Here is a 55,719-nt window from a genome sequence, read left to right as displayed (position 1 = left end):
CTCCTTGGGGGTGAGGTGGCGTGCGTGACTGCCGTGCCGGTGGTCCTGGTGGTGGTCGGCGGGGGCCGCGGCGGCGACGCCGGTGGTGAGGAATCCCGCGACGAGCAGGCCGCTGAGCACGACGGTGGTGCGACGGAACATGAGCACTTCCCTACGGTGAGTGGCGGTTGTGCGTGGTTCCACTCTCGGGGACCCGCGGCGCCGCCGCCCTGCGACAGCCCCGACGCTGCTACGGATGGACCAGCGGCGCCGCCGCATCGATGAATCCGGGGGCGCGGCCCGCTCCCGATGCGCCCGGGGTCGCGAAGTACGGGGCGGCGATGGCCAATTCAGGGTGTGACCCAGGCAACTCGCAAGGGGTTCCGGAGGGGCTTTCGAGGGCCCCGGCAGGTGACGCCCGGCACGCGACGTACGTCACGTACGAGCCCGCCTAGTCGTTGCCGGAGCCGATCCGGCCCACGAACACGGGGTTCATAACCGCTCATTACGGACATCCCCGACCATCTCACGAAGAACGGTAGTACAGGGGGGCATTGCCACCCGCCGGGTCGGCCGTTAACTATGGATCCAGTCGCACCGAGAGCGCGCCGCACCTCCCGCCCCAAGGGCGAACGCGGCACTCAGCCTCCGGTTCGAACGCGCCAATGATGGCCGCCTCCCCGTAACCCGCACCTGGAAGAGGTCACCCCCGCATGCCCAGTTTCACCCTGCCCCGCGCTGCCCGGATCGCCCGCATCACCCGCACCCACAAGGTCGCCCTGGCCGTGCTCGCCGCCGCCGGCGCCACCACGGGCCTGGCCGCCACCGCGGCCCCGAGCACCGCCGCAGCAACGGCCGCGCACGCCCCCGCCGCGGTCGCCCCGGTGAACGCCAACGGGATGCCCGCCAAGGCCGACAGCGCCAAGGTCGAGCGTCCGGTCGCCGCCTCCGTCGCGGACCGCATCAAGGTCACCGCGGTCGCGAAGCAGGGCCACACCGCCGAGCAGGCCGCCAGCCGCTCCGCCGACCGCCCGGCCGCGCCGAAGAAGTACACCGACAACCTCGACGGCTGGATCCGCCAGTCCCTGGACATCATGAAGTCCAAGGGCATCCCCGGCAGCTACGAGGGCCTGCACCGCAACATCATGCGGGAGTCCAGCGGCAACCCCAACGCCATCAACAACTGGGACATCAACGCCCGCAACGGCATACCCTCCAAGGGCCTGCTCCAGGTGATCCAGCCCACCTTCAACACGTACCACGTGTCGGGCACGCCGCACGACCTCTACGACCCGGTGGCCAACATCACCGCCGCCGCCAACTACGCGGCGCACCGCTACGGCTCCATCGACAACGTCAACTCGGCGTACTGAGCCACCGTCGATGACGGACGAGACATCCGACCCGGCAGGGTCGCCATAGAAGCTGGCGAAGCGGCGACATGGCGCGTTCGCCGCTGAGCGGAGAGCGGGTCCCGGCACTGCCGGGGCCCGCTCGTCTCGTGCCACGGGCGCCGTGCGACGGCGCCGCGAACGCCGCCGGACGGGTGAGATGGCCCGGCCGGACGGCGGACCCCGGGCCCATCCAGCCATGGAACCTGGCATTTCAGCGTATAAGTCATTTCATCGGCAGAACCCTGCTCAAAAGCTGCCGAAACTGACTCAACCGAAGTCCTTCGGAGGCACGCGATGCCCTTGCGCAGATCCGCACCGGCCCGGCGGACGGTCCCCCTTGCGGCCGGCTCACTCGTCTCACTCGTCACTGTGCTCGCCCTGCCGCTCACGCTGCCCGGCACCGCCCTCGCGACGCCGGAGGTCGCCAAGACCCCCGCCCACCCCGAGCAGGACTGGATGGGGTCGACCATCGCCGCGCACGAGGGCATCGAGCAGGCCGCCACCTCGGAACCGCGCGGCGCCTGGCCCCGGAAGTCGGTGGCCGGCGTCGACGTCTCCAGCCACAACGGCAAGGTCGGCTGGGCGAAGCTGCGGCGCATGGGCGTGCGCTTCGCCTACGTCAAGGCCACCGAGGGCACCAGCTACAAGAACCCGTACTTCACCCAGCAGTACCGGGGCGCGTTCAACGTCGGCATGATCCACGGGGCGTACCACTTCGCGCTGCCGGACCACTCCAGCGGTGCCACGCAGGCGCGGTACTTCGCGCACCACGGCGGGGGCTGGTCGCGGGACGGCCGGACGCTGCCGGGCGCGCTCGACATGGAGTACAACCCCTACGGCGCGACCTGCTACGACAAGAGCCACGGCGCCATGGTCAGTTGGATCGCCGACTTCGTGCGCGCCTACCGGGAGGAGACCGGGCGGGACGCGGTGATCTACACCTCGACCAACTGGTGGAAGCGGTGCACCGGCAACTCCAGCCGGTTCGGCGGCAGCAACCCGCTGTGGATCCCCCGTTACGGCTCCTCCGTCGGGTCGCTGCCGGGCGGTTGGCGGTTCCACAGCATCTGGCAGCACACGTCCTCGGGACACACCGTCGGTGACCACAACCGGTTCAACGGTCCCCTCAGCAGGCTGAAGGTGATGGCCTACGGCGCGGACGACGACGACTGAACCGGCGGAGCCACCATGGGCCTGGCCACCACCGCATCGGCCGCGCCGATCCGCAGCGCGGCGTACAGCGGGGCGTGCGGCAGCGGTTACTCGGTCGTGAATTCCGTACCGGTCAGTGGAAAAGGCACGGTCTACCTCACGTACAGCGCGAAGACCGGGAAGAACTGTGTGGTGACGATCCGGAACAGTCCCGGAAAGCCGGTACTCGTCCACGCCGCGCTCGGACCGTCCGACCACAGTTCCGACCCCGTGTTCGACAGTGGGAAATACACCACGTACGCCGGCCCGGTCCATCTGGCGGCGAAAGGGCGGTGTGTGGACTGGGGTGGGGCCGTCGAGGCGGTGAGCGTGAGCGTCACCGGCTCCAACTGCGGCCGGCTGGCGCCGGGGGTCGTGGTCCGGCACTGACCGTGTTTCTCGCCAAGTCACCTATGAACAAGCGTAGTTGAGTGACAGGGAGGCGGCGGGTCAGTATCCGGTGGGTCGCACCAGGCCCGTCTCGAAGGCGAAGACGGCGGCCTGGGTCCGGTCGCGCAGTCCCAACTTGACCAGGATGCGGCCCACATGGGTCTTCACCGTCTGCTCGGCCACCACCAGGCGCTCGGCGATCTCCGCGTTGGACAGGCCCTGGGCGATCAGCGACAGCACCTCGGTCTCCCGTTCGGTCAGCCCCGCCGCCCGGTCCTTGAGCGGCGCGCGCGGGGCGCCGGACATCCGGGAGAACTCCGCGATCAGGCGCTTGGTGATGCTGGGGGCGAGGAGCGCGTCGCCGGCCGCCACCACCCGCACCGCCTGGGCGAGTTCCTCGGCGGAGGCGTCCTTCAACAGGAAGCCGGAGGCACCGGCACGCAGCGCCTCGTAGACGTATTCGTCGAGGTCGAAGGTGGTCAGGACGAGGATCTTGACGGTGGCGTCCGCCGGTTCGGTGAGCCGGCGGGTGGCGTCGATGCCGCCGAGTCCGGGCATCCGGATGTCCATCAGGACGACGTCGGGGGCGAGTTCGGCGGTCTTGGCGACGGCGTCGTGGCCGTCCACCGCCTGGCCGACCACCTCGATGCCCGGTTCGGCGTCGAGCAGCACCGTGAAGCCCTGCCGGACCATCTTCTGGTCGTCCGCGATCAGGACGCGGACGGCGGGGGTGGTGGCGGGGGTCGTCATCGTCGGGTGTCCTCGGCGTCGTCGGAGGGGGCGGCGGGGGCGATCGGGGTGGTGGGGGCGGCGGCCGGGAGGATCGCGGTGACCTCGTAGCCGCCGTCGGGGGTGGGGCCGGTGGCCAGTTCGCCGCCGAGCATCGTGGTGCGTTCGTGCATGCCCAGCAGGCCGTGGCCGGCGCCCGGGGAGGGCGGTGCGGGGCGCGCGGGGACGGTGTTGGTGACGCGCAGGGCGACCCGGTCCGGGTGGTAGCCGAGCGCGACGTGGACGGCGGCGCCGGGAGCGTGCCGCATCGCGTTGCTGAGCGCCTCCTGGACGATCCGGAACGCGGACAGTTCGGTGCCGGGCGAGAGCGGCCGCGGTGTGCCGGTGGTGTCGACGGTGACCGTGACGCCCGCGCCGCGCACGTTGCCGACGAGTTCGTCGAGCCGGTCGAGGGTGGGTTGCGGGGCGTGCCGGGTCCCCTCGGGACCGGAGTCCGCGGAGCGCAGGACGTCCAGGACCCGGCGGAGTTCGGTCAGGGCCTCGACGGCGTTCTGGCGGATGCCGCGGAGGTTCTCCTTGAGTGCGTCGGAGGGGTTCTCGGCCAGGTGGGGGGCGACCTGGGCCTGGATGGAGATCACCGACATGTGGTGGGCGACCACGTCGTGGAGTTCGCGGGCGATCCGGCTGCGCTCCTCCAGGACCGTGCGGCGGGCGCGTTCCTCGGCGGTGAGCCGTTCCTGGACGACGAGTTCGGTGCGGGCCTTCTGGCGGCCCCGCAGCAGGGCGCCGACCAGGGCGCACACCGCGAGCACCAGGGCCGAGACGTCGTCGTCGCGGAAGCCGCCGTCGGCGAGCCCGTTGGCGAAGGCGCCGGCCAGGACGCCGAGCACCAGCATCTCGGCGGTGGCGCGGGGCCGGACCCGCAGCGCGACGAGGAACAGCACCGCCGCCTGGATCGGCATCCCGGTCCGCTGCCAGGGCGGATCGACGAACGGGTCGAACCGGACCGCCGCGTGGGAGCCGACCACCAGCACCGCCGCGGTCGCCGCCCACCAGGCCAGGACCGGCCGGTACAGCGCGAGGATCGGTGCCGCTGCCTGGATCCCCGCGATGAGGACGGCGATCGCCATACCCATCCCGTACTGGAACGCGTAGGCGTTGGCGTTGCCGGCGAGCAGGACGACCCCGAGCACCAGCAGCGGGACGATGATCGCCGGTCGCCAGTCGAGCCAGCCGGGCCGCCGGCCGCCGATCGGCAGCGGCTCCCGGGCCGCCCCGGTCCACAGGTCGTCGCGCAGGTGCCGGGGCAGCGCGCGCAGGGCCGCCGTGAGCCGGTCGGCCGTGATCCCCCTCTTCACGGGATGCACCTTAGGCACGGGGCGTCACCGCCGTGCGGGCAGGGTGGCGTTCCCGGAGGTCCGGCCCGGTGCCGTCCGGTGCCCGTCCGGGCCGGTGCGGGGCGCCCGGCCGGCGGTGCTCGTACGCGGCGAACGCGGCCCAGCACAGGAGCAGCACGGCCGCGAAGACCGGCAGCCAGGCGAGCCGGGCGAGGATCCAGGCGGCGGCGTCGGGGGCGGTGTGCAGGCCGGGCAGCGGGCCGGCCAGGAACCAGGCGGTGGCGGTGACGGCCATCATCGCGGTCTGGTGCCAGAGGAAGACGGTCATCGCGGAGAGGTTCAGCAGGGCCACCGCGGCCCAGGCCGCGGGGCGCCGCAGGGCCCGGTTGAGCGGGTCGTGCAGCAGCAGCGCGGCGCCGCACTGGGCGAGGCCGAAGGTGACGGCGGCCAGGGTGGGCGGGTTGAGGTTGGAGACCGTGGCGCCGGGGACCCCGACCATGGCGGCGGGGTAGCCGGCGAGGAGGACCAGGGCGGCGGTGGCCGCGGTGCCGCCGAGCAGCAGCGCCCAGCCGGTCGCGCGGCGGTGTGCGGCGCCGCGGGCCCGGGCCGCGCCCAGGCAGTACGGGACGAGCCAGCCGGCGGGGAGGTTGAGCCAGCCGAGCCAGGCGGGTCCGTCCAGGCCGAAGCGGAGGACGTCGACGAGGACGACGACGGCGCACGGCCACGCGGGGTGCAGGCGGGCGGTCAGTGGCGTGGCCGCGGTGAGGGCGGCGAAGACCAGCAGGAACCACAGCGGCGACAGCACCAGTTTGTCCAGGGTGTGGACGGTGTCCAGGCCGACGCCGGCGGCGAGCATCGCGACGGTGGCGACGGCCCAGACCGCGAGGACGGCGGCGACCGGGCGGAAGAGTCGGCCGAGACGGGCGTGCAGCCAGTGCCGGTAGCGGGTACCGCGGGCGCGGGCCGTGGCGTGACTGCGGGCGGCGACCTCGCCGCCGACCAGGAAGAACACCGCGAGGGTCTGGAACAGCCAGGAGATCGGGGCGAGTTGGGGCATGCCTTGCAGGGGGCTGGCGCCGTGCAGGGTGCCGCTGTCGGCGACCAGGGCGGTGACCAGCCAGTGGCCGAGGACCACGCCGAGGATGGCGCAGGCGCGCAGGGCGTCGGTGGCCCGGTCCCGGTCGGGCGGGGTGGCGGCGTCGATGCGGTGGACGAGGGCGGCCGCGGCGGCCCGTGGGGCGTCAGGCACCGTGGGCCTCCCGGGCGGTGCGCCGCGGGGCGGCGGTCGGGTCCGGAGTCGTGAGCGGGGTCGAGCCGGCGGCGATCCGGGCGAGGTTCGCCAGGGACGGGGTGCCGGGCGTCAGGTAGTCGCTGTGGCCGCCGGTGCCGGCCGGGAAGACGCGGGCGCCGAACTCCGGGGAGACCGGGTCGGTGCCGAAGCCGAGGGTGGTGGTGGGGAGCGGGAGGCGGACGTGCGGGACGTCGGCGATCCAGTCGTCGGCGCCGCGGCCGGCCCAGACGGTGGCCCGGGTGTGCAGGTCCGCGGCGGTGTCGACGCCGGTGCCGGGGCTGCCGTAGAAGACGAGGGCGTCTGCGGGCACGTCGTGGGCGGCCCGGCCGCAGACCACGGCGCCGTAGGAGTGGCAGAGCAGGGTGATCCGGGCGTGCGGTTCGGCTTTCCTCAACTCCGTTATGAAGGCGCTGAGTTGGGGGGCGGCTTCGTCGGCGCGGGTAGTGGTGGCGGCGGCCGGGCTGACGGTGGCGGGAGTGGAGTAGCCGAGCCAGGCGAGGACGGCGGGGTGGCCTTCGGGTTGGCGGGCGAGTTGCTGTTGGAGTGCCTGGGCGCCGTTGCGGAAGCGCGGGTAGGTGTCGAGGCCGGTGTCCGCGCCGGGGACCAGGACGGCGATCCGGTCGGCGCGGGCGAGGTCGCCGTAGACCTCGGTGCTGCGGCCGCCGTCGCGACCGTCGAAGGTGAGGAAGTGCCGGGCGGGGGTGGCCATGGCGTGCAGGGCGGCGGCCCGTCGGTGGTCGCCGTGGGCGGCGGCGGTGCGCTCGGCCGCCCGGACGTCGGCGCGGGTGGCGGCGTACCGGCGTTCCAGGGCGGCGGGGTCGGTGTCGTGCAGCGGGCCGAGGGCGGTGGGGGGCGGCGCGGGGACCGCGGCGGGGCGGGCGGCGCCGGACACCGGGACGGCCACCGAGGCGGTGACCAGCGCGGCGAGCAGGGTGCGGGTCAGGCGGCTTCTGCGCGGATGCGGCGCCATGGTGGGTGGTCCTTCCGTACCGAGGTGCTGAGGAGGTTGCGGCACAGAAGGTAGAAAGCGCGGTGGGTAATCGGCGTCCCGCCAGGGGGGCGACTCCCGCCGTAGCCCTCAGGTATGACGGGTAGGGGGTGGGCGGGTGGTGACGGAGGGTCAGCCGGTGTGGGGCGGTGGGCCGGTGCTCTGCCGGGGTTCCAGGTGCGGGAGTTCGCCCTCGACGGTGCGGGGCGGACCGCCGTCGAGGAGGGCGAGGAGTTCGGCGGCGGCGAGCCGGCCGAAGCCCGCGGTGTCGCGGACCAGCGCGGTGAGCGGGGGGTGGGCGACGCGGCACAGCGGGGAGTCGTCCCAGGCGACGACGGAGAGCCGGCCCGGTACGGGGATGCCGCGGGCGGCGGCGACGGCGGCGCCGGCGAAGGCCATCACGTCGTTGTCGTAGATGATCGCGGTGGGCGGGTCGGCGGCGTCGAGGAGGCGGCGGGTGGCCTCGGCGCCCTCCGCGTCGGAGTAGTCGGTGGTGACCGAGCGGACCCGCTGCGCGTCGAGGCCGCGCCGGGCGGCCGCGGTGCGCAGGGAGTGGATCCGGCGGGCGGTGTGGGCGAGGTCGGGCAGGCCGGCGACGTGCACGATGCGGCGGTGGCCGAGGTCGTGCAGGTGGTCGAGGACCCGGGTCATGGCCTTGGCGTCGTCGGCCCAGACGGTGGACAGCAGCGGCGCGGTGGGCGGTGGTCCGGTGGGTTGGGGGGTGGCCGGGCCGCCGATGGCGACGGCGGGGAGGCCGAGGTCGGCGAGGAGCGCGGGGCGGGGGTCGGCGGTGCGGGGGTCGACGACGAGGACGCCGTCCACGCGGCGTTCGGCCCACCAGCGGCGGTAGAGCGCGCACTCGGTGTCGAGGTCCTCGACGACCTGGAAGAGCAGCGCGGTGCGCCGGGCGGAGAGCACCTCCTGGATGCCGGAGACGAGTTGGAGGAAGAAGGACTCCACACCCAGGGTGCGGGCCGGGCGGGCGAGCACCAGGCCGAGGCAGCCGGCGCGTTCGCCGGAGAGGGCGCGGGCGGCGATGTTGGCCTGCCAGCCCAACTCGTCGGCGACCCGGCGGATCCGGGCGCGGGTGTCCGCGGAGACGCCCGGGCGGTCGTTGAGGGCGAAGGACACCGCGCTCTCGGAGACCCCGGCCCGTCGGGCGATGTCCTTGATGGTCGGGCGGCGCGCCGGCTTGCGGCGGGCGGCCTCACCGGGCGCTGTCATCGCGGGCTCCTCCCGGCCGAACCATGGGTGCGGACAGTCTGATCAGGGCGGCGGGGACTGTCAAACAATGGCCGGACGGTTCTCCGCGACGGTGGGAAAAACCCTTCGTGGCAGGGGTGTTGACACCTACTAAATCGCATTAGTAGCGTCTGCCGCGTCGCGATCCGGGAGCCTGGAAACCGTGTGGCAGAACCGGATCCCGCGCTGCAATGGCCTTCGTGGAGATTTCTGGTCCGAGCACTTCAGAGCACTTCAGCCAAGGAGCCGGCCATGCCTCGTGATTCCCGTCGGAGACTCGTCGCCCACGCGGTCCTCGCCGCTTCGGCGCTCGCGCTGTCCGCGTGCGGCGCCTCGGGCGGTGGTGGGGGTGACGGCGGCGCGGAGGGGAAGGTGACGGGTCAGGTCACCTTCCAGACGTGGAATCTGAAGGCGCGTTTCCAGAAGTACTTCGACGGGGTCATCAGGGATTTCGAGAAGAAGTACCCGGGCACCGAGGTGAAGTGGGTCGATCAGCCGGCCGAGGGATATCCGCAGAAACTGAGTGCGGATGCGGCGGCGGGCACCCTGCCCGATGTGGTCAACGTGTCGCCGGACCTCGCCTATCCGCTGGCGAAGGCCGGATTGGCGCTCGACATCGACAAAGCCGCCGGGAAATACCGGGCCGAGTATCTGGACGGGGCCTGGAAGAGCCAGGAGATGCCGGGGATGCCGGGCGTCTACGCCTTCCCGTGGTACCTCAACACCGGCCCGATGTTCTACAACAAGGCGCTGTTCCGTCAGGCCGGGCTCGATCCGGCGAAACCGCCGACCACCTACGACGCGCTGTTCGCCGACGCGCTGACCATGGCGCGGAACAGCGGCCGGAAGATCGCGATGCTGGCCGGGACGCCGTCGATCGAGGACTTCGGGCGGTACGGGGTGCGGCTGATGGACGACCGCGGCACCGCGTTCACCTTCAACGAGCCCAAGGGCGTGCGGCTGCTCACCCGCTACAAGGAGCTCTACGCGGCCGGCGCGTTGGACTCCCAGGCGCTGACCTCCGTGGCCGAGTCGGCGGGGCGGAAGTTCGAACAGCAGTCGGTGGCGATGAATCCGGGCAGCGCGCTGGACCTGGAGAACTTCAAACGGGATGCGCCGGGCCTCTACAAGAACGTCGGGATCACCGATGCGGTGAACAACACCGGCAAGGCCAACATGTACGTGCAGGGCCTGATGGTGAACGCGCAGAGCAAGGTCAAACCGGCCGCGGTCGCCTTCGCGCACTTCGTGACGGACCGGCAGCACCAAATGGCGTTCGCGCGGCAGGTCACGGTGTTCCCCAGCACGCAGGGGGCGTTGGACGATCCGTACTTCACCAAGCAGGACGGTACGGATGCCACGCGGGTGCGGGTGGCGGCGGCGAAGTCCCTGAAGACCGCGGTGAATTACACCCCGGTGGTGCTCAGTGACCAGATGAAGACGGTGCTGCGCAATGCCGTCGCCCGGGCCTTGCAGGGAAAGCAGAGCCCGCAGGCGGCATTGGATTCCGCGGTGGCGGAATGCGATCGCCTGCTGAAGACCGGCTGAGGCCGAAAATGGGGATGCGGAAGTCCGCACCGGGCGGTCGTGCCCGCGAACGCGGCGACGGTACGGCGATCCGTCCGCACCTGCCGACCAGTCCCTGGCTGTTCCTCGCGCCCGGGCTGCTGGTGGTCGGCGGATTCAGCCTCTATCCGTTCGTCAGCACGGTGGCGCACTCCTTCACCGATGCCCGGACGCTGACCGTCGGGCAGTTCACCGGTGGCGCCAATTACCAGGAGATGCTGCACGACCCGATGTTCTGGACGGGGCTGCGCAACAGCGCGCTGTACGTGCTGGGCGTGGTGCCGCCACTGGTGGTGCTGCCGCTGTTGCTGGCGCTGCTCGTCCGGCGCAGCGTGCCGGGGATCGCCTTCTTCCGGGCCGCGTTCTACCTCCCGGTGGTCGCCTCGGTGGTGGTGGTCGGACTGATCTGGGTGTGGTTGCTGGACGACCGGGGGCTGATCAACGCGCTGTTGGGGGTGTTGGGGTTCGGCCGGGCCGGTTTCCTCAGTGATCCGTGGCTGCTGCTGCTCAGTGCGATGGCGGTGACGGTCTGGAAGGGCCTCGGCTACTACATGATCATTTATCTGGCGGCGTTGACGCAGGTGCCGCGGGAGTTGCACGAGGCGTGCGCGGTGGACGGGGCCGGTGCGGTGCGGCGTTTCCTGACCGTCACGGTGCCGGCGGTGCGTTCCACGATGGTACTGGTGGCCGCGCTGTCCGCGGTCAACGCCTTCAAGGTGTTCTCGGAGGTGTACCTGATGGCCGGGGCGACCGGCGGGCCCGGTGGGGAGGACACCACGCTGGTGATGCTCGTCCAGCAGGCCGGCACCGGACTCAGCGGCCGGGTCGGGTACGCCTCGGCGCTGTCGGTGGTGGTGTTCGTGCTGACGCTCGGGCTGATGCTGCTGGTGCTGCGCGCCAACCGCGGGGAGGACCGATGACGGGGCCGGGCCGGCGCGGGCGGCGCAGGCGCAAGGGCCCGCTGGTGGTCCGCTACCTGCTGCTGCTCGTGGTGCTGGCGCTGACCGTCGGCCCGTTCCTGTGGCAGCTCTCGACGTCCCTCAAGGGCCCGGGCGAGGACATCTACCGCTATCCGCCGAGCCTGGTGCCGGAGCATCCGACGCTGGCCAACTACGCGGCGGTGGGGCGGGTGATCCCGGTCTGGGACTTCGCCCTGAACTCCGTGAAGGTGGCCGTCGCCAACGTGCTGACGAACTGTGCGGGTGCCGCGTTGGCCGGGTACGCGCTGGCCCGGCTGCGGTTCCGCGGTCGGCGGTGCGCCGTGGTGGTGTTCGTCATGGCGATGCTGGTGCCGGTCGAAAGCATCATGATCGCCCAATTTATGACGATGCGTCAGCTACAGTTGAACGACACCCTGCTCGGCGTGGTGCTACCCGGCTGCATCGGCGCGATGAACGTACTGCTGATGCGCAACGCCTTCGCCGCACTGCCGTACGAGGTCGAGGAGGCGGCGTACGTGGACGGCGCCCATGCCTGGCAGCGGTTCGTCCGGATCGCGTTGCCGTCGGTCAAGGGCACCCTCGCGGTGGTCGCGGTCTTCGCGTTCATGGGGGCCTGGGACGACTTCCTGTGGCCGCTGATCGTGCTGAGCGACCAGTCGAAGTTCACCCTGACCGTCGGCCTGAACTACCTGCACGGCACCTTCGCCAACGACCAGCGCCTGGTGGCGGCCGGCTCCGTGATCGCCGTCCTCCCCCTGATCGTGCTTTTCGCCTGTCTCCAGCGTTACTTCTTCCGCGGCGTCGGAGAGGGCGCCGTCAAGGGCTGATGCCACCCCACCCGGAAGGACGGGACCGTTCATGCCGGTACCCCACGAACCGCGCCGGATCCGCTTCGGCGTCAACTACACCCCCAGTCAGGGCTGGTTCCACCACTGGCTGGACTTCGACCCGGACGCGGTGCGCGCGGACCTGGACGCCCTGGCCGCCCTCGGGCTGGACCACGTCCGCGTCTTCCCCCTGTGGCCGCTGTTCCAGCCCAACCGCACGCTGATCCGACCGCGCGCCGTCGAGCAACTGGTGCAGTTGGCCGACGCGGCGGCCGAGCGCGGGCTGGACGTCGCGGTGGACGGCCTCCAGGGCCACCTGTCCAGCTTCGACTTCCTGCCCGCCTGGACGCAGACCTGGCACCGCCGCAACCTCTTCACCGACCCGGAGGTGCTCGCCGGCCAGGAGGAGTACCTGCGGACCCTGGCCGCCGCGCTCGCCGACCGGCCCAACTTCCTCGGGATGACCCTCGGCAACGAGATCAACCAGTTCGCCGACGCCCCGCACCCCGACCCGGACCGCATCACCGGCGCGCAGGCGGCTGCCTGGCTCACCCGGATGCTGGCCGCCTGCGAGCGGGGCGCACCGGGCCGGACGCACCTGCACGCCGCGTACGACGCCGCCTGGTACCAGGACGGCCACCCCTTCACCCCCGCGCACGCCGCCCGGCTCGGCGCGATGACCGCGGTGCACTCCTGGGTGTTCAACGGGACCGCGCAGCGGCACGGGCCGACCGGCGTCGCCACCGAGCAGCACGCCGCGTACCTCGTCGAGCTGTCCAAGGCGTGGGCCCTCGACCCGCACCGCCCGGTGTGGCTCCAGGAGGTCGGCGCCCCCGCCCCGCACGTCCCCGAGGACCGCGCGGCCCGCTTCGCCACGGCCACCGTCGCCAACGCCCTGGACTGCCCGGACGTCTGGGGCGTGACCTGGTGGTGCGCGTACGACGTGGCACGGTCACTGGCGGACTTCCCCGAGTTGGAGTACGGGCTGGGCCTGCTCACCGAGGACCGGGCGGTGAAGCCGGTCGGGCGGGCCCTCGCCGAGGCGGCGGCCCAGTGGCGGGACCGTCCGCACCGACCGCCGGTGCGCTCCACCGCGCTGGTCGTGGACGCCGGGGATGCCGAGGGGGCGCCCCACCGGTCGGTGTGCGCACCCGGTGGCCCGGTCTTCGAAGCCTGGGCGGAACTGGCCGCCCGCGGCGCCCGCCCCACCGTGGTGTTGTCCCAACTTGCCGACGACACAGCTCATCTGACGGCCCGTGGGATCACTGATGTGTACACCCCCGAGGAGGTGGCGCCGCGATGACCGCGCCCCCTCCTCCCGCTCCCCCGCACCGCCCCTCTCCCCGACGTCTGGAGCCGCAGAACCATGCATGACGATCGCGCACTGGTCGAAGCCCGCCTCAAGCGGGTCCTCGACGAACGCATCCGGCCGGCGCTGTACCCGGAGTCGGTGCCGCTGGAGGTGGCCGCCTGGGTCGCGCCGGGTGAGCCGGTGCCGGTGGCCGAGGGGTTGGCGGCCCGACACACCCCGGTGGCGGTGGGGGACGCCTGGGGCGCACCGTGGGCGACGACCTGGTTCCGGGTGCGCGGCACGGTGCCGGCGGCGTGGGCGGGGCGCACCGTGGAGGCGGTGCTGGACCTGGGGTTCGACGAGCGGATGCCGGGGTTCCAGTGCGAGGCGCTGGTGTACCTGGCGGACGGGACGCCGGTCAAGGGCCTCAACCCGCGCAACCAGTGGGTGCGGGTGGGGGCGCCGGTGCGCGGCGGCGAACGCGTCGAGTGGCATCTGGAGGCGGCGTCCAACCCGGTCATCCTCGGCGTCCCCCCGTTCCAGCCGACGGCGCTGGGCGACCCGGAGACCGCGGGCGGCGAGCCGCAGTACCGGCTGGCGCGGATGGACCTGGCGGTGTTCGACACCGAGGTGTGGGAGCTGATCCTGGACCTGGAGGTGCTGGGCGAGCTGATGGCGGAACTGCCGGTGGACGGCCCGCGGCGCTGGGAGGTGCTGCGGGCGGTGGGCCGGGCGCTGGACGTGCTCGACCTTCAGGACGTGAACGGGACGGCCGCGGCGGCGCGCCGGCAGTTGGCCGGGGCGCTGGCGGCGCCGGCGGCGGCGTCCGCGCACCGGATCAGCGCGGTGGGGCACGCGCACATCGACTCCGCGTGGCTGTGGCCGCTGCGCGAGACGGTCCGCAAGGTGGCCCGGACGACGGCGAACATGACGGCCTTGCTGGCCGACGAACCGGAGTTCGTCTACACCATGTCGCAGGCGCAGCAGTACGCCTGGATCAAGGAGCACCGGCCCGAGGTGTACGCCAAGGTCAAGCAGGCGGTCGCGGAGGGCCGGTTCGTCCCGGCGGGCGGGATGTGGGTGGAGTCGGACACCAACATGCCCGGGTCGGAGGCGATGGCCCGTCAGTTCGTCTACGGCAAGCGCTTCTTCCTGGAGGAGTTCGGGGTCGAGAACGACGAGGCGTGGCTGCCGGACACCTTCGGCTTCGCGGCCGGTCTGCCGCAGATCATCAAGGCGGCCGGGTCGAAGTGGCTGCTGACGCAGAAGATCTCCTGGAGCCAGGTGAACTCCTTCCCGCACCACACCTTCCGCTGGGAGGGCATCGACGGCACCCGGATCTTCACCCACTTCCCGCCGGTGGACACCTACAACTGCCAACTCTCGGGCGCCGAACTCGCCCATGCCGCACGGAACTTCAAGGAGAAGGGCACGGCGCGGCACTCCCTGGCACCGACCGGCTGGGGCGACGGCGGCGGCGGCACCACCCGCGAGATGGTCGCCAAGGCGCGCCGGCTGAAGAACCTGGACGGTTCACCGACCGTGCACTGGGAGAAGCCCGGCGACTTCTTCGCGAGGGCGGCGGTGGAGTACCCCGACGCACCGGTGTGGGTGGGCGAGCTCTACCTCGAACTGCACCGCGGGACGCTCACCAGCCAGGCCCGCACCAAACGCGGCAACCGCCGCAGCGAACACCTGCTGCGGGAGGCCGAACTGTGGTCGGCGACCGCCGCCGTCACCACCGGATTCCGTTATCCGTACGCGGAGTTGGAACGGCTCTGGAAGACCGTCCTGCTGCACCAGTTCCACGACATCCTGCCCGGTTCCTCCATCGCCTGGGTGCACCGCGAGGCGGAGCGCACCTACGCCGCGGTCGCCGCGGAGTCGGAGGAGCTGATCGGTGCCGCGCTGACGGCCCTGGCCGGCGCAGGCGACCGGCGGCTGGTGGCGAACTCCGCGCCGCACGCCCGGTCCGGGGTGGCGGCGGGGGCGATCGCGCCGCCGGTGGGCGAGGGCGCCCCGGTGACCGCCGGGCCGCGCCCCGGCGGCGGCTTCGTCCTCCAGCACGACCTGCTGCGGATCGAGGTCGACGAGCGGGGCCTGGTCGTCTCGGCGTACGACGTGACCGCCGAGCGGGAGGCCGTCGCGCCCGGCACGGCGGCGAACCTGCTCCAGATCCATCCGGACTTCCCCAACATGTGGGATGCCTGGGACGTCGACGCCTTCTACCGCGAGGTGGTCACCGACCTGACCGAGGCGGACGAGGTGGCGCTCGTCGCGGCGACCGCGGACGCCGCGACGGTGCGCGTGGTGCGGCGCTTCGGCGGGTCGCGGGCGGTCCAGACGCTGACGCTGACGCGTGGACAGCGGCGGCTGGACGTCGACACCGAGGTGGACTGGCACGAGACCGAGAAGTTCCTCAAGGCCGCGTTCCCGCTGGACCTGCACGCCGAGCGGTACGCGGCGGAGACCCAGTTCGGGCACCTGTACCGGCCGACCCACACCAACACCAGCTGGGAGGCGGCGAAGTTCGAGGCGTGCGCGCACCGGTTCGTGCACGCCGCGGAACCGGACTGGGGCGTGGCACTGGTCAACGACGCGACGTACGGGCACGACGTCACGCGCACCGTCCGGGAGGGCGGGACCGAGGGCGAGCGCGGCACGACGACGACGATCCGGCTGTCCCTGCTGCGCGCCCCGCGCTTCCCGGACCCGGAGACCGACCAGGGCACCCACCGCTTCCGGTACGCGCTGGTCCCGGGCGCGACCCTCGGGGACGCGGTGCGCGAGGGGCACCGGATCAACCTGCCGGAGCGGGCGGTCACCGGGTCCGGTGCGGTGGCTCCGCTGGTCTCGGTGGACGACGCGGCGGTGGTGGTCACCGCCGTCAAGCTGGCCGACGACCGCAGCGGCGATCTGGTGGTGCGGCTGCACGAGGCCCGCGGCGGGCGCGCCCGCCCCACCCTGACCTGCGGGTTCACGCTGGTCGAGGCGGTCGCCACGGATCTGCTGGAACGTCCCGTCGAGGACGGTCCGGCCCTGGAACGGCAGGGCGACGCGGTGCGGATGGCGCTGCGGCCGTTCCAGATCGTGACGCTGCGACTGCGCCGGACGGCGGAAGGCCGGTCGGTCGGCTGATCGGGCGGGGTGCGGCCGGGCGGCTCAGCCGGGGTCGGCGGACGGCGTGCGGGCGTCGCGGCAGGCACCGCGACGGACCGCCTGCCGCCGGTCCCGGCCGGTGCCGCGGCCGCGGCCGCCGGGTCGCGGCCCGGCGGCCGCGGGCGCCTGCCGACCGGGGTCCCGACAGGGGTCCAGCCCGAGCATGTCCATCAGCAGGGACAGGTCCGCCGCGTCCCGTGCGCGGCCGGCCAGCGCCCTTCTGGCGAGCCGTCGCTCCTGCGCACCGGGCACGCCGCGGGGGGCGGTGTCATCGGCACTGCGCTGTTCATCGGTCACCGCTGCATTCTCGGCCGGACCGGCTCGGAGTGCCCGTCGAACGGGCCGATGGGCGCACGACGGAACCGCCGGCGGTCAAATCGACTCTTTATGGTCACTTGCACTTGATCGTCATGGTCACTCGCATGTGATCGTCCAGTAGCGGAGTCACCGTTGAAACACCCTTACGCCCGCGCGTTCACGGCCGTCGTCGTCGCGTCCTGCGCCGCCCTGCTCGCCGGCTGCTCGGAGAACGGCAACCCGGTCGATTTCAACGCCGGAGCGCCGGGCAGCGCGGCCACCCCGGTCAAACCGGTCGACCAGGACACGCGGATGCCCACCGGGCCGAAGAGCGAGTTCCGGATCACCCGCACCTTGGACGACGGCACCCACATAGCCAGGACCACGCTCAAGGGCGCGAAGTCCGGGGTCACCGGAAGCGTCTGGGTGTGGGCCCCGAAGGAATACCAGGAAGCCAAATACGCCAAGAGCGGATTTCCGGTACTGATAGCCCTGCCCGGCGGTCTGGGCAGCCCGCAGGACAAGGACGGCGTGACCAATTACTGGGTCGGCGGCGACATCAAATTGCAGGAGAACCTCACGAAGTGGACCACGGAGGGCAAGAGCCTGCCGTTCCTCGTGGTGATGCCGATGCTCAATCCGGACACCCGCTACCACGACGGCAGTGACATTCCCGGTCAGCAGAAGATGGGCACCTGGCTGACCGACGACGTCGTCGATCTGGTCAAGGCCAATTTCCGCACCTTCGGATCCCGCGACGGCTGGGCTTTCATGGGTTCGTCCTCGGGCGGTTTCGCGGGCCTGAAGTCGGTGCTGAAGCACCCGGACAAGTTCAAGGCGGCGATAGCCAGCGGCCCGGACATCGTGCCGGATTCGCCGATGTGGGCCGGCCACCAGAAGGAGAAGGACGCCAACAATCCGGAGAAGCTCGCGGCGGGCCTGTTGAGGAAGGGCGGACCGGAGGTCTATCTCGCGTTCCAGGCCGGCAGCAAGGAAGGCGCCGCGGTGCTCAATCCGATACACCGCTTCCGGGCGAAGTACGGCAAGGGACCGATCCACACCGCGCTCCAGATAATCCCAGGCGGCCGGCACAATGCGTGGGATTACCAGAAGGGCATGGACGCCAGTTCCATGAAATTCATCAGCGACCAGTTGAAGGCCCCGATTCCCAGCGGCTCCTGATGCAGATCGGCCGTTCGGGGGTGATCCTGGTGACGAGGGGGGTCGCGCTGAGGAGGACGATCCATGTCCGTACTGGACAAGCTCAAGGAACTGCTCAAGGGCCACGAGGAACAAGCGGGTAAGGGCGTCGACAAGGCCGGTGACTACGTCGACGAGCGCACCCAGGGGAAGTACCAGAGCCAGGTCGACACCGCGCAGGACAAGCTCAAGGAGCAGCTCGGCGGGACGGACCGGGACACGGACCGGCCGCCGCAGTGAGGCGGTGATCCCGCGCGCTTGCGGTCCGCCCCTCCCGACCCGGGACGAGGAAGCGGGTCGGGATTAGGCTGACCGGATGATCACCTCGTCCGCCAGGCTCGCCCCCGACGTCCTGATGCGCCCCGCCGAGCTGGCGGACGCGGCCGGGTTCTCCCGGTCCTACCTGCGCAACCTCGACCACCTCCGCCCCACCGAACCGCAGCGCGCGGACGGGTTCTACACCCCGGCCGGTCAGGCGGAGCGGCTCGCGGTGCAGTTGGCGGAGCGGGACGCCGGTCGGGTGATGCCCTGGGTCCTGGTCCGCGAGCCGGACGGCGGATCCGCGGAGTCCGGGGAGCCGGACGTGGTCGGTGCGATCACCCTGTCCCAGATCACCTACGGCCCGCTGCGCAGCGCCAGCGTCGGTTACTGGATCGACGTCGGCCAGCTGCGCCGCGGGCTCGCCGCCGCCGCGCTGGGGGCGGCGTGCGCGGCGGCCGACCGGGAACTCGGCCTGCACCGGCTGGAGGCCGGCACCCTGGTGGACAACGTCGCCTCGCAGCGGGTGCTGACCGGCTGCGGGTTCACCCCGTACGGCACCGCGGAGAAGTTCCTCCACATCGACGGCGCCTGGCGGGACCACCGGCTGTTCCAGAGGATCCTCAACGACTGCCACCCGTAGCGGCGGCGCGTCGTGCGGCGGCGCCCGCCCCCTGCGCGGGGGCGGGCGCCGTCCCGTGCGGCCGGGGCCGTGCTCACGAGGAGGTCAGCACCCGGATCTTCTCCGCCTGCGGGCCCTTCTGGCCCTGCGTGACCTCGAAGCTGACCTTCTGGCCCTCCAACAGCTCGCGGTAGCCGGTCGCGTCGATGTTGGAGTAGTGCGCGAAGACGTCGGCGCCGCCGTCGTCCTGCGCGATGAAGCCGAAGCCCTTTTCCGAGTTGAACCACTTCACCGTGCCCGAAGCCATGTTGCGTCTCCTTCGCTCTCTGGGCTCGAATCGGCTCCCGCACCGCGCGGAATCCGGAGGTGATCGCCTGGCCCGGAGACGTACCGGACAGCAAGAACGCCCGTGAATGCGACACGGGCGCCCGGCACTTCGGAACCACGACAGCTGATCAGGACGCTACACCGACCGGGCCCACCAGTCACCACAAATCATGGCAAACGCGTCATCCTTCACCGGGCAAGGCCACACCGCGTCCTCCGTATCCCCGACCGATCGGACGGATGTACGACGCCGGGGAGGGGCCTGTCAGGAGGCCGGTCCGTCGTCCGCGGGGCCGGCCGGCCGCCGGCGGCGCCACCACAGCGCGGTGCCCAGCCCGGCCAGTGCGATCACTCCGGCGGCGGAGAAGGACCACAGGACCACGTCGCCCGTACGGCCGCCGGTCCGCGCCGCCGCGGCCTGGTGCAGCGCGGTGGTCGGGGCGTGGTGGGCCGCCTGCGCCGTTCCGGGGTCCTTCGGGTCGGGGGCCGGGGCGGGCAGCGCACCGACCGCAGCGGCCCGGGGCGCGGCGGCGAACCCCCAGTCCAACAGGGCCCGGGCTTCCTCGTAGACCGCGTTCTCGGCACCGGACTGCGGGTTCATCGCGGTGACCAGCAGGGTCCGGTGGCCGCGCCGGGCGGCGGCGACCAGGGTGTTCCCGGCGTGGCTGGTGTAGCCGTTCTTGACCCCGATCAGGCCGTCGTACGGCGTCACGCCGTGCGAGCCGACCAGCAGCCGGTTGGTGTTCTGCAGGCCGGACGCGTCCGGGCCGCCGTCCTCGGGGAAGCGGGCGGTCTTCGTGGCCGCGAAGTTGGCGAAGTCCCGGTTGGTCAGCCCGGCCTGGCCGAAGAGCGAGAGGTCGTAGGCGGAGGAGAACTGGCCGGGCGTGTCGAAGCCGTCGGCGGATTCGACCCTGGTGTCCCGCGCGCCCAGTCGGTCCGCGGTGGCCTGCATGTCGTCGATGGTCTTGCCCCAGCCGCCGTTCATGGCGGCGAGGGCGTGCACCGCGTCGCTGCCGGAGCTGAGGAAGACGCCGCGCCACAGGTCGGCGACCCGGTACGGCATGTCCTCCTGCACGCCGGCGAGCGAACTGCCGGCCTCGATGCCGGCCAGGTCCGCGGCGGAGACGGTGTGGACCGTCCCCTGGGCGAACCTCGGCAGCAGCGTCAGCGCGAACAGTGTCTTGAGGGTGCTGGCCGGCGGCAGCGGACGGTGGGCGTCCTTGGACGCGAGGATCCGGTGGGTGCCCAGGTCCGTCACGACCCAGGACAGGGCCGAGACCCGCGGTGGCGCGGGGACCCCCGGGCGCGGCAGGAACTGCACTCCGCGCTCGTCGAGCAGGTTCGCGGCCGGGGCCGGTGGCGCGCCGCGCAGGTCGTCGACGCCGTTGGGGCCGTCGGCGACCACCGGGCCGCACAGGGCCAGCATGCTCGCGGTGCAGACGGCTGCTGCGGTCAGGGCTCTGACGGGGGACCAGGTCGCTGTCGACATGTGGCCACGCTAAGAACGCCGCGGGCCGCGCGCCGGTTGGCCTACTCCATACGGTTCCCGGCCGCACCGCCGGCGGGAGCGCCGGGCCGAGGGCCAGGGGTCGGCCCCGCCCTGCTACGCGGACCGTCGGGTGCCGCGCGGTACCGGGCGGGCCCGGTCGGCGCCGAGCAGTGGTGCGTGCAGATCCCCGTAGCGCGCGCGGCGACCGGCGATCTCGCCGAAGAGGAAGGTGAGTTGGCCCGGCTGGGTGCAGGCGGCGACCTCGTCCCAGGTGACGGGGGTGGACACGGTCGGCAGGGGGCGGGCCCGCAGCGTGTAGGCGGTCGCGGTGGTCTTGGCCGCGGCGTTCTGCGAGAAGTCGATGAAGACCTTGCCCGGCCGCAGCGCCCGGGTCATCTTGTGCGTGACCAGCTCGCCGAGGGCGACGCCGGCCTCGACCGCCAGCGTCCGGGCGTAGGCGGTGGTGCGGTCGGCGGGGGTGGGTTCGACGGGCACGACGAGGTGCAGCCCCTTGGAGCCGCTGGTCTTGGCGTAGGCGTCGAGGCCGTCCGCCGCCAACCGGTCGCGCAACCACCGGGCGGCGGTGCAGCACTCCACGATGGTGGCGGGGGCGCCCGGATCCAGGTCGAAGACCAGTCGGTCGGCCACGCCCGGCGCGCCGCAGGTCCATTGCGGGGTGTGCAGTTCGACGACGAGGTTGGCGGCCCAGACCAGCGAGGCGAGGTCCTGGAGGAGCACCTGCCGGGCCGGCCCCGACCTCGAATGGGGTACCTCGCAGCTCTTCACCCAGGAGGGCGCGCCGGGCGGCACGTTCTTGGTGAAGAAGCGCTGGCCGTCCGGCCCGTCGGGGTAGCGCAGGAAGGACACCGGACGGTCGTGGAGGTGCGGGAGCAGCACGTCCGCGGTGGTGGTGCAGTAGTGCAGCACCTCACCCTTGGTGGTGCCGGTCTCGGGATAGAGGACCTTGTCCAGGTTCGTCAGCGAGAGGCGCCGCCCCTCCACGACGGTGATCGGCGACATACCATGAAGAATCCCACATGAGGTGCGCACCATGCGATCTATCTGGAACGGGTCCATATCGTTCGGCCTGGTCACCATCCCGGTGAAGACCTACAGCGCCACCGACCGCACCTCGTCGGTCTCCTTCGTCCGCATCCACGAGAAGGACGGCGCCCCGATCCAGTACCGCAAGGTCTGCGAGCTGGACGGCCAGGAGGTGCCGAACGAGGAAGTGGGCAAGGGCTACCAGCCGCCCGGCGACGACGCGGTCGTGCCGATCACCGACGAGGACCTGTCCCGCCTGCCGATGCCGACCGCCAAGACGCTGTCGATCCTCTCCTTCGTGGACCCCGGCGAGATCGACCCGCTCCAGTTGGACAAGGCGTACTACCTCGGCCCCAACGGCGCCTCCGCCACCAAGCCCTACGCCCTGCTCCGCGAGGCGCTGGAGCACCACGCGAAGGTGGCGATCGGCAAGGTGGCGATGCGCGGCCGGGAGACCCTCGCCATGCTGCGGGCGCACGACGGGGCGCTGCTGATGCACACCCTGCTCTGGCCGGACCAGATCCGCTCCGCGGACGGCGTCGCGCCGGAGGCCGTCACGGTCCGCGAGAACGAGATGAAGCTCGCCGAGACGCTGATGGACGCGCTGGGCGAACTGGACCCGGCCGAACTCCACGACGACTACCGCGAGGCGGTGGAGGAACTCGTCGCCGCCAAGCGGGAGGGCGGCACCCCGGCGGCCCCCGACGCCTCCGCCGCGCCCGGTGCACAGGTCATCGACCTGACGGCGGCGTTGGAACGGAGCGTGCGGGCGGTCCGGGGCGGCGGCCGCGAGGACGCCGGGGACGCTTCCGTCACCCCGCTCCGGGGCCGCGGTCCGACCCGCGAGAAGACCGCCGCGAAGACCGCCGCGAAGACCGCCCCCCGGGCGAAGGGCGACGGCGGGCGGACGGGTCGCACGTCCGCCGCGAAGAAGGCCGGCGGCGGCACGGCCGGCGGCGGCAAGAAGACCGCCGGGAAGGCGACCGCCGAGAAGACCGCGACCGGCCGGAGCACGAGCGGGAAGACCGCGGCCGAGAAGCCGTCGCGGGCGAGGCGCACGAAGAAGCCCAGCGCGTCCTGACCGTGCCCGGCGCCCGGGTGCGGATCTCCCGCGCGGCCGGGCCCGGCGTTCCTCTAGAGTCACAGCATGGCGCCAGACGAGGGGATGACCACCGCCCGGGTCGACAGTTGGATCTGGTCGGTGCGGCTGACCAAGACGCGTTCGGCGGCCGCCGCGGCGTGCCGGGCCGGACACGTGCGCGTCAACGACGAGCGGGTCAAGCCCGCCCACGGCGTGCGCCCCGGCGACGAGGTGCGACTGCGGCAGGCCGGCCGGGAGCGCATCGTCGTGGTGAGGCGGCTGGTGCGCAAGCGGGTGGGCGCCCCGGTCGCCGTCGAGTGCTACGTCGACAACAGCCCGCCGGTGCCGCCGCGCGAGGAGGTCGCGGTCATCGCCGTCCGCGACCGCGGTGCGGGCCGGCCCACCAAGCGCGACCGCCGCGAGCTGGACCAGCTGCGCAGCCGGCTCGGCTCCGGGCCGGAGCCCGAGCAGTGGCCCTGAGCGGCCGGGGCGCCGCTCAGGCGGGCGGCAGCGCGTCGAGGTAGACCCACCGGCCGTCCTCCCGGACGAAGCGGCTGTGCTCCTCCTGGCTGCCGGTGCGGCCGCGCACCGCGTAGTGCGCGCGGAAGGTGACCGTGCCCTCGGTGTGGAAGGCGCTGCCGTCGGTCGCGGCGAGGATCTCCAGGGCGGTCCAGCGCTGCGCCGGGTCGAGTTCGAGGACGGCCGGGCGGGTCGTCGAGTGCCAGCTGCGCAGCAGGTAGGCGGTGTCGCCGACGGCGAAGGCGCTGTAGCGCGAGCGCATCAGGCGCTCGGCCGTCGGGGCCGCGGCGCGTCCCTGGTGGAAGGGGGCGCAGCACTCTTTGTAGGACGCCTCGCGGCCGCACGGGCAGGGCGAGTTCTCGGTGACGGCGGCGGGTGCGGGCGGCTGCTGCCGGGTGCGGCGCTGCGGGGATTTCGACGACTTCCTGGGCTGTGGCACCCCACGATTGTGCCGGGTCCGGCGGGGGACGTCGGCGCCGGGCGGAAGGTGCGGGCGGCCCGGTCTTCGGAAAGCTGGCCCGTTTGAGGGATTTCCCTGATAAATACTCCGTTTGCGGATCTTCTTGGCTTGATACCGGTCGTGAGGCTGGAAGAACTCACGGAGACCGTCCCCACACCCAGGAGAGAACCCTCATGATTCTGTCCATTTCCGGCGTCGTCCTGCTCGGTGTCATCGTCTTCCTCTTCTTCCGCAAGGACGGCCTGAAGTTGTCCCACGCCCTGATCTGCGCGCTCTTCGGGTTCTACCTCGCGGGCTCGGCCATCGCGCCCAGCATCAAGGCCGGTGGGGCGAGCCTGGCCAGCCTCCTCGGCGGCATCAAGCTGTAGGCCCCGGCGGGGCGGGACCGCCCCCGCCCGCCCCGCCCCGGCCGTTCGCCCACGCCGATCCCGCCCGTCGTCCCTACGAGCACCAGGAGAGCATCCGTGGCCCGGCGCCCCCTGCCCCGCATCCTCACCGGCAACGCCCTGACCGGCAGCGCCCCGCTCGCCCGCGGCCGCGAACTGGCGCGGTCCGCGGCCGACGGCGCGACCGACGTGCTGCACCCGCTGATCACCATCAGCCGGGGCCTGCGCCGACTCGCGGTGGCCGCACGGGGACGCTGGGCCGCCACCTCCAAGGAGCAGCGGGGGCCGCTGGGTTGCCTGGCCGCGGGGTCGGTGTTGCTCGTGACCCTGGTGCCGTACGGTCCGCTGCTCGCGGTGATCGGGGTGACGGCGGCCGCGGCCTGGCTGGGCCGGGACCGCACGCCGGTGGCGGAGGACACCGGCCCGAGCGAGGCGGAGACCGAGCGCCTCCAGGCGCTCTACGAGGCGCTGGTGCCGCACTTCCTCGCCGAGGGCGATCCCGCGCCCCTGTACTGCCACGACGGCGACTGGCAGCAGGCGTTCCCCGAGTACGCCTTCGACGACGACGGGCGGCCGGCGCGGCTGCACCTGAAGTACCCGGCGTACTTCCCCGACGGCGACGACGGTGCTCGGGCCGCGATCGAGCAGCTGCTGCACGCCAAGTCGGGCCGCGGCCGGGAGTACCGCTTCGACTGGGACGAGGAGGCCAACCAGTTGATGATGACGGCGCTCGGGCCGCTGCCGACGGATCTGGCGGCGCAGCGCTTCGTGACGTCCCCGGGCGAGACGGTGCTCGGCTTCACCGACGCCGCATCCGTGCAGCGGACGCTGCCGGTGGTCTGCGGGAGCGTGCCGCGGGACGAGCCGCCGGTGGTGTGGCGCACCGGCCGGCGCTCCACCGAACCGCATCTGCTGGCCCTCGGGCAGCCGGGCGCCGGCGGGACGACGCTGCTGCGCTCGATCGCGCTCCAGGCACTGCACCACGGCGACGTGCTGGTGGTCGACGGCGGCGGCACCGGAGAGTTCGGGTGCCTGGTGGGACGGCGCGGGGTACTGGCCGTGGAGAGCCAACTGGCCGGTGCGCTGGCGGCGCTGGAGTGGGCCGCGCACGAGACGGAGCGGCGGCTGGTCGCCGCCAACCGTGCGCAGCAGGCGGGGCGGACCGCGCCGGCGGACTCCCGGCGGCCGCTGTGGATCGTCGCGGACCGCCTGACCGCGCTGTCCCACCTGGCGGCGGTGGAAGGCCGGGACGACCCCCAGCGCCTGCTCCAGGTGCCGCTGCGGCACGGCCGGGCGGCCGGGGTGACGGTGGCGGTGGCCGACCAGTTCGAGACGGCCGAGCTGCTGAGCGATCCGGTGCGGGCGCACACCAAGGCGCGGGTCGTGCTCGGTCCTGCCACGGCCGAGGAGGTGCGGGCGGTGCTGGGTGTGCCGCCGCACACCACGCCGCTCGCCCAGGTGCCGCCGGGCCGCGGCTACGCCCGGCTCGGCACCGGCCCGGTCCTCCGCCTCCAGGTGCCGGCCACCCCCGACCCGTACGACGAGGCCGCCGGGGAGGCGCAGCGGCGGGCGGTCCTGGCCCTGCTGCCGGAGCGGACCGCCGCCGCGCCGGACGGCGCGCGGCCGACCACCGACGGCCCCGGACCGGTGTCCTTCGCGAAGCACCCGGACGCCGGCGACGGCTCGGCGTCCGTGGGCGGCCGGCACGCCACGCCCTGAGGCCGCTCCGCGGGCGGCATCCGCCGGCGCGTGAGCCCACCGGGGGCGGCCGGGTGCCACCGCGGCTCGGGTGGCCGGCCGGCTCCCGGCCTCAGGCCACGAACGCCGGCGGCGACTCCGTCTCCACCGACGCCCCGGTCGCCACCAACTGCGCCGCCCTGGCCAGCCGGACCACGGCCTCGTCGGCGACCGCCCCGCTGACCGTGAACGGCAGCCGCACGAAGCCCTCGAAGGCGCCGTCCACGCCGAACCGCGGCCCCGACGGCACCCGGACCCCCAGCCGCTCCCCCGCCTCCGCGATCCGGGAGCCGGAGAGCCCGCCCGTCCGGGCCCACAGCGTCAGGCCGCCGCGCGGGACGCTGAACTCCCAGTCGGGCAGGTGCCGGTGGAGCGCCTCGACGATCGCGTCGCGGTTCTCCCGGGCCTGGTCGCGACGGATCCGGACGGCGTCCTCCCAACCGCCCCCCTCCAACAGGGAGGCGATCGCGAGCTGTTCGAGGACCGGCGAGCCGAGGTCGGAGTAGGCGCGGGCGGCGACCAGGCTGCGGATGATGTCGGGCGCGGCCCGCACCCAGCCGATCCGCATCCCGGCCCAGAACGCCTTGCTGGCCGACCCGACGGTGATCACCGCGCTGCCGGCGGGGTCGAACGCGCAGACCGGGCGGGGCAGTTCGGTGTCCGGATCGAGCACGATCTCGGTCATGGTCTCGTCGACGACCAGCAGGGTGCCGGCCGACCGCGCGGCGTCCACGAGCCGGCGGCGCTGGTCCTCGGTGGCGAGGCTGCCGGTGGGGTTGTGGAAGTCGGCGACGACGTAGGCCATCCGGGGCGCGGCGTCCCGCATGACCTGGCGCCAGGCCGGGATGTCCCAGCCCGTCAGCCGCTCGCCGAGGGCCACCGGGACGAGCCGGGCGCCGGCGTCCCGCATCAGCTGGAGGATGTTGGCGTACGAGGGCGAGTCGACGGCCACCCGCTCCCCCGGCCCGGTGCACAGCCGACAGATCGCGGCGACGGCGCCCATCGCGCCGGTGGTGACCATGATCTGCTCGGGCATGGTGGGGATACCGCGGGCGGTGTAGCGGTCGGCGAGGGCCTGGCGCAACACCGGCAGGCCGGCCGGGTAGTCGCCGTGGGTGTGGGAGTAGAGCGGCAGGTCGGCCATGGCGCCCTGGACGGCGCGGGTGAGCCAGGGCTCGGGGGCGGGCAGGGCGGCGCAGCCGAGGTCGATCATCGATCCGGCGGCCTCCGGCGGGAGCGGTTCCAGGCCGCGGGTGGGCAGCGGACTGCCCGCCGGGACGGCGGTCCAGCTGCCCGAACCGCGCCGGGACTCCAAGAACCCCTCGGCGCGCAGCGCCTCGTAGGCGGCGGCGACGGTGGTGCGGCTGACGCCGAACGCGGTGGCCAACTCGCGTTCGGCGGGGAGCCGGGCGGCGACCGGCACCCGGCCTTCGAGGACGAGCCTGCGGACGCCGTCGGCGAGGCTGCGGTAGGCGGGCAACTTCCGCCCGCCTACGGAGAGTTCGGCAGCCCGCGGGTCCTGCGACCGGAGCAGGCGGGCGAGTTGGGGCGCGCCCACCGCGGAAGTCCACTGCGCCATGAAGATCAGTCCACCTTCCCCGAATTGGCTCTACATCCAGAGCCCGAACATGCCACATGGTGACACGCACCAGTCCAATCTTGCCAGGAGGGGGAAAAGACGTGTCCATCACTCGGAGGTCCGGTACCGGGCGGTCACACCTGCCGCGCCGACTCGCGCAGCTCTACGCGGGGCTCGTGCTGTACGGAGTGAGCATGGGGCTGATGGTCCGCGCCGGACTGGGCCTGGAACCGTGGAGCGTGTTCAACCAGGGCATATCCCGCCATACCGGACTGTCGATCGGCACCGTCACGATCATCTCCGGGGCGCTGATCCTGCTGCTGTGGATCCCGCTGCGGCAGCGCCCCGGCCTGGGCACGGTCTCGAACGTGGTGATCCTGGGCCTCGTCATGGACGGCACGCTGGCAGTGGTCCCCGCGGTGCACCCGCTCGCGGTCCGCGTGCCGCTGCTGGCAACCGCGGTCCTGCTCAACGGCGCCGCGACCGGCCTGTACCTCACCGCCCGCTTCGGCGCGGGGCCGCGCGACGGGCTGATGACCGGACTGCACCGCCGCACCGGCCGCCCCGTCCGGCTGGTGCGGACCTGCATCGAGCTGACCGTCCTCGCCGTCGGCTTCGCGCTCGGCGGCTCCCTGGGCATCGGCACGGTGGTCTACGCCCTGGCCATCGGGCCGCTGGCGCAGTTCTTCCTCCGCCGGTTCGCGATCGAGGGGTTGGCGGAGCGGCCGTCCACGCTGGTGGCCGGCTCGCCCGCGCCGTCACCTCAGCGCGCGATACTGCCGGAGTGACCCCTGCGATACGTCTGCGCCACCCCTACCTCGACCACCCCGGCCCGCTGCCCTTCGCCCATCGGGGCGGAACGGCGGACGGCCTGGAGAACACCGCCACCGCCTTCCGTCGCGCGGTGGACCTCGGCTACCGCTACCTGGAGACCGACGTCCACGCCACATCGGACGGCGCGCTGGTCGCCTTCCACGACGCGACGCTGGACCGGGTCACCGACTCCCGGGGCACCATCGCGTCCCTGCCCTGGCGGGAGGTCCGCCGGGCCCGGGTCGCCGGCCGCGCGCCGCTGCCGCTGTTCGAAGAGCTGTTGGAGGAGTTCCCCGAGGCCCGCTGGAACGTCGATCTGAAGGCGGAGGGCGCGCTGGAGCCGCTGCTGGCCCTGCTGCGGCGCACCGACGCCTGGGACCGGGTCTGCGTCGGCTCGTTCTCCGAGGCCCGGGTGGCCCGGGCGCAACGGCTCGCCGGCCGCCGGATGGCCAGTTCGTTGGGCACCCGCGGGGTGGCCGGGCTGCGGTTCCGCTCCTACGGGCGGGGGGCGGTGCCGTTGGACCGGCTGCTGGGCGCGGCGGTGCGGCGCAGCGCGGTCTGCGTCCAGGTGCCCGAGCGCCAGTCCGGGATCCGCGTCGTCGACCCGCTCTTCCTGCGCGCCGCACACGCCCTGGGCATGCAGGTCCACGTCTGGACGGTCAACGACGCGAGCCGGATGCGGGCCCTGCTCGACCTCGGCGTGGACGGCATCATGACCGACGACCTGGAGACCCTGCGCACGGTACTGATCGAGCGGGGACGCTGGGTCAGCTGATTCCGGGGCCCACCGGCCCGACGGCGGCGCGACGACGCGGTGCGCGGTCCGCGGGACTCCCGCGCGGCGGGGCGGCGCCCTCTTCGGAGGTGACGCCGCCGATCGGGCGCCGTATCGTCTCCCCTCGCCAGGATCGACGGGGAGGGGTCGGGGAACCGCCGTGCCGGCGGGCGCCGTTCGGGCGGCCCGGTGGTCGTGCCGGCCCTTCCCGCTCTTCCCGATCGGTCTCGGCGGGGTCATCGGTGCGGGCTCGCGGGCACGCGCCGGCGACCGTCACGTGATCGACCACAGGGAAACGCTGCGCGGTGCGGACCGAGCGGGGGCGTCGGGTCTCGGCGCGCGCCCGTGCCCGGTTGCCGTCGCCGCGCGATACGGGGACGGACGACGGGGGTGCGGGTGCAGGACACACGGACGGTGGACGGGGCCGCGGCGGAGGCGGCACGGTCCGCGCGCCGGCGGGAGCAGCGCGGCTGGTACTTCTACGACTGGGCGATCAGCGTCTACTCGACCAGCGTGCTGACGGTCTTCCTCGGGCCGTACCTGACGTCGGTGGCGAAGGCCGCGGCGGACGCCGAGGGCTTCGTGCACCCGTTGGGCCTGCCGGTCCGGGCGGGCTCGTTCTTCGCGTACACGGTCTCGGCGTCCCTGTTGCTGTCGGTGCTGGTGATGCCGGCGGCCAGCGCGCTGGTGGACCGCACCGGCCGCAAGAAGCCCCTGCTGGGGTGCTGCGCCTACACGGGGGCGGCGGCGACCACGGGGCTGTTCTTCCTGGGCGGCGACCGCTACCTGCTGGGCGGCGCGCTGCTGATCGTCTCGAACGCCTCGTTCGTGGTCGCGATGATGCTCTACAACTCGTACCTGCCGCAGATCGCCGGCCCGGACGAGCGGGACGCGGTCTCCTCGCGCGGTTGGGCCTTCGGCTACGCGGCCGGCTCGCTGGTCCTCGTCGTCGACCTGGCGCTGTACGCCGGCCACGACGCCATCGGGGTCTCCCAGGGCACCGCGGTGCGGATCTGCCTGGCGACGGCGGGACTGTGGTGGGGCGGCTTCGCGCTGATCCCGCTGCGGCGGCTGCGCGACCGGCCGGCGCCCGGCGCCGGCACGGGACGGCACCAGCTGCGGGAGACCCTGCGCGACATGCGGCGGCACCCGCTGACGCTCGCCTTCCTCCTCGCCTACCTCGTCTACAACGACGGCATCCAGACCGTGATCACCCAGGCGTCCGTCTTCGGCTCCGAGGAACTGGGGCTGGACCAGACCACGCTGATCGTGGCGGTGCTGCTGGTGCAGGTGCTGGCCGCGGCCGGCGCCCTGCTGATGGGCCGACTGGCCCGGACGTACGGCGCCCGGCGGACCATCCTGGCCTCGCTGGTGGCCTGGACGCTGACGATCGCCGCGGGGTACTTCCTGCCCGCGCGGGCGCCGGTGTGGTTCTTCGCGCTGGCGGCCGCGATCGGGCTGGTGCTGGGCGGCAGCCAGGCGCTGTCCCGTTCGCTCTTCTCCCATCTGATCCCGCGCGGCAAGGAAGCGGAGTATTTTTCCGCGTACGAGATGAGCGACCGGGGGGTGAGCTGGTTGGGGCCGCTGGTGTTCGGGCTGGCGTACCAGCTGACCGGGAGCTACCGGGACGCGATCGTGTCCCTGGTGGCGTTCTTCGCACTCGGCTTCGTGCTGCTGGCGCGGGTGCCGGTGCGGCGGGCGATCGCGGCGGCCGGCAATCCGGTACCTGACCGGATTTAGCCCTTGAGGGTGCGGGGCGGTAGTGTACGCCTTTGGCTCACCAGGCGGACCGTTACTGCGCGCTCAACTCCTTGAGGCGCTGGGTGACATCTGCTGCCAGATGTGACAAACCGGGCGCTGGTGGGTACAACAAGGGGCGGCACGACGGGCGACGCAGGCGACGTATGTCCCGATGACGGGAATCTTCACCGCCGACCGGACGTTGACCGGATGACGACGACAGCGACACCTGTCCTGTGGGCGACAAGCCCGGGAGGCACGATTCATGAGTGAGCGAGCTCTCCGCGGTACGCGCCTCGTGGTGACCAGCTACGAGACCGACCGCGGCATCGACCTGGCCCCGCGCCAGGCGGTGGAGTACGCATGCCAGAACGGACATCGTTTTGAGATGCCGTTCTCGGTTGAGGCCGAGATTCCGCCGGAGTGGGAGTGCAAGGTTTGCGGTGCACCCTCCCTCCTGGTGGATGGGGATGGTCCTGAGGAGAAGAAGGGCAAGCCCGCGCGTACGCACTGGGACATGCTCATGGAGCGGCGGACCCGCGAGGAGTTGGAGGAGGTGCTGGCCGAGCGGCTGGCCGTCCTGCGCTCCGGCACCATGAACATTGCCGTGCATCCGCGCGACACCAATCGCAAGTCCGCCTGACGGCGGGCCGAGCGGCACACAAGGGCCGGTGACACCGCACTGACGGTGGCACCGGCCCTTGCCGTGCGCGCGGTCCCCGCAGCGCACACCGGCCCGGGCCGGACGCCACCTGCGTCCGGCCCGGGCCGGTGCGGCCGGGGCGGGTGTCAGCGGGTGAGCGGCGGGTCCTGGCGGCGCGGGGGCGGCGGCCCGTCGGGGTCGATCACCTCGCCCTGCACGACCTTGCCGTCGGGGCGGTGCATGCGGGCCTGCTGGTAGACGTCGCCGAAGGTCCCGGCGGCGAAGCCCGGACGGTTCAGCCGCTTGTCCGCGCGGCGCAGGATCAGCCGGCCGGTCGGCGGGAACAGGCAGAGCAGCCCGAGCACGTCCGAGAGCAGGCCGGGCACCATCAGCAGCAGCCCGCCGATCATCGGGAGGGTGTTGCCGGTGCCGGCGGAGCCGGTCTCGCGGGGGGTTTCGGGGGCGCCGCCGGTCTGCAGGGCGCCGGTGAGGTTGCGCCAGGCGCGGCGGCCGGCCCGCTTGATCACCGCGCCACCGACGAGCACGCCGGCGAGCAGCAGGAGGAAGACCGTCAGGCCGTTGGTGGCGCCGGCGACCACCGTCAGCAGCCAGATCTCCAGCACCATCCAGGCGACGACGCCCAACGGGGCGAAGCGGCGGGCCCGCGAACGGGGCGGGCGGGGACTCGGCGGTGGCGTGGCTCCGAACGTCATGCCACCAGTGTGCCTGGCCCGATCCGGCGGGGAGTCAGCGACCGCGGATCTTGCTCACCTTGGAACCGACGCCCCAGGCGGTGATCCGCCAGAGCGCCTCCACGACGATGTCGCGGCTCATCTTGCTGTCGCCCAGCTCGCGGTCGACGAAGGTGATCGGGACCTCGACGACGTGGTACCCGGCCTGGACCGCGCGCCGGGCCAGGTCGACCTGGAAGCAGTAGCCCTGGGAGGCCACCTCGTCCAGGCCCAGGCCCTCCAGCGTCTGCGCCCGGAAGGCGCGGAAGCCGCCGGTGACGTCGCGGATCGGGACGTCCAGCATGACGCGGGAGTAGGTGCTGCCGCCGCGGGAGAGGACCTCGCGGTACTTCGGCCAGTTCACCACGCGGCCGCCGGGCACCCAGCGCGAGCCGAGCACCAGATCGGCACCCTTGAGGGCGGTGAGCAGCCGGGGCAGCTCCTCGGGCTGGTGGGAGCCGTCGGCGTCCATCTCGACCAGGACGTCGTGGCCGTTGTCGATGCCCCAGCGGAAGCCGGCGAGGTAGGCGGCGCCCAGCCCCTCCTTGCCCTTGCGGTGCAGCACGTGGACCTTGTCGTCCGTGGCGGCCAGCTCGTCGGCGAGCTTGCCGGTGCCGTCCGGACTGTTGTCGTCCGCGATCAGGACGTGCGCCTCGGGGACGGCGGACCGCACCCGCGAGACGATCGGCTTGATGTTCTCCGCCTCGTTGTACGTCGGAATGATCACCAACGTGCTGCCGAGCGGACCGTACTGCCGCTGACCGTCTGTCACTGCTGCCCCTTCTCGTCCTTCGTACGCCTGCGACGGCCGGCGATGACGGCGGCCCCGCAGGACAGGAGGCCCACGATAGCGAGCACCCACTCGGGAGCCGCGCCAACGCGGTCAGCGAGCGTCGTTTCGTCGCGCAGAGGGATGCGGGCCGAGACCACGCCCTGGGTGAATTCGGGAATCTGGTGCGTAACGGTCCCGTCGGGGGCGACCACCGCGCTGATCCCGCTGGTGGCCGCGGTGACCACGGCCCGACCGTGCTCGACGGCCCGCAGCTTGGACATCGCCAGCTGCTGCTCGGGCTGGCCGGTGCGCCCGTAGGTGGCGTTGTTGGTCTGGATGACCAGGGCCCGGGCTCCCGACCGGACGGTGTCGTGGACGATCTCGTCGTAGGCGACCTCGAAGCAGATGACGTCGCCGAGCTTGGCCGGGCCGACCTTCAGCAGGCCGGTGTGGTCGCCCGGGTAGAAGTCGCGGGGCACCCGCTTGAAGCGGGTGATGATCTTGCTGAGCTGCTCCCGGAACGGCACGTACTCACCGAACGGCACCGGGTGCTGCTTGGTGTACGAGGCGCCCGGACCGGTCTTGGGGTCCCAGACGATGCCCTCGTTGAAGACGTAGCCCGGCTTGGTCGGGTGGTCGACCAGGGCGCCGACGAGGACCGGCACGCCGATCGCCTTCACCGCCTCGTCTATCCGGTCGTACGCCTGCGGGTACTGGAAGGGGTCCAGATCGGAGGAGTTCTCCGGCCAGATGACCAGGTCCGGCTTGGGGACCCGGTGGTGCCGGACGTCGTCGGCGAGCTTCTCGGTGGCGGTGGCGTGGTTGTCCAGGATCTGCATCGGGCGGCCCAGGAAGTCCATCCCGGGCTTTTGGACGTTGCCCTGCACCACGGCGATCCGGACGGTGTCGTCGGCCTTGGTGGGAACCGGAACGGCCAGGCCGGCCAGGGTGACCGCGGCGGCCAGGCCGAACGCCTCCAGCGCGCGCACCGCGCTGCGCGGGCCGCCGCCGCGGCGCAGCCCCCACAGCGCGACCGCACAGGCCGCCAGCAGCGCACCGGCCAGCGCGACCGCGAAGGTCACCAGCGGTGCGCCGCCGAGCGCGGCGAGCGGGGTGAACGGCGAACCGGTGTTGGCGAAGGCCAACCGGCCCCACGGGAAGCCGCCGAACGGCAGCCGGTCCCGGGCCCACTCCTGGGCGACCCACAGGCACGCACCCCACAGCGGCCAGCCGGGCAGCCGCGAGGTGAGCGCCAGCCCCGCCCCCAGCACCACGACGAACAGCGACTCGGCGACGGACAGGCCCACCACCGCGTCCCAGCCGACCACGTGCAGCCACTTCAGCAGCAGCAGGAAGAACGGCAGCCCGAACGCGAAGCCGGTCCAGGCGCCCTGGCGGGCCCGCCGCCCGCGGGTCAGCACCGCCAGCGCGGCGACCGCGAGCAGCGACAACGGCCACAGGCCGTAGGGCGGGAAGGCCAGGCCGAGGGCGAGACCGGCGACCACCGCGAGGGCGGTGCGCAGCGCTTCGCGACGGGCCAGGGCGACCAGCCGGCGGGCCCGGCCGGGACGGGCGTCGGTGCCGGCCGGGCCGGACGGCACCGGGCCGTCGGGCGCGGTGCCGCGCGCGCTGGCGGCGGTGGTGTCGGAACCCGATGACACGGTCGCGGGCCTTCCTGCAGGTCGTCCGGTTGTCAGCTGACCGTACATCGGAGGGCCGAGGGCGCGGGGGTGGGGTGCGCGAACCGCAGGCGGATCGCGCGGGGCCGGGCGAGAGGGGCCGGGCGCCGTCGTGCCGGCGGCGGGGTGCGGGTGCGGATAGGGGCCCGGCGCCCTTCGGGCCGGCCTGGGATCCGCTGGCTGCGGGTCGACCGAGAGCCGTTGTCTACTGAGCGCCGGGCCCCACCCGGGTCGCACCTGCCGACCGACCTCGCCATCGCCCTGGCGCTGGACCTGGCTCCCAGTGGCGGTGTGCCGGATGGCTCGCCGCCCCATGGCCCAGCTGCGTTCGACGGCTGCGCGGAGGTCTCCCGGTCGGACGTCCTGTGGTGGACTCGGCCGAACCTACCGGCCGACCGGCGCCTGCTGTCAACAGTCGCTCCGTCTCCGGCGTTTTCGCGTCGTCCCAGGTCAGTGCCGAGCCTTCCCAGGTAGGGCGGGCGCCTTCGGGCGCCGTGTCCGGCGCCACCGGCATGTGCGATGTCACTCGATCGGCCGGTCGAAGACCGGCCGACCGGCGACGACGGTGCGCAGGCAGCGCGGGAGGGCGTTGCCGGGAGTGAGGTCGGGCAGGCCCGGGGTGCCGGAGCGGGGGTCGGTGGACCAGCGCTCGACGCGCTCGTCGGGCGCCTGGACGACGAGGTCCCCGGTCCGCCAGAGCGCGTAGTCGGCGGGCGCACCGGGCACCAGGACGCCGGCGTCGTCGCGGCCGATGGCGCGCCAGCCGCCGCGGGTGTGGGCGGTGAACGCGGCGCGGGCGGAGATGCCGTGCGCGCGGGTGCGGTGGAAGACGGCGGCGCGCACCGTGCCCCAGGGGTCGAGCGGGGTGACCGGGCTGTCGGAGCCGAGGGCCAGCGGCACGCCGGCCTTGAGCAGTGCCGCGTAGGGGTTGAGGCCGGCGGCCCGTTCGGCGCCGAGGCGGGTGGCGTACATCCCGTCGGGGCCGCCCCAGGCCGCGTCGAAGGCGGGCTGCACCGACGCGGTCAGGGCCAGTTCGGCGAAGGCGGCGATGGTGGCGTCGGTGAGCATCTCGGCGTGCTCGACGCGGTGCCGGGCGGCCCGGACGCGGGCCAGGCCGACCCGGTCGGCGGCGGCCCGGACGCCGTCGGTGACGGCGGTCAGGGCGGCGTCGCCGATGGCGTGGAAGCCGGCCTGGATCCCGGCCTCGGTGCAGGCCGCGACGTGTGCGGCGACGGCGTCGCGGTCGAGGTGGGCGGTGCCGGTGTGGGTTCCGCCGGGGCAGCCGGGCGGGGCGTCGGCGTAGGGGGCGTGCAGGTGGGCGGTGTGCGAACCGAGCGAGCCGTCGGCGAAGAGGTCGCCGGCGGCGCCGTGCGCACCGAGCTCCCGGATCCGGTCGGCTTCCTTTGCGGATGCGATCAGTTCGGCCCAGTAGCCGATGACGCGCGGACCGGTGCCCTCGGCGGCCCTGGCCAGGAGCGCGGTGAAGTCGTCCTCACTGGAGATCTCCGGGCCGGCGCACTCGTGGACCGTGCCGATGCCGAGCGAGGCGGCCCGCTCCAGCGCGGCGGCCTGGGCCTCGGCGCGCTGGGCGGGGGTGACGGTGGCGTACGCGGCGGCCCGGACGGCGTGGTGGGCGTCGCCGGTGAGCGGTGCCTCGGGGTGGTAGCCGGACCGCTCGCGGATGCCCGGGACCAGGTCGAGCAGGGCGGTGGTGACGACCGCGGAGTGCACGTCGACGCGGGTGAGGTACAGGGGACGGCCGCCGGCGACGGCGTCGAGTTCGGTGCGGGACGGCGGGCGGCCCTCCGGCCAGGCGCTGGCGTCCCAGCCGTGGCCGAGCAGGACGCCGCCGGCCGGGCGGCCGGCGGCGTGCGCGCGGATCCGGTCCAGGGCGTCGGCCAGGGTGGCGGCGCCGGAGAGGTCCAGGCCGGTGAGGGCGAGTCCGGTGGCCGTGGTGTGCACGTGTGCGTCCGTGAACGCCGGGGTGACCAGTGCCCCGTCGAGGTGGACGACCTCGTCGACGCCGTCGGCGAAGGAGTCGGCGGCACCCTCCTCGCCGACCCAGGCGATCCGGTCGCCCTCGACGACCATCGCGGTGGCGAAGGGGTCGGCGGGGCTGTGCACCTCACCGCCTCGCAGGAGGACGGTGCGGGAGGGGTGCTGCTCGGAACTGTCCGGGTTGCGCTCGCTCATACCGGACAGTTTCGCCCCTGGCCGGCGGTGCCCGGCGCCCGGGGGTCGTCTCCCGGGCGGTTCAGATCCGCGGTGGACGGGCCTCGTAGGGGGTGGAGAGCACGACCGTGGTGCGGGTCGAGACACCGGCCAGGCTGCGGATGCGGGTGAGCAGGTGCTCCAGCTCCAGCGGGGCGGCGACCCGGACCTTGAGGATGTAGTTCTCGTCGCCGGCGACGCTGTGGCACGCCTCCAGCTCGGGGACCTCGGCGAGCCGGTCGGCGATGTCGTCGGGGGCGCTGGGGTCGAAGGGTTTGACCGAGATGAAGGCGGTGAGCGGCAGGCCCACGGCTTCGGGGTCGACGATGGCGGCGTAGCCGCGGATCACCCCGCGCTGTTCGAGGCGGCGCACCCGTTGGTGCACCGCCGAGGTGGACAGGCCGGTGGCCTTGCCCAGGTCGGTGTAGCTCATCCGCCCGTCCTTGACGAGCAGATCCACGATTTGTCGGTCCAACTCCTCCACCCGCTCAACCTACTGTGCGCGGGCGCGTGTGCGCAGCGCGCGCCGGATCGTGGACGCCCACGCACCGGGTCATGTGAGCAACGCCACACCGGTGACGCGGGGTCCGCGGGGTGCCGGCGATTATGCGCCCGGCATGAAGGGCATTGCTGCTGATGGCCGAGACCGCCGGTCACACGAACGCAGTCAGCGGTCCCAGTGGCCCACCCGAGGGGGATGGACATCATGCGACGCCTGAAGCAGGACTCCGCCGCAGCCCAGGTCAGCGCCCAGGAGGGCGACAGTTTCGGGTTCCCGGTCGAGGAGGTGGCGGACGACCCCTTCGACACCTACGAGATCTACCGCGTGAGCTGCCCGGACTGCGGGCAGCCGATCGCCCTGCTGGTGGACGAGGACACGCTCCCGGAGCACGCGCTGTGCCCCTCGCCGTGGAACCCGTTCGCGCTGACGGTGTGCCAGGGCTCCGGCCGGCCGGCGGCCGACGCCCCGGACACCGACGACATGATGGACGCCCAGGAGCAGGACGCCGCCATCCTGTTGACGCTGCCCGAGGGCCTGGACTGGCGCCGTCAGCCGTTCTCCCACCCCGGTGGCCCCGGCGAGCGGGCGGCCCGGGTGCCGCGCTCGCGCCGCCGGAGCTGAGGTCGTCCGAGCCGGCCGCCGCGGTTCACCAGTAGCGGCCGGCGAGCATCGCCTCCAGGGTGTCCCGGTGCAGGATCAGCCCGTCGGGGTCGGCCGGGACCGGCACCTCACCGAAGTGGACCTGGCGGTAGGCCACCCTGAGCATCACGATGGCGTGCCGCAGCGCCGCGTAGAGGGTGTGGAACTCCATGGCGCGCGGCGGGTGGCCGGTCAGCGCGGCGTAGCGGTCCTCGACGCGGTCGCGGCGCAGGAGTTCCGGCAGTCCGTGCTGCCCGCCGGACCGGGTGAGGTCCTGGAAGAAGCGGTGGAGGTAGATCATCCACCCCAGGTCGAGTTCGCGGGGGCCGAGGGCCGCCATCTCCCAGTCCAGGATCGCGGCGGGTTCGAAACCGTCGTAGACGATGTTGCCGATCCGCGCGTCACCCCAGGTCAGTACCGTGCCCCCGGGATCGTCGGGCCAGTGGTCGGCGAGCCAGGCGAAGCCGCGCTCGATGAGCGGGGAGCGGGGTAGACCGTCAACGACCCAGGTGTAGTAGGCGTGTTGGGCGTCTACGTGGCGTCGTAGCGGGTCTCCGGTGCCGGATGTGGCGAGGAACTGGGCGGCGTCGAGGGGGACTTGGTCGTGCAGGCGGGCGAGGACGGAGACGCTCGCCGCCTCCAGCCGGTCGCGTTCGGCGTCGCTCGCGTCGTGCAGCCAGTTCCCCTCGTAGGTGTAGGGCATGACGTCGGGCGGCACCCGGCCGGCAGCGCGGGCCATGACGAAGAAGGGCGCGCCGAGGTGCGCGGGGTCCTCCTCCAACCAGAAGGCGTGGGGCACCGGGAGGTCGGTGTGGTCGGCGACCAGTCGCATGGTGCGGTACTGCCGGGGCATGTCGTAGCGCGGGAAGATCGTGTACGCGGCGGGGTCGGCGGCGAGCCGGAGGGCGCAGGAGGTGGGGACCCCGCCCGGCGCGGGCCCGGGGGGCGGCGCGGCCGGGTGGTCGAGGTCGAAGAGCAGGGTCTCGCTGGACATGCCGTTGGAGGCGGGCACGGTGGCCCCGGTGGCGCGGGCGCCGGGCAGGCGGGTGGCGAGCCAGGCGGAGAGCCGCCGGGTGAGTTCCTCGGGGTCGCGGGTGGTGGTCCGGGGGCGCGGGTCGGCGGGTGCGTCCGGGGCGCGGTCCGCGCCCGGTGCGGCGTCGGGGCCGGGTCTCATCGGGTGGCCTCCCCCGGGCGGTCGGCGCGGTCCGGGGCGACGGAGTCGTAGCCGGTGAAGCCGCTGGGGTCGTGGCGGCCGAAGCTGCCGTGCTCGAAGATGCCGTAGCCGGTGCGGCCGTCGAGGGTGAAGCGGGCGGCGTGGTCGGTGACGCCGTACGCGGCGCGGGGGTGGGCGGTGGGGTCGCAGAGGTCGTAGACGCGGCGGTCGGTCCAGCCTCGGCCCTGCCAGGTGCCGTGCTGCCAGTCGTCGGCGGGCGGGTAGCCGGCGCCGAGGGCGAGCGGTGAGGAGGTGAGGACCTCGGCGGTGAGTTCGAGGGGTTTGCGGCCGGCGTCGGTGAGGTGGAGGACGGCGCGTTCGGGGTGGCGGGTGCCGGGGCGGTAGCTGATGTCGGCGTGCGGCCAGCCCAGTTGCCGGTCGGGGACGCCGTCGCGGACCAGCAGGGCCTCGTTGAGGGTGCGGTGGCCGTCGGCGTCCTCCTGGACGATGACCATGACGAACCGGTCGTCGAAGCGGACCGGGCACCAGATCCAGTGGAATCCCTCGGTCGGCGACTCGGCGGCGGCCCGGCCGCCGTCCTCGCCGGGTATCGGGCGCACGCCCCAGCTGCGGTCCCGGGTGCCGGTCCACTCCCCCGCGGTGACGGTGAGCTGCTCGCCGGCGGCGCGGAGGGTGCCGGTGCAGGTGCCGGCCTGGACGAAGCGGCGGCCCTCCAGGATCAGTCGGCCGCCGCGGTGCTGGGTGTGGTGCGGTTCCCAGGTGGCGGGGAAGGCGGCGGTCCAGGTCAGGTCGTAGGAGAGGCCGTCGGGGTCGGCGGGGTCGGGGGCGCAGGTGAGGCGGATGCGGCGCAGGGGTTCCTCGACGGTGAGGGTGAGCGGGCCGACGGTGAGCGCCAGGCGGTCGTCGGTGAGCGCGTCGGAGGCCCGGACGGCGTGCAGCCGGTCGCCGAGGCGGAGGGTGGCGTAGGCGTCGATGACGCCGGTGTTGGGGTAGACGCCGAGGCCGGCGATGAGCAGGGCACGGCCGGTGTGGTCCAGGACGTGGAAGATGCAGCGGTCGTAGGCGTTGCGGTCGCTGGTCGCCACCTGCCGCATGGAGAGCGGGGCTTGGTGGATCGGGTATTCGTCGAGCGGGATCGGGCGGTCGGACACGGTCCCTCCTGGGCGCGGTCGCACGGGGATCACCGGGAAACGAGAAAATGACGGTACGTCAGATGTCGGCAGGCGGCCACACCGTCGAGGAATGTAGGTGGCACGAAGGGATAGCGCCTGTTACGGTCGCGCTCGTTCACCGTGGCCCGGACCCGACCCCAGGAGCGACGACGATGCCCCCTGCCCCCCTCCGATGCCCGCGCTGCGGACGCGCAGCGGACGGCTTCACCGGCTGTGCGTCCTGCGCCCGCGACGACGTCGGCGTCAACACCCCGCCCCCGTTGGCGGATCTGAGCGGCCTGGACCTCGCGGCGTATCCGGGTGGACCGTGGGGCTGGCCCGCCGCACTGCCGGTGTCCGGCCCGCCCGTCACCCTCGGCGAGGGGAACACCCCCGTCGTCCGCCTGCGCACCACGTCCGCGACGGCCGCCCGACCCACCACCGGGGACGGCGGGTTGTGGCTGAAATACGAGGGTGCCAATCCGACCGGGTCGCACAAGGACCGGGCGATGTCCGTGGGGGTGGCGGCGGCGCTGGCGGCCGGGGCGGACACCGTGGTCGCGGCGTCCTCGGGCAACGCGGGGGCGGCGGCCGCGGCCTACGCGACCCGGGCCGGGCTGCGCTGCGTGGTGTTCACCACCGACGCGGTGCCGCCCGAACTCCGGGCGCAGATAGACGCGTTGGGGGCCGAACGGCAGGTGCGAGGGGACGGCACGGCGGAGCGCAACGCGGCGATGGCGGAGGCCGTCGCGACGCACGGGTGGTACCCGCTGACCAGCTTCTCGACGCCGTCGCCGGGCGGCAATCCGTACGCCAACGAGGGCTACAAGTCGGTCGCCCACGAGCTGGCGCGGGACTTCGCGGGGCGGCCGATCGACACGGTGGTGGTCCCCACCAGCCGGGCGGACCTGCTGGCCGGAATCGCGCGTGGTTTCCGGGAGTTGGCGGGAGCCGGGCTGATCGCCGAGGTGCCCCGGCTGGTGGCCGCGGAGCCCGCGGCGGCGGCGCCGTTCACCGCCGCCCTGCGCCAGCCGGACCGGGCCGATCAGGAACGGACGCGGGTGAACTCGGGTCCGACGGTGGCGTTTTCGTTGGGTGAGCGACGGCCCTGCTGGCAGGGACTCGACGCCCTGTGGCGCACCGGCGGCACCGCGGTGGCGGTGGACGACGAAGTGACCATGGCCGAATATCGACGGTTGGCCGCGGAGGGGCTGCTGCTGGAACCGTCGTCCGCGGTCGCGGTGGCGGTGGCCCGCACCCTGGTGACCGGGCCGGACGCGGTGGTCGTGGCGATCGGAACGGCCACCGGCATGAAGGCGCTCGGGACGGCGTCCGGGCGGGACGGCGACTGAGCGCGCCGGGCCGGCGGGGCGGGGCGCCGGCCCGGCCCCGCCCCGGTGGCTCAGTGCGACTCGGGCCCCGCCAGGTGCCGGGCGATCACCATCCGCTGAATCTGGTTGGTGCCCTCGACGATCTGCAGCACCTTGGCCTCGCGCATGTAGCGCTCGGCCGGGAAGTCGACGGTGTAGCCGTAGCCGCCGAGGAGTTGGACCGCGTCGGTGGTGACCCGCATCGCGGTGTCCGTACAGAAGAGCTTGGCCATCGCCGCCTCCTTGGAGAACGGCAGGCCGGCGTCGCGCAGCCGGGCGGCGCTGAGGTACAGCGCCCGACCGGCCTCGACCTGGGTCGCCATGTCCGCGAGCATGAACCGCAGCCCCTGGAAGTCCGCGATCGGACGGCCGAACTGGCGGCGGCCTGCGGTGTACGCGAGGGCCTCGTCGAGCGCCGCCTGGGCGACCCCGACGGCGCAGGCGGCGATGCCCAGGCGGCCGGAGTCCAGCGCCGAGAGCGCGATGGCGAAGCCCTGGCCCTCGTCGCCGATGCGCCGGGAGTCCGGCACCCGGACCCCGTCGAAGTGCAACTGCGCGGTCGGGGAGCCCTTCATGCCCATCTTGCGCTCGGGCTTGGCGGCGCTGAGTCCCTCGGCGTCGCCGGGCACGAGGAAGGCGGTGATGCCGTGGGCGCCGCTGCCGCCGGTGCGGGCCAGCACGGTGTAGAAGTCGGCCACCCCGCCGTGGGTGGTCCACGCCTTGGTGCCCTCCAGGATCCACCTGTCGCCGCTGCGGGTGGCGCGGGTGGTCAGCGAGGCGGCGTCGGAGCCGGCGGCGGGCTCGGACAGGCAGTACGCGCCGAGCAGGCCGCCGCCGAGCATGGCCGGCAGATGCGCGGCGCGCTGCTCCTTGCTGCCGAACCCGGCGAGGGCGTGACAGGCCAGGGTGTGCACGCTGACGCCGAGGCCGACGGTGAGCCGGGCGGCCGCGAGCTCCTCCAGGACCTGGAGGTACACCTCGTAGGGCTGGCCGCCGCCACCGAACTCCTCGGCGTACGGCAGGGAGAGCAGGCCGGATTCGGAGAGCAGGGTGAACAGAGCGCGGGGGAAGCGGCCGGCTTCCTCCTCTTCGGCGGCGAGCGGCCGGATCTCACGCTCGGCGAGCTCGCGAACCAGGGCCATCAGGTCGCGGGCCTCCTCGGTGGGCAGCCTGCGGTCCACCGGCGGGGGAACGTAGTCGGTCATGGCGGCGCTCTCCTCCCTTTCGGGCGCTGCGGCACCGCGCGCGGGGGTAGGGCGGCGGCGCCGGATTCCGTCGTGCCCCGCTGATGATCGCGTCCCGGGTCGCGGAAGGCGATGACCTGCGGCAGTGGCGCTAGGAGTATGCCCGATCGGCGGCCTGGCGTCACTGGTTGATCATCGATTGCCCGGCGGATCCGGACCGTTTCGGGCGCCGTGCGGCACCACCGGGAAATTGGTCCGAACCATTGACTCACTGGTCTAGTCCATCTAACTTCTCCTCCAACGTTCCGCGCGTTCATGCCAATTCGGCAGGCATGCGAGCCGGAACGCCGCCATGCTCCACCCTCGCCCCCCTCCGAGGAGACGACATGCTCAGACCGCACCGGATGCGAGCGCCGCGGAAGCTGATCGCCACCGCGACCGCCTTGTGTACCGCGGCCCTGGCCGGCACCCTCTTCGCCGGCTCTGCCTCTGCCCACCCGTCGCCGGCCACCGCCCCCCACCCGGTCACCGCGGCCCAGACCACCGCGACCCAGACCACCGCGGCGGGCAACAAGGTCGTCGGGTACTTCACCAACTGGGGGATCTACGACCGCAATTACCAGGTCAAGAACATCGAGACCTCGGGCTCCGCGGCCAAGCTGACCCACATCAACTACGCGTTCGGCAACGTCCAGGGCGGCAAGTGCGCCATCGGCGACTCCTACGCCGACTACGACAAGGCGTTCACCGCCGACCAGAGCGTCGACGGCAAGGCCGACACCTGGGACGACCCGAACGGGCTGCGCGGCAACTTCAACCAGCTGCGCAAGCTCAAGAAGCTGCACCCCAACCTCAAGGTGCTGTGGTCGTTCGGCGGGTGGACCTGGTCGGGCGGGTTCAGCGAGGCCGCCAAGAACCCGGCGGCGTTCGCCCAGTCCTGCTACGACCTGGTCAAGGACAAGCGCTGGGCGGACGTCTTCGACGGCATCGACATCGACTGGGAGTACCCCAACGCCTGCGGCCTGACCTGCGACACCAGCGGCAAGGACGCCTTCACCAACGTGCTCAAGGCGGTGCGGGACAAGTTCGGCCAGGGCAACCTGGTCACCGCGGCGATCACCGCGGACGCCTCGGACGGCGGCAAGATGGAGGCCGCGGACTACGGCGGCGCGGCGCAGTACGTCGACTGGTACAACCCGATGACCTACGACTACTTCGGCGCGTGGGACGCCAAGGGGCCGACCGCCCCGCACTCCCCGCTGACGTCGTACAACGGCATTCCGAAGGCCGGGTTCAACACCACCGACACCATCGCCAAGCTCAAGAAGCTGGGCGTGCCGGCCGGCAAGATGCTGCTGGGCATCGGCTTCTACGGACGCGGCTGGTCCGGCGTCACCCAGGACGCCCCGGGCGGCACCGCGACCGGCGCGGCGCCGGGCAAGTACGAGGCGGGCATCGACGACTACAAGGTGATCAAGGGCCGCTGCCCGGCCACCGGCACGGTGGGCGGCACCGCCTACGCCAAGTGCGGTGACCAGTGGTGGAGTTACGACACCCCGCAGACCATCGGCACCAAGATGGCCTACAAGGACGCCCAGGGACTGGCCGGGACGTTCTTCTGGGAGCTGAGCGGGGACACCTCGGACGGCGAGCTGATCAAGGCCATCAAGTAGCCGCGAGCACGGCGGCCCCGGGGCGACGCCCGGTCAACGGACCATCCTGAGAAACGGGGAACCCGAGCGGGCGGGAGGCACCGGCCTCCCGCCCGCTCGGCCGTGTGCGGCCGGGCGCGGGAGTCAAGCCGGTGGGCGGGGCGGCGCCGGGCAGTCCGGCTCGTACTCCTCGATCAGTCGGAGGGTGTCCCCGAGCCCCCGGACGAGCAGCTCCACCACGGTCTCACGGGGGAGCTCCTGCTCCTCGATCCAGTCCAGGGTGACGCCCTCGACGCTGGAGAGCCAGCCGGTCAGCGCCGTGCGGGCGAGCGGCGGGATCTCCTCGCGGTCCCAGGCACCGCGCGCGATCGTGCCGAGGAGCCGGGCGCGCACCTGGGCCCGGATGGCCAGCACCTCGGCGTCGAAGCCGACGCCGCCGGTGACGATCGTGCGGTAGGCGGCCTGGTGGTGCTGGGCGTAGCGCAGATAGCCGTCGACGGTGCGCCGGACGCGGTCGACGGGCGGCAGGTCATGGGTGCTGCCGGCGCGCTCGACGAGTTCCGCCACCGCGTCCTCGATGATCGCCAGGTAGTAGCCGCGCTTGTTGGTGAAGTAGTAGTAGATCAGGCCCTTGGCGACCCCGGCCTGGCGCGCGATGTCGTCCATCGACAGCGCGTCGTACGAGGTGTCGGCGAACAGCTTCTTCCCGGTGGCTATCAGTTCGGCACGGCGTGCCTGGTAACGCGCGGTGCCGCGGGGGCTCCGCGAGGCCGCGTGTCCGCACTGTTGACTCTTATTCAAAATCCGCCCTAGTCTCCAACTGCCAAGAGTTTTGCGCAGTATGACAGAACGTCACCTGCGCATTCGGACCTGCGGCGGACCCCCGCAGGCAGCTCCATGAAGCACTTCCCTCGCGCATTCGACCACTGCCCCGGGGAGGACGCAGTGAGCACACCGAACGGCAGGGCGCCCGAAGGGCGAACCTCCTGGAAGAAGACCGCGGCGGTGGCGGTGCCCGCCGTCCTCGCCGTGGGCGCACTGGCCACCGCGATGGCCCAGGGCGCACTGGCCGCCTCCTTCGCGGTGTCCGGGACCAATTTCCAGGTCGCGTCGGGCAAGCTGACCAGCGAAGGGCTCGCCTCGTACGTGCACACCGACCGCGACGCCGACGACCGCGGCCACCCCGTCGCCCTCCTGGGCATCGGCAAGGCGAACCTCACCGACATCTGCCAGGCGGCCCGGGTCAAGACCCCGGTCGGCACCGTGGTGTTCAAGCTGACCGCGGGCGGGCCGGCCGGTGCGGTGCGCGCCGACAGCCTCATCATCGACGGGGAGGACCTGGTGGGCGACGCCCGGTTCGGCACCGCCCAGATCGGTCGGGACGCCAGCACGCTCGACGCGGTGCCCGGCGTCAAGGGACCGAGCGGGAAGTTCGGACTCCAGGCCGGCAACATCGAGGTGGCCGGCGTCAAGTCGCACGCCTGGTCCGCCACCGGCGGCAACTTCCGGCTCAAGGGACTCCGGGTGAGCGTCAGCCTGGACGGCACGGCGTGCTTCTGAGGGCGCGCCGGGCGCGATGGGGCGCCCGGCTGGATCGGACGCTGCCCTGGCCTGAGCGGCGGACGGCGTTCCGGCGCTGGCGCCGGACCCGGCCGTTCTGGGCCGGACTGCTGCTCCTGCTGGGCGGCGCCGAACTGGTGCTGGTACCGCTCTCCCCGCTGACCGTCCTGGTCAGCCTGGGACTGGGCGGACTGGCCGCGCTCGGCATCGGACTGGCGCTGGTGGCGGCCGGGGTGTTCCTGTGGTGCACGCCGGCCGCGCACCACTACGTGAGCGTCAATGCGCTGATCCTGTCGGTGCTCTCGTTCGCCGCGACCAACCTCGGCGGGTTCCTCGTGGGGATGGGACTGGGGATCGCGGGCAGTGCGCTGGGCTTCGGGTGGACACCGGTACGGGACGGACCGGACGCGCCGGCGCACGCACCCGCCGCCGGGCCGCCGGACGCCGGTCCCGAGGCCACCGGCCCGACCGCCACGGGCCCGGCGGACCGGACGCCCGCACGCCGCCGCGGGACCGGCAGCAAGGCCCTGGCCGTCGGTCTGCCGCTCGTCCTGCTCACCGCGGTCGGCGGCCCGACGCAACGGGCCGCCGCGACCGGGACGCCGGCACCCCCCGTCCCGCCGACCGTGACCACCACGCGGTTCGCCCCCCAGGGCTTCACCCTGGCCGGCGTCACCACCGTCCCCACCGCCGGCGGGCCGCTCAAGGTGATGGTGCTGCGCATGAAGGCCGCCTCGCTGACCGACTACCGCCTCACCACCCACGACCGGCAGGGCCCCCAACTCGGCCTGAACGCGGATGCGTTGGACCTCAAGGGGGCGGTGACCCTCTACCTCACCAAGTTCAGCGGCTGCATCGAGGGGATCCTCTGCCTCACCTTCACCCCCGACACCCTCCCCGTGCCGCCCGTCGTCCCACCCTTCGTCTACATGACGCGGGTGAGTGCCGAGCAGGCACTGGTGACGTCGGACCTGATCGTGGCGGACGGCCTGCGGCTCCAGGCGGGCGCCGGGGCCACGGACACCACCGGCGGTGACTGAGCCGATCCGTTCCGATGCGGGGTTTACGCCCCTGCCCGGCACGAGCAGCATCGGCGTACGGGGCCGGAACCGCATCGAAGAGGTGACGCGTGCTCAACCCTTGGCTGGCGATGGAAGCGGGCGCCGATCCCGGCGAACGCCTCCGCACGGTGCGCCGCGCGCACGAGGCGTTCCTGGCCGACGGGACGGTGGCACCACCGGTCCGGCAGGTGGTCGCCGACTCCTGGCGCCGCTCGGCGCGGGCGTGCGCCGCACCGGACGGCGAGGTCCCCGTCGAGCTCGACGAGGCCGCACTGCGCCCCTACCGTGCGGCCCATCCGCTGGCCCGGGCCATGCCGGTCTTCCGGGAGCTGCTCGGCACCATCGCCCAGGACGGCGCGCACCTGCTGGCGGTCTGCGATCCGCACGGACGGCTGTTGTGGGTGGAGGGGCACTCCGGGGTATTGCGTCGCGCCGAACGGATGAACTTCGTGGCCGGCGCGCGGTGGGACGAGCGGCACGCCGGCACCAACGCACCGGGCACCGCGCTGGCCGCCGACCACGCCGTCCAGATCTTCGCCACCGAGCACTACAACCGCCGGGTGCAGCCCTGGACGTGCGCCGCCGCACCGCTGCACGACCTGCGGACCGGGCGGCTGCTGGGCGCCGTCGACATCACCGGCGGCGACCACCTGGCCAGTCCGCACAGCCTCGCCCTGGTGCAGGCCACCGCGCGCGCCGCCGAGGCGCACCTCGCCGCGCAGGAACGGAGTTCGGGCACGTTCCTGACCGCGCTCGGCCGCGACGAGGCGCTGCTGGTGCGCGACGGCGAACGGCTGCGACTGGGCCGCCGGCACAGCGAGATCATGGTGCTCCTCGCCCACCATCCGGCGGGCCTGACCGGCGATCAGCTCGCCGTGCTCCTCTACGGCGAACGGGAGGTGCGTCCGGTCACCCTGCGGGCCGAACTGTGCCGACTGCGCCAACTGGTGGGACCGCTCCTGCACTCCCGCCCCTACCGCCTGGACGCCCCCGTCGAAACCGATCTGCACGCCACCGAACGACATGTGACGACCTATCACCTCGCCGCGGCACTCGACACCTACCGCGGCCCGCTGCTGCCCTGCTCCGAGGCGCCGGGCATCCGCCGGCTGCGCACCGCGCTGGAGGACCGGATGCGCCGGGCCCTGCTCGCCACCGCCGACCCGGACCAGTTGCGCGCCTGGTCGCTCACGCCCTGGGGCGAGCACGACCTGGAGGTCCGAGAGGCACTGGTGGCCGCCCTGCCGGAGCGTTCCGCGGTCCGCCCCGCCTGCGTGGCGGCGGCCGGACGACTGCGCTCCGAATACGGTCTGGCGCCCGCGCTCCCCGCGGATTCCGGGCCCCCGACACCCCGGTGACCCGGTCCGGTCGCCGGCCCCGCGCCGCCGCTCCCCCGCGCAACGTCCGCGCAACGTCCGCAGCCCTACCCTCCCCCCACCGCCCGCCGCACGGAGCGTCGGGCCGCGCCGCGCGATCGATTGGGAGGCCGCCCCATGGCTCGTTATGCGAACCCCGGTTCCGCAGATGCCGTGATGAGCTATCAGCCCCGCTACGACCACTGGATCGGCGGTGAGTTCGTCGCGCCCGCCCAGGGCCGCTACTTCGAGAACCCGACGCCGGTCAACGGCCAGCCGTTCACCGAGGTCGCCCGCGGCACGGCCGAGGACGTCGAGCGGGCCCTGGACGCGGCGCACGCGGCGGCCCCCGCCTGGGCCCGCACCTCCGCCGCCGAACGGGCCGGCGTGCTCAACAAGATCGCCGACCGGATGGAACAGCACCTGGAGGAACTGGCGGTCGCCGAGAGCTGGGAGAACGGCAAGCCGGTGCGCGAGACGCTGGCCGCCGACATCCCCCTGGCCATCGACCACTTCCGCTACTTCGCGGGCGCGGTCCGCGCCCAGGAGGGCACCCTCTCGGAGATCGACGAGGACACCGTCGCCTACCACTTCCACGAGCCGCTCGGGGTGGTCGGGCAGATCATCCCCTGGAACTTCCCGATCCTGATGGCGACCTGGAAGCTGGCCCCGGCCCTGGCCGCCGGCAACACCGTGGTCCTCAAGCCCGCCGAACAGACCCCCGCCTCGATCCACTTCCTGATGAGCCTGATCGCCGACCTGCTGCCGCCGGGCGTCGTCAACATCGTCAACGGCTTCGGCGTCGAAGCGGGCAAGCCACTGGCGTCCAACCCCCGGGTCGCCAAGATCGCCTTCACCGGCGAGACCACCACCGGCCGGCTGATCATGCAGTACGCCTCCGAGCACCTGCGCCCGGTGACCCTGGAGTTGGGCGGCAAGAGCCCCAACATCTTCTTCGACGACGTCTCGCGCACCGACGACGACTTCCACGACAAGGCCCTCGAAGGCTTCACCATGTTCGCCCTCAACCAGGGCGAGGTGTGCACCTGCCCGTCCCGCGCGCTGATCCAGCGCGGCCACTACGCGGACTTCCTGACCGCCGGTGTGTCCCGCACCGAGGAGATCGTCCAGGGCCACCCGCTGGACACCGACACCATGGTCGGCGCCCAGGCGTCCAACGACCAACTGGAGAAGATCCTCTCCTACTTCGACATCGGCCAGAAGGAAGGCGCCAAGGTCCTCACCGGCGGCACCCGGGCCGAACTCGGCGGCGAACTGGAGGGCGGCTACTACGTCCGCCCGACCGTCTTCGAGGGCAACAACGACATGCGGATCTTCCAGGAGGAGATCTTCGGCCCGGTCGTCGCCGTCGCCCCGTTCGCCGACTTCAACGAGGCGATCGCCCTAGCCAACGACACCCTCTACGGCCTCGGCGCCGGCGTCTGGACCCGCGACGGCTCCACCGCCTACCGCGCGGGCCGCGCCATCCAGGCCGGCCGGGTGTGGACCAACTGCTACCACGCCTACCCCGCCCACGCCGCCTTCGGCGGCTACAAGCAGTCCGGCATCGGCCGCGAAACCCACAAGATGATGCTGGACCACTACCAACAGACCAAGAACCTCCTGGTGTCGTACTCGCCGAAGAAGCTCGGGTTCTTCTAGAGACCCGAGGAAAGGCGCCTGACCTGGGCTTTTACCCGTCAGGCGCCTTTCGCTCGGTCTGCTCGGACCGGCGCCTGGTTTACGTCGTAACTCCCGGTTTCTCGCACTGCTATCCCACTCCTGACCAGCTGTTCCGGACCAGTCGCGGACCAAACCCCCGGCTCACCCCCCAGGTGCCGTGTCCTGGCTGACGCGGTCCCACTCCTTCATCGACTGCTCGATGAGGCGGTTGGCCTGCTCCCGGACCCCGTCCAGGAACTTGGCGTAGTGGCGGAAGAGGACTTCGATGCTCTGGCCCGCGCGGCGAGCGCATTCGGCCGGGTCCACTGCCTGCCTGCTGGCGAGCCAACCCCCGTAACAAGAACGGTTGGCAGCTTGCGGAATGGGCCGGTCGCCGCACTCCGGATGGCCTTCAGCGGTTGTTGAACAGCAGTGTCTGGGACCCAGACGCCCTGCGCGACGACGTCCGCGCTTACGTCGGTGACCGTCTTGGTCCGGATGGAGTGCTGATCACCGACGACACCGGCTTCGTCAAGAAGGGCACCACCTCGGCCGGGGTGGGGCGGCAGTACACGGTGCCGCGCGGCAGCCGGCTCGGCCGGGCGCCCGTGAGGAGCAGAGACCGCCGGGAGCTCGGCGTGGCAGCGTCAGCGGGTGCGGCGGTAGGAGCGCGTGGACGGTTGCGTCGTCGTGGTAGCCGTCCGCGTCCTCGTCGGCAGCAGCGACCAGTGCATCCGCCAATGCCTGCGGATCATCCTGGTGCGTGCGGCACAGTTCCTCCGCCGTCTCCTGGTCCACCTGATCCGAGACCCGTCCGAGACGAGCAGCACCAAGCGGATCTCCTCGCGGATCTCGACCTGGCAGCAGGTGGCGACGCCGGCCTGTGCCAGCCCCAGGCATGCCCAGGTGCCCTGGGTCTCCGCAACCTCGGCGGGCACCAGTTCGATGGTCTTGCCGCCGTTCCACCGCAGCCATGGGCCCATCGTCTGGTCGGTGGTCCACTGGGTGAGCGCAGCCCCGTCCCAACCGTAGGCGCGGCAGTGCCCGATCCAGTGCACGCTGGCGGCCAGCCCGGCTCCATGCAGGCGTAGACGGCGCTGGCGTGCGGCGGGACGTCGTAGGCGTGCGCCATCTGCCTGGCCGTGGTCAGCCCGGCCAGGCCGCCCATGACCATGCCGGTGTGGGTGATCACCGCCGGCGCGATGGCCGCGTGGGCGACGACCGCCGCGTGGTGGCCGGCCCCGTCGACCACCGCGGCGTACATCCGGTCTCCGCGCCGCTGAACCTGCTGACCGTCCGCGGACGGAGGCTCCGTGCCCGGTCGGCACGCCGCTCCCACCACGACCCCTTCGACCTGCGCCTCCTACTCGGCCTTCTTGGTCATCCGCCCAACTCCTTCACGGTTGTGAGACCGAGGCCCTGGTCGGCCCCGTCCCAGGAACTTCGCCGACGCGCTGGCGGAGGACTGCCGAGCTGGCTACGGCGTCGCCCCCGATGTCTGGGCCCGGAGCGCGATGACCCGGTGACCGAGCCGCCCGCCGCCACCGCCCGCTGAACACCCGCGGGCCCAGCCGATGTCCGGCACCGCCGGCAGCACGGGTCCGCGCCCACGAGGGCTCGCGCCTCGATCGGCACACATGCTCGCCGCGACCGTAATACCCCTCCACGCTCAGCCACCCTCAACGGACCCGATCTTGTCCAGGCCCGCATGCGGCTCAAGAACGTCGAGGATGGCCCCATCGAGGAGCAGCCCACCTCACGAAAGCCCCCCGCCCACCCTCGGGCGGGGCGGGCTTCTTCCTTGCCCAGGTCAGTTTGGTGGTGGGGCTGCCGACGAGGCGGCGGTGGGACGGGAGCGCCACGTCCTGACGACCGCGATGGCGATAAAGAGGAAGGCCAGCGCTATGGACAGGAGACGGGCAACGGTCCAGACCGGGCCGACAACCGCCCTATCGGGCCCGCTGGCCTCGTAGATCAGCCGCATAGTGGTCTCGACACTGACCACGGCAGGGATCAGCAGTTGGAAAGGCAGCCGCTGGAACGGTCGAAGTGGACAGGAGCCAGCGCGGGAGAAGTATCCGGCGAGTCCGCAGACCGGCCCCAGCACGGTGGCGAACGCACACCACACCGCGATCATCGACAGGAATTCGTTCCAGCCGAAAGCAACTGCACCGTTAGCCGGAGCGTTGAAGTCCGGCACCCTGAAGTCGCCTAGGATCGCCTTGGTCACGTAATAGGACACGACTGCGACCACGAGCACACCCCACGCCGTTAGGGCCGCTCGCCTTGTGGATCGCGCCACCCATCCAGCACCAAAGGCGAGTAGCGCGTACATCGAGCCCGCAACGAGAACGATGCTCGCCACGTGGCTCACCGGGTTACCCGCTGACTCCAAGAGCGGGCCGGAGACTCCGACAATCAGGCCGCCCACAAAGGGAAGCCCGACAGGCAAGAGGGCTGGGAGCATAAAAGGACTCCAGTCGGTTTCCCTGATCACGTCAGGGCGTTGACAAGTGCATCGAAGGCATCACTGCTCGTGGCGAGTCACGAGCAGTGATGCCTTCGACCGCTGCGGTGCGGTTGGTTCAGTAAATGCCCCAGTAGGCATTGCACTTGTAACCCCAGCCGTTCGTGCTGGAAGCGTTAGCCCAGACATCGGGGCCTTTGACGTCCTTGTTGGTCTTGCTGCCGATGGCAACGCTGGCTGAGTGCTTCTTGGTGGTGTGGATGTAGTTCGAATAGCACTTCTTGTAGAGGCCATCCTTGCTTGTGCCATAGTTCCAAGTGCCGCCACCCACGCTCACCCTCGCGAGCGGGCCAGAGCCCTCGTCGAAGGTTGCCACACCCCACTTGACAGGCTTCTCACCGTTCGGGCCTATGAGCGCGGCCGGCGGGGCTTCGCCATCTGACGCGGTATGAACCCGACTCCGAGAGGCGACCGGGGAGGGAGCGGCAACGGCTGGGCCGGAGGCGATCAACACCCCATCCGTGATCGCCACTGAGGCCACGAGAAGAGTCAGCCACCCGACATGCACCTTCTCTGGATTTTTCACGACGGGAATTCAACATCCTCCCAACGAGCGCCATTTGACCCGCAACTGGGTTGAACGATCTTGTGGCTAGGATTCTGCCGATTGTGCTCGGATGGCATCCAGGGGCCGAAAGACCCATGTTCAATTACCTCGACCGGGTCTCCTGGGTCATCAGTGCGTCCACTGCCGTCACAGGAACCAATGCGCCCCGGTCGCACCCAAGCTCAGGTTGCCGAACCGCAAGAGCAGCGCTGACAATGCCCCACATACAGGTGGTGACGGCCTGCGCATTTAGGTCGTGACGGCGCCTCGAAGCCCCCGCGCTGCGCCGGGCCACGCCCGTCGGCAGGCACTCATCGCGCTCGTCGCGGCGCCCTGCCTCTTCCTGCTGATGACGCAGCCCTGGCGGTAAGCCACGGCCGGACGCGGCCGTGGCACCAACCTCACAGGGCAACACAGTAACTTTGCCCCGACACCTTGGACCCCAATGCCCTGGGCGACATACAGGGCACCCACCACGCCGTGGAGCTCACCGATCCTGGTGACGGCACTCTGCGCCTCGGCCATCGTTCGCCCGCCCGGAAACGGCGAGCTCGGGATGGAGGTGCGCGACCGGTGAACCACACCACTGGGCTCTCGCCCCGGCCCCTCGTCAGGCTCCAGATCCGACCCGAGGAAAGGACCGCCGCATGAACTGGCAGCCCGTACATCCGTACCTGGCTCCACCGCCGGCACCTGCGCCCGCCACCGCAGCGATACTGCGCGCCGGAATCGCCGAGCACCCCGCCGTCCACCGCTGGCTGCCCGCGTTCGACCGCGACTGGGAAGCAGCCCTGGAGGAATCCCGCGCGACCTTTGACCTCACCGCGCTGCACGAGGTCGTCCGCAAGTGGCAGGTCCAACTCGACACCGCTCCCGCCGTTGACCAGTTCATCGCCTACGGGTATCCGGATGACGACGGCGTCCCCTTGGAAGATGTGATCGGACTTCGCCGGTGAGCGACTCCTGGCCCACACAGCTCGCGCCGGAGCTCGTCGGCTACCTCGAGGACCTTCACCCGCCAGTGCAGGAGATGGTGCGCGACGTGCTGGCCATCGCGTCGCGCTCGCCGTGGTCCTGGCCCCAGTGGGATCGCCCTGAATCCGAGGGCGAGAACGTACGCCGCGCCTCGATCGGCTCGTTGACCGTCGTCTACTGGGTCAACCGCAGCCGCGGACACCTCCGCGTCATCGACATGGTCTGGGCCGGATAACCGACCGGAAAGGCGACTACGACGGCCGCTGTAGACCGTCCGCCGACCGCTCCGGTCCCGTCCGCAACACCGTCCCCCACAGCAGCCAAGGCCACCGACCTCGCCGTCCAGCCCACTACCGACGATGGCATCCGCGCCCTGGCCGTCGGCGCCGTCGCCGCCATCGCCAAGGACGCCGCCTTCCTCGGCGGCTTCGCCACCCCTGGGCCAAGGACACCCACGGCAACCCCGTACCCACCGGCTACCGCGTCGACAGCAACACCCTCGTCCAATCGGAACGGATCGCGGATTCCACGGCATTCCCCGTCGCCGCCGACCCCAGGTGGCTGGACGATGCGGCCAAGGGAGCCACCGCCGGAATGATCGGCGGATGTGTGGCTGGTTCCCTCGCCGGGGGGGGGAAGCCGGGTACGCCCCCGGAGTTGTCGCATCAGGTGTGGTCGGTGGCATCGCCGAAGCGATCGGCAGTCTTCTGAGCTGACGACCGCCGCCGTCTTCCTCCGATCCCGGACGACATGACCTATGAGGAGCACGGAAATGACAGACCGACTCGGAGAGGCCTTCCCGCGGCGTTGAACGAACCGTCTCGCTTCTGATGTTGGGCGGGCTGGGGATGGTCCTCGGGCTCCGCGTGCGCGACCAGTCCTTCGTGGCAAGCATCCTGTGGGGCTGGCCGGAGGGATCGCCCCGGCTCCGGTAGTCATGAGCGCCACCCAAGTCGCCCGGTACGTGGCCAAGCGGCGATCCACACGCTGACACAATCGAGACCGGGCCACACGTCACACCAGCCAGGGCAGACGCCAGGAGTGGACCGGCCTCGGTTGACGCGCCGAGAGGGCCAATAGGCCCCACTTGGCCTGGGCCGAACAGAACATGCCCGTTGGTCAGTTTGAGGACTTTCAACCTCGCCCCGTTGCTCGGAAGTTGAACTAACCTCAGTTCGGGTTTCCCGAGTAGGGCGACGCCCTGGACTGTGAAACCGCGCCTCAGCTGTTCAGGTTTCTAAATTTCCATGCCAAATGGAAGGGAGGTATACGGTGAACGAGCGGAACGCGTCCCTGACCAGGGACGAGCTGGACAGTCCGCTCATCGACCCGGTCGCGGCTCAGGCGAGCCACAGCGCCGCCACCGTCGACTTATTGCATCAGTAGGGCAATTCAGAGGGTGAGGTGAAGGGTGTAATCGCGTTCACCCTCTTGCACTCCCCGCTGTCGTGCTCTTGCTCATTACATTTCAGATCGCCATACGGATTCTGGCTCGCATAGCCTTGCCCTTGGCCTACCGCCGTCGAGCTGCTGCCGTCCGTTGGCCGGCGCCCTACAGCGGGTCCCAAAGACTGGAGGCCACCTCATGCTGATATCTCAGCGTCCCTCGTTGACCGAAGAGGTCGTCGACGAGTACCGCTCCCGGTTCGTGATCGAGCCGCTGGAGCCGGGC

General features: G+C 72.3%; 53 protein-coding genes and 1 pseudogene (1 of these 54 only partly in view). 29 read left to right on the top strand and 25 right to left on the bottom strand.

Annotated features, from left to right (window positions below; translation table 11 throughout):
* On the bottom strand, positions 1–141 hold the 5' portion of the coding sequence (locus ACJ6WD_RS09375) for a hypothetical protein (protein ID WP_233658973.1). It extends 78 nt beyond the left edge of the window; the window shows 141 of its 219 coding nt (coding positions 1–141); the start codon lies at positions 139–141; its stop codon lies beyond the left edge, outside the window.
* Between the two features lie 551 nt (positions 142–692).
* On the opposite strand from ACJ6WD_RS09375, the gene ACJ6WD_RS09370 reads away from it, so the two are divergent.
* The 3 genes from ACJ6WD_RS09370 to ACJ6WD_RS09360 all read left to right on the top strand — a co-directional run bounded on the left by ACJ6WD_RS09370 (position 693) and on the right by ACJ6WD_RS09360 (position 2,954).
* A complete protein-coding gene (locus ACJ6WD_RS09370) occupies positions 693–1,352 on the top strand; it encodes a transglycosylase SLT domain-containing protein (protein ID WP_407615500.1) in 660 nt (219 codons plus the stop codon).
* A 315-nt stretch (positions 1,353–1,667) separates the two neighbouring features.
* Positions 1,668–2,546, top strand: a complete 879-nt coding sequence (locus ACJ6WD_RS09365) for a lysozyme (protein WP_016574238.1) — start codon at positions 1,668–1,670, stop codon at positions 2,544–2,546.
* 15 nt (positions 2,547–2,561) lie between these two features.
* Positions 2,562–2,954, top strand: a complete 393-nt coding sequence (locus ACJ6WD_RS09360) for a spore-associated protein A (RefSeq protein ID WP_407615499.1) — start codon at positions 2,562–2,564, stop codon at positions 2,952–2,954.
* A gap of 60 nt (positions 2,955–3,014) precedes the next feature.
* Here ACJ6WD_RS09360 and ACJ6WD_RS09355 read toward each other — a convergent pair whose 3' ends face one another.
* From ACJ6WD_RS09355 to ACJ6WD_RS09335, 5 genes are all read right to left on the bottom strand, one after another.
* Positions 3,015–3,704: a response regulator transcription factor gene (locus tag ACJ6WD_RS09355; protein ID WP_233658970.1), complete on the bottom strand. Its 690-nt coding sequence runs from the start codon at positions 3,702–3,704 to the stop codon at positions 3,015–3,017.
* Positions 3,701–5,041, bottom strand: coding sequence for a sensor histidine kinase (locus ACJ6WD_RS09350; RefSeq protein WP_407615498.1), 1,341 nt, complete (start codon positions 5,039–5,041; stop codon positions 3,701–3,703). Before ACJ6WD_RS09350 ends, ACJ6WD_RS09355 begins: the two co-directional genes overlap by 4 nt.
* Before the next feature lie 10 nt (positions 5,042–5,051).
* A complete protein-coding gene (locus ACJ6WD_RS09345) occupies positions 5,052–6,269 on the bottom strand; it encodes an acyltransferase (RefSeq protein ID WP_233658968.1) in 1,218 nt (405 codons plus the stop codon).
* Positions 6,262–7,281, bottom strand: coding sequence for an alpha/beta hydrolase (locus ACJ6WD_RS09340; protein WP_233658967.1), 1,020 nt, complete (start codon positions 7,279–7,281; stop codon positions 6,262–6,264). The genes ACJ6WD_RS09345 and ACJ6WD_RS09340 overlap by 8 nt, the downstream gene beginning before the upstream one ends.
* A 150-nt stretch (positions 7,282–7,431) precedes the next feature.
* Positions 7,432–8,523 carry a LacI family DNA-binding transcriptional regulator gene (locus ACJ6WD_RS09335; RefSeq protein ID WP_233658966.1) on the bottom strand — a complete coding sequence of 364 codons (1,092 nt, stop codon included), beginning with the start codon at positions 8,521–8,523 and terminating at the stop codon, positions 7,432–7,434.
* Positions 8,524–8,793: 270 nt separating this feature from the next.
* Here ACJ6WD_RS09335 and ACJ6WD_RS09330 point away from each other — a divergent pair, with 270 nt between their 5' ends.
* The 5 genes from ACJ6WD_RS09330 to ACJ6WD_RS09310 all read left to right on the top strand — a co-directional run bounded on the left by ACJ6WD_RS09330 (position 8,794) and on the right by ACJ6WD_RS09310 (position 16,304).
* Positions 8,794–10,089, top strand: a complete 1,296-nt coding sequence (locus ACJ6WD_RS09330) for an extracellular solute-binding protein (protein WP_407615728.1) — start codon at positions 8,794–8,796, stop codon at positions 10,087–10,089.
* Positions 10,090–10,103: 14 nt separating this feature from the next.
* Complete coding sequence (locus ACJ6WD_RS09325) at positions 10,104–11,027, top strand: carbohydrate ABC transporter permease (RefSeq protein ID WP_376446668.1); 924 nt, start codon at positions 10,104–10,106, stop codon at positions 11,025–11,027.
* Positions 11,024–11,875, top strand: coding sequence for a carbohydrate ABC transporter permease (locus ACJ6WD_RS09320; RefSeq protein ID WP_331248837.1), 852 nt, complete (start codon positions 11,024–11,026; stop codon positions 11,873–11,875). The genes ACJ6WD_RS09325 and ACJ6WD_RS09320 overlap by 4 nt, the downstream gene beginning before the upstream one ends.
* 31 nt (positions 11,876–11,906) lie before the next feature.
* Positions 11,907–13,178: a glycosyl hydrolase gene (locus tag ACJ6WD_RS09315; RefSeq protein ID WP_407615497.1), complete on the top strand. Its 1,272-nt coding sequence runs from the start codon at positions 11,907–11,909 to the stop codon at positions 13,176–13,178.
* Between the two features lie 63 nt (positions 13,179–13,241).
* The gene (locus tag ACJ6WD_RS09310) at positions 13,242–16,304 is read left to right on the top strand and encodes an alpha-mannosidase (RefSeq protein WP_407615496.1); all 3,063 of its coding nucleotides are present in this window, start codon (positions 13,242–13,244) and stop codon (positions 16,302–16,304) included.
* 24 nt (positions 16,305–16,328) lie between these two features.
* Here ACJ6WD_RS09310 and ACJ6WD_RS09305 read toward each other — a convergent pair whose 3' ends face one another.
* A complete protein-coding gene (locus ACJ6WD_RS09305; protein WP_331248840.1) occupies positions 16,329–16,622 on the bottom strand; it encodes a hypothetical protein in 294 nt (97 codons plus the stop codon).
* Between the two features lie 153 nt (positions 16,623–16,775).
* On the opposite strand from ACJ6WD_RS09305, the gene ACJ6WD_RS09300 reads away from it, so the two are divergent.
* The 3 genes from ACJ6WD_RS09300 to ACJ6WD_RS09290 all read left to right on the top strand — a co-directional run bounded on the left by ACJ6WD_RS09300 (position 16,776) and on the right by ACJ6WD_RS09290 (position 18,723).
* Positions 16,776–17,804 carry an alpha/beta hydrolase-fold protein gene (locus ACJ6WD_RS09300; protein ID WP_331248841.1) on the top strand — a complete coding sequence of 343 codons (1,029 nt, stop codon included), beginning with the start codon at positions 16,776–16,778 and terminating at the stop codon, positions 17,802–17,804.
* A gap of 63 nt (positions 17,805–17,867) precedes the next feature.
* A complete protein-coding gene (locus tag ACJ6WD_RS09295; protein ID WP_016576349.1) occupies positions 17,868–18,062 on the top strand; it encodes an antitoxin in 195 nt (64 codons plus the stop codon).
* 76 nt (positions 18,063–18,138) lie between these two features.
* Positions 18,139–18,723 (top strand): GNAT family N-acetyltransferase, encoded by a 585-nt coding sequence (locus ACJ6WD_RS09290; RefSeq protein WP_407615495.1) that lies wholly within the window; start codon positions 18,139–18,141, stop codon positions 18,721–18,723.
* Between the two features lie 73 nt (positions 18,724–18,796).
* On the opposite strand, the gene ACJ6WD_RS09285 is transcribed toward ACJ6WD_RS09290, so the two are convergent.
* The 3 genes from ACJ6WD_RS09285 to ligD form a co-directional block, all read right to left on the bottom strand.
* Positions 18,797–19,009: a cold-shock protein gene (locus ACJ6WD_RS09285; RefSeq protein WP_016576347.1), complete on the bottom strand. Its 213-nt coding sequence runs from the start codon at positions 19,007–19,009 to the stop codon at positions 18,797–18,799.
* A gap of 285 nt (positions 19,010–19,294) precedes the next feature.
* Positions 19,295–20,518 carry a D-alanyl-D-alanine carboxypeptidase family protein gene (locus ACJ6WD_RS09280; RefSeq protein WP_233658958.1) on the bottom strand — a complete coding sequence of 408 codons (1,224 nt, stop codon included), beginning with the start codon at positions 20,516–20,518 and terminating at the stop codon, positions 19,295–19,297.
* A gap of 114 nt (positions 20,519–20,632) precedes the next feature.
* Positions 20,633–21,538, bottom strand: coding sequence for a non-homologous end-joining DNA ligase (ligD, locus tag ACJ6WD_RS09275; RefSeq protein WP_331248843.1), 906 nt, complete (start codon positions 21,536–21,538; stop codon positions 20,633–20,635).
* 31 nt (positions 21,539–21,569) lie between these two features.
* Between ligD and ACJ6WD_RS09270 the strand changes: the two genes are divergently transcribed.
* Positions 21,570–22,643, top strand: coding sequence for a Ku protein (locus ACJ6WD_RS09270; RefSeq protein ID WP_407615494.1), 1,074 nt, complete (start codon positions 21,570–21,572; stop codon positions 22,641–22,643).
* Between the two features lie 66 nt (positions 22,644–22,709).
* A complete protein-coding gene (locus ACJ6WD_RS09265; RefSeq protein WP_233658955.1) occupies positions 22,710–23,123 on the top strand; it encodes an RNA-binding S4 domain-containing protein in 414 nt (137 codons plus the stop codon).
* A 16-nt stretch (positions 23,124–23,139) separates the two neighbouring features.
* Here ACJ6WD_RS09265 and ACJ6WD_RS09260 read toward each other — a convergent pair whose 3' ends face one another.
* Complete coding sequence (locus ACJ6WD_RS09260; RefSeq protein WP_233658954.1) at positions 23,140–23,601, bottom strand: YchJ family metal-binding protein; 462 nt, start codon at positions 23,599–23,601, stop codon at positions 23,140–23,142.
* A gap of 194 nt (positions 23,602–23,795) precedes the next feature.
* On the opposite strand from ACJ6WD_RS09260, the gene ACJ6WD_RS09255 reads away from it, so the two are divergent.
* Positions 23,796–23,990 (top strand): hypothetical protein, encoded by a 195-nt coding sequence (locus ACJ6WD_RS09255; protein WP_016576341.1) that lies wholly within the window; start codon positions 23,796–23,798, stop codon positions 23,988–23,990.
* Positions 23,991–24,086: 96 nt separating this feature from the next.
* Positions 24,087–25,727, top strand: a complete 1,641-nt coding sequence (locus ACJ6WD_RS09250) for a hypothetical protein (RefSeq protein ID WP_407615493.1) — start codon at positions 24,087–24,089, stop codon at positions 25,725–25,727.
* A gap of 91 nt (positions 25,728–25,818) precedes the next feature.
* Here ACJ6WD_RS09250 and ACJ6WD_RS09245 read toward each other — a convergent pair whose 3' ends face one another.
* Positions 25,819–27,324, bottom strand: a complete 1,506-nt coding sequence (locus tag ACJ6WD_RS09245) for a PLP-dependent aminotransferase family protein (protein ID WP_233658952.1) — start codon at positions 27,322–27,324, stop codon at positions 25,819–25,821.
* 194 nt (positions 27,325–27,518) lie between these two features.
* On the opposite strand from ACJ6WD_RS09245, the gene ACJ6WD_RS09240 reads away from it, so the two are divergent.
* From ACJ6WD_RS09240 to ACJ6WD_RS09225, 4 genes are all read left to right on the top strand, one after another.
* Positions 27,519–28,112 carry a YitT family protein gene (locus ACJ6WD_RS09240; RefSeq protein ID WP_233659074.1) on the top strand — a complete coding sequence of 198 codons (594 nt, stop codon included), beginning with the start codon at positions 27,519–27,521 and terminating at the stop codon, positions 28,110–28,112.
* Positions 28,109–28,912 (top strand): glycerophosphodiester phosphodiesterase family protein, encoded by an 804-nt coding sequence (locus ACJ6WD_RS09235; protein WP_233658951.1) that lies wholly within the window; start codon positions 28,109–28,111, stop codon positions 28,910–28,912. The genes ACJ6WD_RS09240 and ACJ6WD_RS09235 overlap by 4 nt, the downstream gene beginning before the upstream one ends.
* A gap of 396 nt (positions 28,913–29,308) precedes the next feature.
* The gene (locus ACJ6WD_RS09230; protein WP_407615492.1) at positions 29,309–30,652 is read left to right on the top strand and encodes an MFS transporter; all 1,344 of its coding nucleotides are present in this window, start codon (positions 29,309–29,311) and stop codon (positions 30,650–30,652) included.
* A gap of 265 nt (positions 30,653–30,917) precedes the next feature.
* A complete protein-coding gene (locus ACJ6WD_RS09225) occupies positions 30,918–31,295 on the top strand; it encodes an RNA polymerase-binding protein RbpA (RefSeq protein ID WP_006601711.1) in 378 nt (125 codons plus the stop codon).
* Positions 31,296–31,441: 146 nt separating this feature from the next.
* Here the strand turns inward: ACJ6WD_RS09225 and fxsA are convergent, their stop codons facing one another.
* From fxsA to ACJ6WD_RS09200, 5 genes are all read right to left on the bottom strand, one after another.
* Positions 31,442–32,008: an FxsA family membrane protein gene (gene fxsA, locus ACJ6WD_RS09220; RefSeq protein ID WP_233658949.1), complete on the bottom strand. Its 567-nt coding sequence runs from the start codon at positions 32,006–32,008 to the stop codon at positions 31,442–31,444.
* A 34-nt stretch (positions 32,009–32,042) separates the two neighbouring features.
* Positions 32,043–32,798 (bottom strand): polyprenol monophosphomannose synthase, encoded by a 756-nt coding sequence (locus ACJ6WD_RS09215; protein ID WP_376447294.1) that lies wholly within the window; start codon positions 32,796–32,798, stop codon positions 32,043–32,045.
* Positions 32,795–34,459, bottom strand: coding sequence for an apolipoprotein N-acyltransferase (gene lnt / locus ACJ6WD_RS09210; RefSeq protein ID WP_407615491.1), 1,665 nt, complete (start codon positions 34,457–34,459; stop codon positions 32,795–32,797). Before lnt ends, ACJ6WD_RS09215 begins: the two co-directional genes overlap by 4 nt.
* Positions 34,460–34,999: 540 nt before the next feature.
* Positions 35,000–36,670 carry an amidohydrolase gene (locus ACJ6WD_RS09205; protein WP_407615490.1) on the bottom strand — a complete coding sequence of 557 codons (1,671 nt, stop codon included), beginning with the start codon at positions 36,668–36,670 and terminating at the stop codon, positions 35,000–35,002.
* A 61-nt stretch (positions 36,671–36,731) separates the two neighbouring features.
* Positions 36,732–37,172 carry an Lrp/AsnC family transcriptional regulator gene (locus ACJ6WD_RS09200; RefSeq protein WP_016575508.1) on the bottom strand — a complete coding sequence of 147 codons (441 nt, stop codon included), beginning with the start codon at positions 37,170–37,172 and terminating at the stop codon, positions 36,732–36,734.
* A gap of 213 nt (positions 37,173–37,385) precedes the next feature.
* On the opposite strand from ACJ6WD_RS09200, the gene ACJ6WD_RS09195 reads away from it, so the two are divergent.
* On the top strand, positions 37,386–37,811 hold the full coding sequence (locus ACJ6WD_RS09195; RefSeq protein ID WP_016575509.1) for a hypothetical protein: 426 nt from the start codon (positions 37,386–37,388) through the stop codon (positions 37,809–37,811).
* 25 nt (positions 37,812–37,836) lie between these two features.
* Here ACJ6WD_RS09195 and ACJ6WD_RS09190 read toward each other — a convergent pair whose 3' ends face one another.
* A complete protein-coding gene (locus tag ACJ6WD_RS09190; protein ID WP_407615489.1) occupies positions 37,837–39,003 on the bottom strand; it encodes a phosphotransferase family protein in 1,167 nt (388 codons plus the stop codon).
* Positions 39,000–40,154, bottom strand: a complete 1,155-nt coding sequence (locus ACJ6WD_RS09185) for a hypothetical protein (RefSeq protein ID WP_407615488.1) — start codon at positions 40,152–40,154, stop codon at positions 39,000–39,002. Before ACJ6WD_RS09185 ends, ACJ6WD_RS09190 begins: the two co-directional genes overlap by 4 nt.
* Before the next feature lie 173 nt (positions 40,155–40,327).
* Between ACJ6WD_RS09185 and ACJ6WD_RS09180 the strand changes: the two genes are divergently transcribed.
* Entirely contained in the window at positions 40,328–41,506 is a 1,179-nt protein-coding gene (locus ACJ6WD_RS09180) for a pyridoxal-phosphate dependent enzyme (RefSeq protein WP_407615487.1), read from the top strand.
* A gap of 50 nt (positions 41,507–41,556) precedes the next feature.
* Here ACJ6WD_RS09180 and ACJ6WD_RS09175 read toward each other — a convergent pair whose 3' ends face one another.
* Positions 41,557–42,729: an acyl-CoA dehydrogenase family protein gene (locus tag ACJ6WD_RS09175; protein ID WP_233658942.1), complete on the bottom strand. Its 1,173-nt coding sequence runs from the start codon at positions 42,727–42,729 to the stop codon at positions 41,557–41,559.
* 365 nt (positions 42,730–43,094) lie between these two features.
* Here ACJ6WD_RS09175 and ACJ6WD_RS09170 point away from each other — a divergent pair, with 365 nt between their 5' ends.
* The gene (locus ACJ6WD_RS09170; protein ID WP_407615486.1) at positions 43,095–44,381 is read left to right on the top strand and encodes a glycoside hydrolase family 18 protein; all 1,287 of its coding nucleotides are present in this window, start codon (positions 43,095–43,097) and stop codon (positions 44,379–44,381) included.
* A 123-nt stretch (positions 44,382–44,504) separates the two neighbouring features.
* Here the strand turns inward: ACJ6WD_RS09170 and ACJ6WD_RS09165 are convergent, their stop codons facing one another.
* Positions 44,505–45,161, bottom strand: a complete 657-nt coding sequence (locus tag ACJ6WD_RS09165) for a TetR/AcrR family transcriptional regulator (RefSeq protein ID WP_233658940.1) — start codon at positions 45,159–45,161, stop codon at positions 44,505–44,507.
* 144 nt (positions 45,162–45,305) lie between these two features.
* Here ACJ6WD_RS09165 and ACJ6WD_RS09160 point away from each other — a divergent pair, with 144 nt between their 5' ends.
* From ACJ6WD_RS09160 to ACJ6WD_RS09145, 4 genes are all read left to right on the top strand, one after another.
* Positions 45,306–45,920 carry a DUF6230 family protein gene (locus ACJ6WD_RS09160; protein WP_407615485.1) on the top strand — a complete coding sequence of 205 codons (615 nt, stop codon included), beginning with the start codon at positions 45,306–45,308 and terminating at the stop codon, positions 45,918–45,920.
* Positions 45,911–46,960 carry a DUF6114 domain-containing protein gene (locus tag ACJ6WD_RS09155; RefSeq protein ID WP_407615484.1) on the top strand — a complete coding sequence of 350 codons (1,050 nt, stop codon included), beginning with the start codon at positions 45,911–45,913 and terminating at the stop codon, positions 46,958–46,960. Before ACJ6WD_RS09160 ends, ACJ6WD_RS09155 begins: the two co-directional genes overlap by 10 nt.
* A gap of 89 nt (positions 46,961–47,049) precedes the next feature.
* The gene (locus ACJ6WD_RS09150; RefSeq protein ID WP_376447542.1) at positions 47,050–48,339 is read left to right on the top strand and encodes a GAF domain-containing protein; all 1,290 of its coding nucleotides are present in this window, start codon (positions 47,050–47,052) and stop codon (positions 48,337–48,339) included.
* A 135-nt stretch (positions 48,340–48,474) separates the two neighbouring features.
* Complete coding sequence (locus ACJ6WD_RS09145) at positions 48,475–49,998, top strand: aldehyde dehydrogenase family protein (RefSeq protein ID WP_407615483.1); 1,524 nt, start codon at positions 48,475–48,477, stop codon at positions 49,996–49,998.
* A gap of 162 nt (positions 49,999–50,160) precedes the next feature.
* Here ACJ6WD_RS09145 and ACJ6WD_RS09140 read toward each other — a convergent pair whose 3' ends face one another.
* Positions 50,161–50,325 carry an integrase gene (locus ACJ6WD_RS09140; RefSeq protein ID WP_331248860.1) on the bottom strand — a complete coding sequence of 55 codons (165 nt, stop codon included), beginning with the start codon at positions 50,323–50,325 and terminating at the stop codon, positions 50,161–50,163.
* A gap of 17 nt (positions 50,326–50,342) precedes the next feature.
* On the opposite strand from ACJ6WD_RS09140, the pseudogene ACJ6WD_RS09135 reads away from it, so the two are divergent.
* A pseudogene (locus ACJ6WD_RS09135) lies at positions 50,343–50,585 on the top strand (transposase); the annotation flags it as partial.
* A 60-nt stretch (positions 50,586–50,645) separates the two neighbouring features.
* Here ACJ6WD_RS09135 and ACJ6WD_RS09130 read toward each other — a convergent pair.
* The 3 genes from ACJ6WD_RS09130 to ACJ6WD_RS09120 all read right to left on the bottom strand — a co-directional run bounded on the left by ACJ6WD_RS09130 (position 50,646) and on the right by ACJ6WD_RS09120 (position 53,051).
* Positions 50,646–51,056, bottom strand: a complete 411-nt coding sequence (locus tag ACJ6WD_RS09130; protein WP_407615482.1) for a hypothetical protein — start codon at positions 51,054–51,056, stop codon at positions 50,646–50,648.
* 752 nt (positions 51,057–51,808) lie between these two features.
* Complete coding sequence (locus ACJ6WD_RS09125) at positions 51,809–52,252, bottom strand: hypothetical protein (protein WP_407615481.1); 444 nt, start codon at positions 52,250–52,252, stop codon at positions 51,809–51,811.
* A 331-nt stretch (positions 52,253–52,583) separates the two neighbouring features.
* Complete coding sequence (locus ACJ6WD_RS09120) at positions 52,584–53,051, bottom strand: lactococcin 972 family bacteriocin (RefSeq protein WP_407615480.1); 468 nt, start codon at positions 53,049–53,051, stop codon at positions 52,584–52,586.
* Positions 53,052–53,719: 668 nt separating this feature from the next.
* Between ACJ6WD_RS09120 and ACJ6WD_RS09115 the strand changes: the two genes are divergently transcribed.
* Positions 53,720–54,028 (top strand): DUF6247 family protein, encoded by a 309-nt coding sequence (locus tag ACJ6WD_RS09115; protein WP_233658933.1) that lies wholly within the window; start codon positions 53,720–53,722, stop codon positions 54,026–54,028.
* The gene (locus ACJ6WD_RS09110) at positions 54,025–54,282 is read left to right on the top strand and encodes a hypothetical protein (protein WP_407615479.1); all 258 of its coding nucleotides are present in this window, start codon (positions 54,025–54,027) and stop codon (positions 54,280–54,282) included. The genes ACJ6WD_RS09115 and ACJ6WD_RS09110 overlap by 4 nt, the downstream gene beginning before the upstream one ends.
* The last annotated feature ends 1,437 nt before the right edge of the window (positions 54,283–55,719 follow it).

Source organism: Streptomyces sp. VTCC 41912 (genome assembly GCF_045799175.1).
Classification (GTDB): Bacteria; Actinomycetota; Actinomycetes; order Streptomycetales; family Streptomycetaceae; genus Streptomyces; species Streptomyces albulus_C.
The sequence above is the reverse complement of the archived record's forward strand: the minus strand, read 5'-3'. Positions and strand labels throughout refer to the sequence as shown.

Excerpts from the sequence above, each read along its gene's own strand:
- ACJ6WD_RS09245 (WP_233658952.1), bottom strand. The coding sequence starts at position 27,324 with ATGGCGCAGTGGACTTCCGCGGTGGGCGCGCCCCAACTCGCCCGCCTG.
- ACJ6WD_RS09355 (WP_233658970.1), bottom strand. The coding sequence starts at position 3,704 with ATGACGACCCCCGCCACCACCCCCGCCGTCCGCGTCCTGATCGCGGAC.
- ACJ6WD_RS09335 (WP_233658966.1), bottom strand. The coding sequence starts at position 8,523 with ATGACAGCGCCCGGTGAGGCCGCCCGCCGCAAGCCGGCGCGCCGCCCG.
- ACJ6WD_RS09145 (WP_407615483.1), top strand. The coding sequence starts at position 48,475 with ATGGCTCGTTATGCGAACCCCGGTTCCGCAGATGCCGTGATGAGCTAT.
- ACJ6WD_RS09310 (WP_407615496.1), top strand. The coding sequence starts at position 13,242 with ATGCATGACGATCGCGCACTGGTCGAAGCCCGCCTCAAGCGGGTCCTC.
- ACJ6WD_RS09175 (WP_233658942.1), bottom strand. The coding sequence starts at position 42,729 with ATGACCGACTACGTTCCCCCGCCGGTGGACCGCAGGCTGCCCACCGAG.
- ACJ6WD_RS09340 (WP_233658967.1), bottom strand. The coding sequence starts at position 7,281 with ATGGCGCCGCATCCGCGCAGAAGCCGCCTGACCCGCACCCTGCTCGCC.
- ACJ6WD_RS09330 (WP_407615728.1), top strand. The coding sequence starts at position 8,794 with ATGCCTCGTGATTCCCGTCGGAGACTCGTCGCCCACGCGGTCCTCGCC.
- ACJ6WD_RS09290 (WP_407615495.1), top strand. The coding sequence starts at position 18,139 with ATGATCACCTCGTCCGCCAGGCTCGCCCCCGACGTCCTGATGCGCCCC.
- ACJ6WD_RS09360 (WP_407615499.1), top strand. The coding sequence starts at position 2,562 with ATGGGCCTGGCCACCACCGCATCGGCCGCGCCGATCCGCAGCGCGGCG.
- ACJ6WD_RS09190 (WP_407615489.1), bottom strand. The coding sequence starts at position 39,003 with ATGAGACCCGGCCCCGACGCCGCACCGGGCGCGGACCGCGCCCCGGAC.
- ACJ6WD_RS09225 (WP_006601711.1), top strand. The coding sequence starts at position 30,918 with ATGAGTGAGCGAGCTCTCCGCGGTACGCGCCTCGTGGTGACCAGCTAC.
- ACJ6WD_RS09370 (WP_407615500.1), top strand. The coding sequence starts at position 693 with ATGCCCAGTTTCACCCTGCCCCGCGCTGCCCGGATCGCCCGCATCACC.
- ACJ6WD_RS09285 (WP_016576347.1), bottom strand. The coding sequence starts at position 19,009 with ATGGCTTCGGGCACGGTGAAGTGGTTCAACTCGGAAAAGGGCTTCGGC.
- ACJ6WD_RS09170 (WP_407615486.1), top strand. The coding sequence starts at position 43,095 with ATGCTCAGACCGCACCGGATGCGAGCGCCGCGGAAGCTGATCGCCACC.
- ACJ6WD_RS09325 (WP_376446668.1), top strand. The coding sequence starts at position 10,104 with ATGCGGAAGTCCGCACCGGGCGGTCGTGCCCGCGAACGCGGCGACGGT.
- ACJ6WD_RS09195 (WP_016575509.1), top strand. The coding sequence starts at position 37,386 with ATGGACATCATGCGACGCCTGAAGCAGGACTCCGCCGCAGCCCAGGTC.
- ACJ6WD_RS09265 (WP_233658955.1), top strand. The coding sequence starts at position 22,710 with ATGGCGCCAGACGAGGGGATGACCACCGCCCGGGTCGACAGTTGGATC.
- ACJ6WD_RS09270 (WP_407615494.1), top strand. The coding sequence starts at position 21,570 with ATGCGATCTATCTGGAACGGGTCCATATCGTTCGGCCTGGTCACCATC.
- ACJ6WD_RS09205 (WP_407615490.1), bottom strand. The coding sequence starts at position 36,670 with ATGAGCGAGCGCAACCCGGACAGTTCCGAGCAGCACCCCTCCCGCACC.
- ACJ6WD_RS09295 (WP_016576349.1), top strand. The coding sequence starts at position 17,868 with ATGTCCGTACTGGACAAGCTCAAGGAACTGCTCAAGGGCCACGAGGAA.
- ACJ6WD_RS09240 (WP_233659074.1), top strand. The coding sequence starts at position 27,519 with ATGGGGCTGATGGTCCGCGCCGGACTGGGCCTGGAACCGTGGAGCGTG.
- ACJ6WD_RS09115 (WP_233658933.1), top strand. The coding sequence starts at position 53,720 with ATGAACTGGCAGCCCGTACATCCGTACCTGGCTCCACCGCCGGCACCT.
- ACJ6WD_RS09315 (WP_407615497.1), top strand. The coding sequence starts at position 11,907 with ATGCCGGTACCCCACGAACCGCGCCGGATCCGCTTCGGCGTCAACTAC.
- ACJ6WD_RS09320 (WP_331248837.1), top strand. The coding sequence starts at position 11,024 with ATGACGGGGCCGGGCCGGCGCGGGCGGCGCAGGCGCAAGGGCCCGCTG.
- ACJ6WD_RS09365 (WP_016574238.1), top strand. The coding sequence starts at position 1,668 with ATGCCCTTGCGCAGATCCGCACCGGCCCGGCGGACGGTCCCCCTTGCG.
- ACJ6WD_RS09280 (WP_233658958.1), bottom strand. The coding sequence starts at position 20,518 with ATGTCGACAGCGACCTGGTCCCCCGTCAGAGCCCTGACCGCAGCAGCC.
- ligD (WP_331248843.1), bottom strand. The coding sequence starts at position 21,538 with ATGTCGCCGATCACCGTCGTGGAGGGGCGGCGCCTCTCGCTGACGAAC.
- ACJ6WD_RS09180 (WP_407615487.1), top strand. The coding sequence starts at position 40,328 with ATGCCCCCTGCCCCCCTCCGATGCCCGCGCTGCGGACGCGCAGCGGAC.
- ACJ6WD_RS09255 (WP_016576341.1), top strand. The coding sequence starts at position 23,796 with ATGATTCTGTCCATTTCCGGCGTCGTCCTGCTCGGTGTCATCGTCTTC.
- fxsA (WP_233658949.1), bottom strand. The coding sequence starts at position 32,008 with ATGACGTTCGGAGCCACGCCACCGCCGAGTCCCCGCCCGCCCCGTTCG.